Raw genomic sequence first — 55,951 nt, 5'->3', positions numbered from 1 at the left:
GAGCTGGCCTGCCGCGCCCGGTCGGCGAGCCGTGCCCGGGTGGTGGGTGTGACCGGCAGCAATGGCAAGACCACGGTCAAGGAAATGCTCGCCGCCATCCTCGGGCGCTGCGGTACCACGCGGGCCACTGAAGGCAACCTGAACAATGAGCTGGGCGTGCCGCTGACGCTCTGTGGCATCGATCCGGATGATGACTTCGCCATCGTCGAGATGGGCTGCGGTAAACCCGGCGATATCGCGCTGCTGGCAAGCTGGGCGCGTCCATGGGTCGGTGTGGTGACACATGCCGGTCCGGCCCACCTGGAGGGTTTTGGCAGTGTGGCGGCGGTGGCCGACTGTAAGGGCGAGCTGTTCGAGGAACTGCCGGCCAAGGGTTATGCCATCGTCAATGCCGATGACCCCTACGCCGCGGTCTGGGAGCAAAAGGCGGCGCATTGCCATATCAAGCGCTTCAGCCTCGACGGCCATGCCGCCGACGTCACAGGGGTGGAGCGGGCCGACGGCCGGCTCGAGATCCGTTTCGAGGATGCCGCCATCACCGCGGCGGTGGCCCTGCCCGGGCGTCATAACCGGGCCAATGCGCTGGCGGCCGCCGCCGCGGCGCGTGCCGCCGGGGCCAGCCTCGAGACCATCGCCGACGGGCTCATGGCCGTGGCCCCCGTCGCGGGACGACTTCAGTATCGCGACGGCCTCGCCTCGATGACGCTGGTGGATGACAGCTACAACGCCAACCCGGCCTCCCTGACGGCGGCACTCGAGACACTGACCGCGACCGGGACACCGCTCTGGCTGGTCCTGGGCGATATGGCGGAGTTGGGCGATGCAGGCCCGGCGCTGCATCGCCGCGCGGGCGAGCAGGCCCGCGAGCTGGGGGTCGAGCGCTTATTCGCCACCGGTCCGCTCGCGGCCCATGCGGCCGAGGGCTTCGGTGCCGGCGGTGCCGGGTTTGCGACCCGCGCTGAACTGGTGGAGGCGGTCAAGACCGCCGCCCGGCCCGGGATCAACGTGCTGGTCAAGGGATCGCGCTCGGCGGCGATGGATGAAGTGGTCGCCGCACTGGCGGCCGGCGGGTCAGGGGAGGGACGCGCATGCTCCTGATGCTTGCCGAACAGCTGGAGGCGTTCTACAGCGCGTTCAATGTTTTTCAGTATCTGACCTTCCGGGCCATCCTCGGCACGCTGACGGCGCTGGGCATCGGTCTGCTGGTGGGGCCCTGGCTGATCGGTCGGCTGCAGCGTCATCAGGTCGGCCAGTATGTCCGCACCGATGGGCCGGTCAGTCATTATTCCAAGGCCGGCACACCCACCATGGGGGGCGCCCTCATGCTGGTGGGCATTGGTGTGGCCACGCTCCTGTGGGGGGATCTGACCAATCGCTATGTCTGGCTCGTGCTGCTCACGACGCTGACCTTCGGGGCGATCGGCGGCACCGACGACTGGCTGAAACTCACCCGCGGCAGCAGCGAAGGGCTGCGGGCCCGCTCCAAACTGCTGCTGCAGAGCATTGCCGCGCTGATTGCCGGCGCGGTCCTGTTCGCGATGGCCACTTCACCCGTCCAGACCACGCTGATCCTGCCCTTTCTCAAGGATGTGGCGATCCCGCTGGGCATCCTGCTGATTCCGCTGACATGGCTGGTGGTGGTGGGCGCCTCGAATGCGGTCAATCTCACCGACGGGCTCGATGGCCTTGCCATCATGCCAACGGTCCTCGTCGGCGGTGCCCTGGGGATCTTCGCCTACGCCAGCGGCAATGTGAATTTCGCCGATTATCTGGCGATCCCCTACGTCGCCGGGGCGGGCGAGCTGACGGTTTTCGTCGGCGCGCTGGTGGGCGCGGGGCTGGCCTTTCTGTGGTTCAACACCTATCCGGCGCAGGTGTTCATGGGCGATGTCGGGTCGCTGGCGATGGGTGCGGCCCTGGGCATGATCGCCATGGTGGTCCGTCAGGAGGTCGTGCTGTTCATCATGGGGGGCGTGTTCGTCGCCGAGACGGTATCGGTGATGATCCAGGTGCTCTGGTTCAAGCGCACCGGGCGTCGCGTCTTTCGCATGGCACCGCTTCATCACCACTTCGAGCTCAAGGGTTGGCCGGAACCGCGGGTCATCGTGCGGTTCTGGATTGTCTCGGTGGTGCTGGTGCTCATCGGTCTGGCCACGTTGAAGCTGCGATGACGGGAGAGGCGCACATGCACACCCGCATCGAATGGGATCAGATGGTGGTCGGTCTGGGCGAGTCCGGCCATGCGGCGGCCTGTCATCTGGCCGATGCGGGCCATCGCGTCGCGGTCATGGATACCCGCGTGGACCCGCCCCGGGGCGCTGCTCTGCGGGCGCAGCATCCGGATATTCCGGTCATCACCGGCGATCTGGATGAGCGGCTGCTGGCTGACGCCGATGAAATCGTCCTCAGCCCCGGGATCGATCCGCGCCATCCCGCGCTGCGGGCGGCGCGGAGGCGCGGGCAGTCGATCATCGGCGAGATCGAGTTGTTTGCCCGGGCGGTGAACGCCCCGGTGATCGCGATCACCGGCTCCAACGGCAAGACCACCGTCACCCGTATGGTCGCGGCGATGGCCGAGCAGGCCGGGATCGATGTCGCCGCCGGTGGCAATCTTGGCCCGGCGGCGCTTTCGCTGCTGGCGAGCCAGCCGCGCGCCGAACTGTTCGTGCTCGAGCTGTCGAGTTTCCAGCTCGAGACCACCGTATCGCTGCAGCCGCAGGTGGCGGCCGTCCTCAATCTGAGCCCTGATCACCTTGACCGCTACGATGACATGGCGGCCTACGCCGCAGCCAAGGCGCGGATCTTCCGCCATGCCGAACACGCGGTCCTCAATGCTGACGACCCCTGGGTAAGGGGCATGGCGGGCGACGCCGCCGCCGTCCACCGGTTCGGCGACGCTGCGCCGCCGGCATCGGCCTGGCGAATCGGCCGGCACCACGGCGACGCCTGGCTGATGGCCGGCGAGACGCCGGTGATGCCGCGCGACGCCCTTGCCCTGCCGGGGCACCACAATGCACTGAATGCGCTGGCGGCGCTTGCCATCGGCGAGGCCGCCGGTCTTGACCGCGACGCGATGGTGACTGCCCTGACTGCATTCCGGTCACTGCCGCATCGCACCGAGTCGCTCGGCTGGCGGGAGGGCCGTCAGTGGGTGAACGACTCCAAGGCCACCAATGTGGGTTCCGCGATTGCGGCGATCCGTGGGCTGGAAGGGCCGCTGGTGTTGATCGCCGGCGGTGACGGCAAAGGCCAGTCGTTCGCCGCTCTGGGAGCGGCGCTGGCGGAGACCGGCCGCGCGGCGGTGCTGTTCGGCCGCGATGCGGCAGCGCTCGCCGACGCCCTTGCCGGCCATGTGGACGTGACCACGGCGGCCGATCTGGACGCAGCCCTGCAGGCCGCACGGCGCGTATCGCGGCGCGGGGATGTGATCCTGCTGTCGCCCGCCTGTGCCAGTCTGGATCAGTTCACCGACTACCGTGCACGCGGCGATCACTTCCGCCGTTGGGTGGAGGCGCTACCCCATGACTGAGCGCCTGTCACTGTCCGTACTCACCGCGCCCTTCGCAGGCCGGCTTCCGGCCGCTGGCGAATTCGACCGCCCGCTGCTGGTGGCGATCCTGGTCCTGGCGGCGCTGGGACTGGTGATTATGGCGTCGGCCTCGGTGGCGATTGGCGAGGCATCCAGCGAGTCGGCCACGCATTTCCTGCGGCGTCAGGCGGCGTTTCTGGGGCTTGGGATGCTGGCCTTCGCGGTCTGCCTGCGCATTCCCCTGACCTTCGTGGCCGCCGTATCCGCGCCGCTGCTGGTCCTGTCGTTCGCGCTGCTGATCGCCGTGCTCATTCCGGGGGTCGGGCGCGAGGTGAATGGCGCTACCCGCTGGATCCCGCTGGGACCGGTCAATCTTCAGGTCTCGGAATTCATCCGACTGTTCGTGCTCATCTATTTCGCCGCCCTTCTGGCGCGTCATGGGGAGCGGGTCCGGGCCTCCGCGGCGCCGATGCTGCCGGTTGCGCTGGTGATGGCGGCGGTGGGCGCGCTCCTGCTGGCGCAACCCGACTTCGGCGCCCTCGCGGTGCTCGCGGCCACGGTGGGTGGTGTGCTGTTCATCGCCGGCGTGCCGCTACTGATCTTTGTGGTGTTGGGCACTGTCGCGGTGATGGCGGGGGCCGCGCTGATCATTGCCGAACCCTATCGCCTGGAGCGCTTCACGGCGTTCACCGACCCCTGGGCGGATCCGTTCGCCAGTGGCTTTCAGCTCACCCAGTCGCTGATTGCCGTGGGCCGTGGCGAGTGGCTGGGGGTTGGTCTGGGCAACAGCGTCCAGAAGCTTTTCTATCTGCCCGAGGCGCATACCGACTTCGTCTTTGCCGTGATGGCCGAAGAGCTCGGCGTGGTCGGCATGGCCGTCACCATCGGCCTGTACAGCTTCATCGTGTGGCGCGGCTGTGGCATCGGGGCGGCCAGTCTGCGCAACGGGCGGCTGTTCGGTGGCCTGCTGGCCTACGGGGTGGCCATTGCGTTCGGGCTGCAGGCGTTCGTGAACATGGGCGTCAATCTGGGACTTCTGCCCACTAAGGGTCTGACCCTGCCGTTGATGAGCTACGGCGGTAGCAGTCTGATCGTGACCGCGCTGGCACTGGGGCTGCTGATGCGGGCCGATCTCGAGTGCCGGCAAGCCGGCCGGGCGGCCAGTCAGCGGCCGCGGCGGAGGGCGACATGACCCCGCGACCGATCCTGATCATCGCCGGTGGCACCGGCGGGCATGTCTTCCCGGCGCTGGCCGTGGCCGAGGTCCTCGCCCGGCAGTCGGTGCCGGTGATCTGGTTGGGAACGCCGCTTGGCCTCGAGGCCCGCGTGGTTCCCCAGGCCGACATCCCCCTCGAGACAGTGACCGTGCGGGGCCTGCGCGGTAATGGCTGGGCCGGATGGCTCAAGGCGCCGTGGATCGTGGCGCGGGCGGTTTTTGAAACGCTCGCGGTACTGCGTCGGCATCGGCCGCGGGCGGTCCTGGGAATGGGTGGCTACGTGGCGGGGCCGGCAGGCATCGCCACCTGGCTCCGGAAGATCCCGCTGATCATTCACGAGCAGAATGCGATTGCCGGGCTGACCAATCGGCTGCTCTCGCGGCGGGCCACTCGCGTGCTGACCGGGCTGGACGCGACGTTCCCCGGTGATCGGGCGACGACCTTTACCGGCAATCCGGTGCGCGGTGCCATCACCGCACTGGCCGAGACGGACCCGGCGCCGGCGGCGCCCCATCCGCGGCTGCTGGTGATCGGCGGCAGTCTCGGGGCGCGCACCCTCAACCGGGTGGTACCCGAAGCGCTCGCCCGGCTGCCTGTGGCGGAGCGGCCGACGGTGCTGCACCAGGCTGGCGAGCGGAGTCTGGAGACGGCCCGGTCCGGCTATCGCGAGGCGGCCATTGAGGCGGATGTCCGTGCCTTCATCGATGATATGGCGGGCGCCTATCACGCCGCCGATGTGGTGATCTGCCGGGCCGGCGCGCTGACCGTCTCGGAACTGGCGGCGGTGGGACGCGCCGCGATCCTGGTGCCGTATCCCTACGCCGTGGACGATCATCAAAGCGCCAACGCCCGGTTTCTGGTGGAGGCCGATGCGGCGCGGATGATCGCCGACGATGCGCTCTCGGCGGAGGGCCTGGCGGCGGTGCTGCGGCCGCTGCTGACCGAGCCGGCGACGCGGGCCCGGATGGCTGCCAACGCCCGGCACGTCGGACGCCCGCGGGCGGCCGAGCAGGTCGCCGATATCTGCCTGGAGGTGAGCGCATGACCAGCCTGCAGCCCCAGACCCCGGGTGGCCCCGGCGCCATGGGCCCGGTCCAGCGTCTGCATTTTGTGGGCGTCGGCGGAGCCGGCATGGGCGGCATCGCCGAAGTCCTGCTCAACCTGGGCTACACGGTCAGCGGTTCGGATCTGCGTGAGAATGCCGTGATCGAGCATCTCCGCGGTCTGGGTGCGGGCATCGCCATCGGGCATCGGGCCGAGCAGGTGCGTGACGCCGATGCGGTGGTCATCTCCAGCGCCGTCACCGAAGACAATCCCGAGGTGATCGCCGCCCGGGCCGCGCGGGTGCCCGTGGTCCCACGCGCCGAGATGCTCGCCGAGCTGATGCGCTTCCGGTTTGGTATTGCGGTGGCGGGCACCCATGGCAAGACCACCACCACCAGCCTGGTGGCGAGCATCCTCGGTGAGGCGGATCTGGATCCGACCTTCGTGATCGGCGGCCGGCTGAACAGCGCCGCCAGTCATGCACGCCTTGGCACCGGCCGTTATCTGGTTGCCGAGGCGGATGAAAGCGACGCCTCGTTCCTCTATCTCAACCCGATGCTCGCGGTGGTCACCAATATCGATGCCGACCATCTGGAGACCTATGGCGGTGATTTCGATCGGCTGCGCGCGACGTTCATCGAGTTTCTCCACCACCTGCCGTTCTACGGGCTGGCCGTGCTCTGCGACGATGATGCCGAGCTGCGCTCACTGGCCGGCGAACTGGCGCGGCCGGTGCGAACCTACGGGTTTTCCGCCAGCGCCGACGTCCGGGCCACCGATGTCGTTGCCGACGCCGGCCGCAGTCATTTCACGGTGCGGGCCGAGGGATTCGAGCCGATGCCGGTCACCCTCAATCTGCCCGGCCGCCACAATGTGCTCAATGCGCTGGGAGCGATTGCCGTGGCCCGGGCGCTGAATGTTGCCGATACCGCGATTCAGCAGGCCCTCGGGGCGTTCGCCGGCATCGGCCGGCGCTTCCAGCAGCTAGGGCGGCTGCCCGTCGCCGGCGGCAGCAGCCTGCTCATGGACGACTATGCGCATCATCCCCGCGAGATCGAGGCGGTCACCGAGGCGCTGCGCAGTAACTGGCCGGGACAGCGGCTGGTGGTGATTTTCCAACCCCATCGATTCACCCGCACCCGCGATCTGTTTGACGACTTCGCGCGGGTCCTGGGCGAGGCCGATCTGCTGCTGGTCACCGAGGTCTACGGCGCCGGTGAAGCCCCACTGCCCGGCGCCGACGCCCGCAGTCTGTGCCGCGCCATCCGGCTGCGCGGTCAGGTGGATCCGGTGTTCGTCGGTGACCTCGATGAGCTGATCTCAATCCTGCCGGCCATGCTGCGGCCCGACGATGTGGTGATCACCCTCGGTGCCGGCAGCATTGGCACGGCGCTACCGCGGCTGCTGGCCGGGGAGGCGCGGTCATGACGATGGCTCACGGCCAGCTGCGTCAATCCGTTCCCATGGCGCGCCACACGACCTGGCGCGTCGGTGGCCCCGCGGCGCGGGTCTATGAACCCGTGGACAGCCGTGACCTGGCCCGCTTTCTGGCCAGCGATCAGGCCGTCGAGCCGTTCCACTGGCTGGGTCTGGGCAGCAATCTGTTGATCCGCGACGGCGGCCTGCAGGGGACCGTGATCCGCCTGCACCGGGGATTGTCCTCGCTGCAGGATCAGGGCGACGGGCGGATGCGGGTCGATGCCGGTGTCCCCTGCGCGAAGCTGGCGCGGGAATGCGGCCGACGGGGTTATGTCGGGGCGGCGTTCTTTGCCGGCATCCCGGGTACGATCGGCGGCGCACTGGCGATGAATGCCGGTGCCTGGGGCGGTGATACCTGGTCGCAGGTGGAATCGGTGGAAACCGTCGATCGTCACGGCACGCTCCGCGAGCGTGATCCCGCCGACTTCGCCGTGGGGTATCGCGAGGTACGCGGAATGGAAGGCGAGTGGTTTACCGCCGCGACCTTCCGTTTTCAGCCGGGCGGTGATCCGGCTGCACTCAAGGCGCGGGTCAAGGACCTGCTCGCCGAGCGGGCCGAGAAGCAGCCCACCGGCATTGCCAGTGGTGGGTCGGTGTTCCGCAACCCGCCCGGTGATCATGCAGCGCGGCTGATCGAGGCGGCCGGGCTCAAGGGGGCCCGCCAGGGCGGCGCCCGGGTGTCCGAGAAACACGCCAACTTCATCGTCCACGACGGCGCGGCCTGCGCGGCCGACATCGAGGCGCTCATCGACCGGATCCGGGCCACCGTGCAGGCCGTTTACGGCATCACCCTGGAGACCGAGGTCCGCATCATCGGGGAGGCGTTGTCCCATGACGCTTGATGCACACCTCCAGGGGCATGATCCCGGCCGGGTGGCGGTGCTGATGGGCGGCCACTCGGCGGAGCGCGAAATCTCACTGGCCAGCGGCGGCGAGTGCCTGGCGGCGCTGCAGGCGATGGGGGTCGAGGCCACGGCCTTTGACCCCGCCGAGCGCCCGGTGGCGGCCCTTGCGGACTATGACCGCGCGTTCATCGCCCTGCACGGGCCGGGCGGCGAGGATGGCGTGATGCAGGGTGCGCTGGAGGCCATGGGCATCCCCTACACCGGCAGCGGCGTGCTGGCCTCGGCCCTCGGCATGGACAAGCTGCGCAGTAAATGCATCTGGCAGGCGATGGACCTGCCCACGCCGGCCTTCCGTGTGCTGCGGCATGGCGACGACCCGCAGGCGGTGGTCGAGGCGCTGGGGCTGCCGCTTTTCGTCAAGCCGCTGCGTGAGGGGTCAAGCATGGGCACGACCCGGGTGGATCGCGGCGCCGACCTGGCCGCGGCGGCCGAGCAGGCGCGGGCGTTTGGTGGGGCGGCGCTGGTCGAGCGCTGCATCGACGGCCCCGAATACACGCTTGCGCTGCTGGCGGACCGCGACCTGCCCGCCATTCGCATCGAGGTGGATGAACCGTTTTATGACTACCGCGCCAAGTACCAGTCCGAGTCCACGCGGATGGTCCTGCCCTGCGGTCTGGACGTGGCGGCCGAGGCCCGGATGGCGCAGCTGGCGCGTCGCGCTTTTGCCGCTATCGGCGCCTGCGGCTGGGGGCGTGTGGATGTCATGGCGGATTCCCAGGGCGGTCTGTGGCTGCTCGAGGTGAACACCATCCCGGGCATGACCGATCACTCGCTGGTGCCCGCTGCGGCCGCATCCGCCGGGATCGGGACGCACGAGCTGGTGGCGCGGATTCTGCTGACGAGCTGGAGGCATGGTGACGGGCAGTGAGCGGTTTTGTGAGCCAACGCGCGGCGCTGTTGCTGTTGCTGGGATGCCTGACGGCACTCGGCGCCGGCGCCCTGCATGCCCTCGACCGGGGCTGGGTGGGGCCGTTGCTGCCCCTCGAGCGGATCGGCTTCGACGGCGAACTGGCGCGCCTGCAGGCCTCGGAGCTGCGCGCGGCGCTGAGTGGATCGCTGCAGGGCGGGTTGCTGACCGCCGACGTGACCGCGATCCGCGAGGCGGTCGAGTCGCGGCCATGGGTGGCCACGGCGACGGTCCGGCGGGTCTGGCCGGATGCCCTGCGGGTCACCATCGATGCACATCAGGCAGTGGCGATCTGGGGGGAGGGCGCGCTGATGAACGCCGATGCCGACCTGTTCCGGCCCAGTCCGCTGCCGGATCTGGCGCTACCGGCCCTGGCCGGTCCGCCGGGCAGTGCCGAGCGGGTGCTCGCCCGTTATCGGGCGCTGCAGGCCCGGCTCGAGTCAGTCTCTCTGAAGGCCGTGGCGCTGACGCTGAACGAGCGTCGGGCTTGGACGCTGACACTCGACGGTGGCGGGGTCGTGCGTCTGGGCCGCGACTCGGTCGACGCCCGCCTGGCGCGCTTTGTCGCCGCCTGGCAGCAGTTGCCCGAGACCGATCAACGACAGCCGGCGGTGGCCGATCTGCGCTACCCCGATGGATTTGCCCTGCGGTGGCAGGACGAGGAATGAGTCAATGACAAAAAAACAGGAACGCAATCTGCTGGTGGGCCTGGATATCGGCACTTCGAAGGTCGTGGCGATTGTGGGTGAGATGCAGGCGGGCGGCGATGTCGAGGTGATCGGCATCGGTTCGCACCGCTCGCGGGGCCTGAAAAAGGGCGTCGTGGTCAATATCGAGTCCACGGTCCAGTCCATCCAGCGTGCGGTGGAGGAGGCCGAGCTCATGGCCGGCTGCCAGATCCACTCGGTCTATGTGGGCATCGCCGGCAGCCATGTGCGCTCGCTCAACTCCCACGGCATCGTCGCCATCAAGGACCGTGAGGTGACCCGCAGCGATGTCGAGCGGGTCCTCGACGCGGCGCGGGCCGTGGCCATTCCCGCGGATCAGGAGATCCTCCACACCCTGCCGCAGGAGTACATCATCGACAGTCAGGAAGGCGTCCGGGAACCGGTGGGGATGTCCGGTGTGCGTCTCGAGGCCAAGGTCCACATGGTGACCGGTGCGGTCAGCGCCGCCCAGAACATCGTCAAGTGCATCCGGCGCTGCGGGCTTGAGGTGGACGATGTGATCCTCGAGCAGCTGGCGTCGAGCCACGCCGTGCTGACCGAGGACGAAAAGGAACTGGGCGTCTGTCTGGTGGACATCGGCGGCGGCACCACCGACATCGCGGTATTCACCGATGGCGCCATCCGTCATACCGCGGTGATTCCCATTGCCGGCGACCAGGTCACCAACGACATTGCGGTGGCGCTGCGCACGCCCACCCAGCACGCCGAGGACATCAAGATGCGCTACGCCTGCGCACTGTCCCAGCTTGCGACCAGTAACGAGACCATCGAGGTGGCCTCGGTGGGAGATCGCCCGCCGCGGCGGCTGTCCCGCCAGACCCTTGCCGAGGTCGTCGAGCCCCGCTACGAGGAGCTCATGACGCTGGTCCAGGCGGAACTCCGGCGGAGTGGGTTCGAGGATCTGATTGCCGCCGGCGTCGTGCTGACCGGCGGCAGCTCGAAGATGGAAGGCGCGGTGGATCTCGCTGAGGAGGTCTTCCACACCCCGGTGCGTCTGGGGCTACCGCAACACATGACGGGGCTGACGGATGTCGTCCGCAACCCCATCTACTCCACGGGCGTCGGTCTGCTGCATGGCGGCTGGCAACACCGTGACGAATCGCGTCCGGAACTCTCAGCCGGCGGAGCCCAGGGCTTCACGGCGGTATGGGGCCGGATGAGGGACTGGTTCAAGGGAAATTTCTGATTCATCGACGGAGGGTGAAGCAATGTTCGAGTTAATGGATAGCTACAACCAGAATGCGGTCATCAAGGTCGTCGGCGTCGGCGGTGGCGGCGGCAACGCCGTGCAGCACATGGTCGCCGCCGATGTGGACGGGGTGGATTTCATCTGCGCCAACACCGATGCCCAGGCACTGCGTAACAGCTCGGCCCGGACCACGCTGCAGCTGGGTCAGGGCATCACCAAGGGGCTGGGCGCCGGGGCCCATCCGCAGGTCGGCCGCGAGGCCGCCGATCACGACCGGGAGCGGATCGCCGAGGTGCTGGAAGGCGCCGACATGGTGTTCATCACCGCCGGCATGGGCGGCGGGACCGGCACCGGGGCGGCGCCGGTGGTGGCGCAGATCGCCCGCGAAATGGGCGTGCTGACGGTGGCCGTGGTCACCAAGCCGTTCCCGTTCGAGGGCAAGAAGCGCATGAGCGTGGCCGAGGAGGGGATCCGCGAGCTCGAGCGTGAGGTCGACTCGCTGATCACCATCCCCAACGAAAAGCTGCTTGCGGTGCTGGGTCAGGAGCTGACGCTGCTGAACGCGTTCAAGTCGGCCAACGATGTCCTGCTCGGGGCCGTCAAGGGCATTGCCGAGCTCATCACACGCCCCGGCCTGATCAACGTCGACTTCGCTGACGTGCGCACGGTCATGTCCGAGATGGGCATGGCGGTGATGGGATCCGGTGAGTCCAGCGGCGAGGGCCGGGCGCGCGAGGCCGCCGAACGGGCCATTGCCTGCCCGCTGCTCGAGGATGCCAATATCGCCGGCGCCAATGGCGTGCTGGTGAATGTGACCGCGGGGCTGGACCTGTCCATCGGCGAGTTCGATGAAGTGGGTAATGCCGTCAAGGAGTTTGCCTCGGACGAGGCGACCGTCGTAGTGGGCACCGTGATCGATCCCGAGCTCGAGGGCGAGATCCGGGTCACGGTGGTGGCGACCGGCCTGGCCGCTGATCGCCCGGCGCAGGAGCCCGAGGCGGCGCCGGCCGCACGGCTGGTTCCGCGTAAGGCGGCGAGTGGTGATCCGGCCAGCGAGACCCCCGAACGGCCGGCAGCCCGTCAGTGGAGTGCCAACGGCAGCAATACTGCCGCAGCGGGTAGCGACATGGAATACCTGGATATTCCGGCGTTTCTCCGCCGCCAGGCCGACTGACCGAGCCTGCCGGGTGGGCCGGGTTTCTGCTATGCTGCAACGCTAATTTGCCGCGCACTTTTCTGGACAGGGTTGATGATTCGACAACGCACGCTCAAAAACAGCATCCGGGCGACCGGTGTCGGGCTCCACACGGGGGAGAAGGTCTACCTGACCCTGCGCCCGGCACCGGCCAATACCGGCATCCGCTTCTGTCGGATCGACCTTGACCCGGTCGTCGAGATTGCCGCCGATCCGGAGAATGTGGCCGATACCGTGCTCTCGACCTGTCTGAGCCGGGATGGCGTGCGTGTCGCCACGGTCGAGCATCTGCTCTCGGCCATGGCGGGGCTGGGCATCGACAATGCCTACATCGACCTCTCGGCACCGGAAGTGCCGATCATGGACGGCAGTGCCGGGCCCTTCGTGTTTCTGATCCGCTCGGCCGGGACCCTCGAGCAGGCCGCTCCCAAGCGGTTCGTGCGCATCACCCGCCCGCTGACCATCGAGGAGCCGGACGGCAAGCGCGTCAGTTTCGCGCCTCATGACGGCTTCAAGGTGAGTTACACCCTCGAGTTCGATCACCCGGTGTTCCGGGCCGGCGAGCGCACGGCCGAGGTCGACTTCTCATCCACCTCGTTCGTCAAGGAGGTCAGCCGCGCCCGTACCTTCGGCTTCATGCGCGACATCGAGTACCTGCGCCAGAACAACCTCGCGCTGGGGGGCAGTCTCGACAATGCCATCGTGGTCGATGACTACCGGGTGCTCAACGAGGATGGCCTGCGGTACCAGAATGAGTTCGCCAAGCATAAGATCCTGGATGCCATCGGCGATCTCTATCAGCTCAACCGCAGCCTGATCGGCGCCTTTCACGGCTACAAGTCGGGCCACGAGCTCAACAATCGACTGCTGCGCAAGCTGCTGGTCGAACGCGATGCCTGGGAAGAGGTGACCTTCGAGGGCGACGAGGTGGCGCCGATCACCTACGATCAGCCGCTACCCGTCACCTGAGGCGCCACGACGGCGTGAGGCCAGGCGTCGCAGCGACTCGGCGAGACGCTCGTCGTCCATGCCGCGGGCGGCGGATTCCAGGTGCCGGGCCGTCTCATCGCTCAGGGTGGCACTCCGACGCCGCGGCGGTCTCGCCGGGGGAGGTGTGGCCAGGCGGATCTGCAGTCGGGCCGGCCGCACCCCCAGGGATTCGCCGGCCGTAGCCAGCAGCGCCGATTGATAGGCGCGCAGCGGCGTCGCCCATGCCGAGCTCTCGGCGGTCACGATCAGCGCATCGGTGGACAGGGCGGCGACCTGCCAGTGGCCGTGCAGGCGCCCGGGCAGGGCGCCGTTGAGTGTGCGCGTCGCCCGCTCGAGCAGGGCGGTCTGGCGCCGGATGGCCTTCATGTCGCTGCTCGATCGCCGCATGATTCCCTGTAGGCGGCCGGGGCCGCCGGCCCTGCGCTCGCTCATCGCCGACTCCTGATTTTCCCGCGTCCGATGCGCTATAGTGATGCGTTCATTCTAAAGCGCATTGGATCGGCATGCTCAGCGGAATCGCAAAAAAGGTCCTTGGCACCCGCAACGACCGTCTGGTCAAACGGCTGCGTCGCCAGGTCACCCGCATCAACGCCCTGGAACCGACCATGCAGGCATTGTCGGACGATGCGCTGCAGGGCATGACGGACAGTCTGCGTGAGCGGCTGAATGGCGGCGAGCGCCTGGACAGTCTCCTGCCCGAGGCCTTTGCGGTGGTCCGGGAAGCGGCCCAGCGGGTCCTCGGCCTGCGCCACTTCGACGTCCAGCTCATTGGCGGCATCGTCCTGCATCAGGGCCGCATCGCCGAGATGAAGACCGGCGAAGGCAAGACCCTGGTGGCTACCCTCGCGGCCTACCTCAACGCCCTGTCCGGTGAGGGTGTGCACATCATCACCGTCAACGACTATCTGGCGCGGCGTGATGCCGAGTGGATGGGGCGGCTCTACCGCTTCCTCGGCCTGGAGGTGGGCGTCGTCGTGCCCGGCATGGACGGCGAGACCAAGCGCGCCGCCTATCAGGCCGATATCACCTACGGCACGAACAACGAGTTCGGCTTCGACTATCTGCGCGACAACATGGCGCTTCGGGCCGAGGATCAGATGCAGCGCGGCCGGCATTTCGCCATCGTCGACGAGGTCGACTCGATCCTCATCGACGAGGCGCGCACGCCACTCATCATCTCCGGTAAGGCCGAGCAGTCCAGCGACCTGTACGTGAGCATGAACCGGATCGTGCCGGCGCTCGAAGCTCAGGAAGAGGAAGACGGCCCGGGGGATTACTACCTCGACGAGAAGGCCCGTCAGGCCTTTCTGACCGAGTCGGGCCAGGAGCGGGCCGAGGCCCTGCTGCAGGAGGCCGGCCTGCTGAACGAGGGTGAAAGCCTGTACGACGCCCGCAACATCGTCATGGTCCATCACCTCAATGCCGCATTGCGCGCGCAGGTGCTGTTCCAGCGCGATGTCCACTATCTGGTCCGGGATGGTCAGATCGTCATCGTCGACGAGTTCACCGGCCGGGCCATGCCCGGGCGGCGCTGGTCCGAGGGGCTGCACCAGGCCATTGAGGCCAAGGAAGGCGTCGAGATCCAGGCCGAAAACCAGACCCTCGCCTCGATTACGTTCCAGAACTTCTTCCGCCTCTACGACAAGCTCTCCGGGATGACCGGTACGGCCGACACCGAAGCGTACGAGTTTCAGCACATCTATGGCCTGGAGGTGGCGGTCATCCCGACGCATCGGCCAATGGTGCGCAAGGATCATCACGATCTGGTGTTCCTCAACCAGGATGACAAATACCAGGCGATCGTTGACGACATCAAGGACTGCAACGCGGGGGGGCAGCCGGTGCTGGTGGGCACGACCTCCATCGAGAGCTCGGAGCTGATCTCCGGCGCCCTGCGCAAGGCGGACATCGCCCACGAGGTGCTCAACGCCAAGGAAAACGAGCGCGAGGCCGGCATTATTGCCGAGGCCGGTCAGCCGGGCGCCGTGACCATCGCGACCAACATGGCCGGTCGTGGCACTGACATCGTGCTGGGCGGCAATCTCGATGTCGAGCTGGCCGAGCTCGGCGCCGAGGCCGACGAGTCGCAGCGTGAGGCACTGCGGCGTGACTGGCAGGCCCGCCATGACCGGGTCATCGAGGCCGGCGGCCTGCATGTGATCGGCACCGAGCGCCATGAGTCACGGCGCATCGACAACCAGCTGCGGGGTCGCTCCGGTCGTCAGGGCGATCCGGGATCGACGCGCTTTTTCCTGTCACTGGATGACAGCCTGCTGCGGATCTTTGCCTCGGAGAGAGTCTCCGGGATGATGCAGCGCCTGGGTATGCAGGAAGGCGAGGCCATCGAGAGCGGCATGGTCTCGCGGGTGATCGAGAACGCCCAGCGCAAGGTCGAGGCGCACAACTTCGACATGCGCAAGCACCTGCTCGAGTTCGACGATGTGGCCAACGACCAGCGCAGCGTCGTCTATGCCCAGCGCAATGAACTGCTGGTCTCCGATGACATTTCCGGAACCATCGTCGACATGCAGAACGATGTCCTCTCGGAGCTGCTTGATACCCACATGCCGCCGGGCACCATTGATGATCAGTGGGATATTCCGGCCCTCGAGGAGGCCCTGCAGGGCCAGTTCGGCGTGACGCTGCCGGTGGCGCAGTGGCTGGAGGAAGAGGACGAGCTGGATCGTGAGGGCGTGCTCGAGCGGTTGCAGCAGGCGGTCGTCGAGCGCTATAGCGAAAAGGAAGAAGCGGTGAAGGCCATTGGCGTGAAGATGCGCGAGGTCGAGAAAAGCTTTCTCCTGCAGGTCCTCGACAACCAGTGGAAAGAGCATCTGGCCGCCATGGACTTCATGCGCCAGGGCATCGGGCTCCGCGGGATGGCGCAGCGCAATCCCAAGCAGGAGTTCAAGAAAGAAGCGTTCCAAATGTTCCAGGAGATGCTCGACGGCATCAAGCGCGAGACGATCCGCATTCTGTTCAACGTCAACGTGCGCAGCCCCGAAGATGCCGAGGCGGCGGACAGCCAGCGGGAGGCGGAGCGTGCCCGGGCCATGCAGTTCGAGCATGCCCAGGCGAGTGCCCTGCAGGGCGCTGGTACGGCACCGGCGGCGGCTGCCGATGAGGGCGGGACGGACGCGGATCGTCAGCCCTTCGTGCGTGGTGAGCGCAAGGTCGGTCGCAACGAGGCCTGCCCCTGCGGTTCGGGCAAGAAGTACAAGCACTGTCACGGCCGGCTGTAGCGGGGACATCCACGATGGCCGTTGCCCAGTCCGAGTTACCGCACCTGCATCCCGTCGCCGGGGTTCAGCTGGGCGTGGCCGAGGCCGGCGTCCGCAAGGCCGGCGCCAATGATCTGGTGGTGATGGCCCTGCAGCCCGGTACCCGGGTGGCCGGGGTCTTCACCCGCAATCTGTTCCGCGCCGCGCCGGTGCGACTCGCTGAAAGCAACCTGCGTGATGACCAGCCGCGTTACCTGCTGATCAATACCGGGAATGCTAATGCCGGCACGGGCCCGGCCGGCGATCAGGCCGCCCGACAGAACTGCGCCGCCCTGGCCGGGCACGCCGGCTGCCGCGCGAGTCAGGTCATTCCGTTTTCCACCGGCGTCATTGGCGAGCCCCTGCCCGCGACGCGCATCGATGCCGCCCTGCCCGCCGCGCTCGAGGGCCTGCAGCCCGATCATTGGGCGCTGGCCGCCGATGCGATACGCACCACTGACACGCGTCCCAAGGGACGCAGTCAGCGGCTTGCCCTGAGCGGTGGCGAGGTTACGCTCACCGGCATTGCCAAGGGGTCGGGGATGATCCGGCCGGACATGGCGACCATGCTCGCGTATGTCGCCACGGATGCGCAGATCTCCACTGCGGCGCTGCGCCAGCTTCTGCGCGGGGCGGTGGCGGTCAGCTTCAACCGCATCACCGTTGACGGTGATACATCCACCAACGATGCCTGCATGTTGATGGCCACGGGTGCCAGTGGGGTGGCCCTGGAGGCGGACAGCGACCGCCAGCTGTTTGCCGAGGCCCTGACCGATCTGTGTATCGCACTGGCGCGGGAGATCGTCGCCGACGGCGAGGGAGCGACACGGGATGCGGCGATTCAGGTGACCGGTGCACGGAGTATTGGCGAGGCTGAGCGGGTCGCCTTCAGCGTCGCCGAATCCCCCCTGTTCAAGACCGCACTGTTCGCCGCCGATCCCAACTGGGGCCGGATCCTGGCCGCCGTGGGTCGTGCCGGGGTGGAGGACCTGGACGTCGACCGCGTCCGCATCGCCATCGATGACTGCCCCATTGTCGCCGCCGGCGGGTTGAGTCCGGACTACGACGAGGCGCTGGCCGCCCGTCGCATGGCGGCCGACCATGTCCCGGTGGTCATCGATCTGGACCGCGGCGGGCAGGCCGCGACGGTCTGGACCTGTGACTTCTCCTATGACTACGTCCGCATCAATGCCGAGTACCGCAGCTGACCGGACCCGGCTGTCGGTGGCGGTGGGCGTGATCCGCGACCATCGGGGCCGGATCCTGATCAGCCGGCGCGCCGCCCATCGCCATCAGGGCGAGCGCTGGGAGTTTCCCGGTGGCAAGGTCGATGCCGGCGAGTCGGTGGAGGCGGCGCTGGCCCGTGAACTCGATGAGGAGCTGGGTATACAGGTGCTGGACACCGAACCACTCATCGAGATCGCCCATGACTATGCCGATCGTCGGGTGCGGCTGCAGGTCCGCGCGGTGGAGTGGCGCGGCACGCCGACCGGCCGCGAAGGCCAGCCCCTGCGCTGGCTGGCCCCCGAAGCCCTCGAGCCGGCCGAGTTTCCGGTGGCCAACCGACCCATCATCACCGCGCTTCAGTTGCCCCGCCATTACGTGATCAGCCGCGACTGTGACGATCCGGCCGAGTGGTTGTCGGCACTCGACCGGACACTGGCGGCGGGTGCCACCATGATCGTATTCCGCGTCCGCCTGGACGCAGCGGCAAGGCGGGCCCTCGCGCGGGAGGCGCTGGCACGCTGCCGGGCCGCGGGCGCGTCGCTGATGATCAACGGGACCGCCGCCGAGGTTCGTGAGATCGGGGCTGCCGGACTGCACATGAATGCCGCTCAGTTGGCCGCCTGCTCATCCCGGCCACTGCCCGCGGACTATCGCGTGGCGGCCTCATGCCACAGCCCCGAGGCGCTCCGGCAGGCCGCGGCATGCGATGCGGACTTCGCCGTTCTCAGCCCGGTCCAGCCCACCGCGAGTCATCCCGATGCGGCGCCACTCGGCTGGGACACGTTCGCGCAGTGGGTGGCGGACGCGACGCTGCCCGTGTACGCGCTTGGCGGCCTGCAGCCCGGTGACGCGGCGATCGCCCGGGCCTGCGGGGGGCAGGGCGCCGCCGGTATATCGGGGTGGTGGGGTCAGGCGTCGGCGTCTTCGTCGTCACCATCCGGCATGGCGGGCTCGCCCGGGATCTGATGGCGCTCGTCGAGCCAGTCGCCCAGATCAATCATCCGGCAGCGACGCGAACAGAACGGCCGATAGGTGGATTCCGCCGTCCAGGCGACCGGCCTGCCGCACTGCGGGCAGGAAACGCTGGGGGGTGTGTCAGATCGCACAGCGCTCAAGGATGAATGAGACATCGTCGTTCACCTGCTGAGGACGTTCGCCCTGCACGGGCTGTTCGAGGAAACGGATGTTGCAGAAGTGCCGGCTGCCGCTGACCTCGGGATAGCACTGGGTCGAGCGTGGCAGCCGCACCCGAAGCATCTGATAGGGCGTCGCACGGTCCAGACTCGCCTGGAAACTGCCGCTGTCGGCGACCTCGTCCACCGGATCGGCGCTTTCGCGCAGCAGCCGCAGCACCAGCGCCGTGCCCTGGTCCATGAGTCGGAACGCGCCGTGCCACTGCTCGAGCAGGTCCCGACGGTGGGCGCTGTCGCTCTCGAGCCATAGGTGGTAGCCGGGTAGATCGAAGGCGCAGGTCCCGCCCGGTACGCCGGCGCGCTGTTCGATGCTGGTCAGGAATTCATTGTTGCGGACGATGGCGGGGATGCCGGTGGGCGCTTCCCGCAGTTCGGTGGCAACATCCCGGCACTCGGCCAGTACCGGCTCGAGCCGGCGTTCATCCACTTCGGGACGGGCCTGCAGCTTCTCGAGACTGGCGAGGATGCGTTCAAGCTCTTTCTGCAGCTCCGAGCGGATATCACTGCGGGTGAGCAGCGCGGTGATGTCGAGCAGGGCGTCCACGGCGGCACGCGTATGCCAGGGGCTGTCGCCGGAGCGCCCGAACCGCAGGTTCTTGAACAGAAATTCCAGCCGCAGGAAGGTGCGCATCCGCTCGTTGAGCGGATACTCATAGATCATCAAATCCGTGCCGCTGCTGGTGGTGTCCACGCCTGCCCCCTGTTATTCGTGATTGATTGTCACCCAGAAGGCCGGCCTGCACAAAACCACCCGTTCAGACCGCATTGCCCGCCTGCCGGCAATACTGCGCATGCAGGGTGGCCACCCGGGTGTCCAGGGCGGCGGGATCGGCATCGTTGTGAATGACATCATCAGCGATGGCAAGCCGGACGTCGCGGGACGCCTGACTGGCGAGAATGCGCTCGGCTTCGGCGCGGGATGTGCCGTCGCGCGCCATGAGTCGCTCGCGCTGCTGCGCCGGCGGTGCATCAACCACCAGGACCCGGTCCATGAGATCGGTCCATCCGGCTTCGACCAGCAGCGGCACGACGAGCATGGCATAGGGCGCGTGAACGGCTGCCAGCGCCCGGGCGACGGCCCGGCGGATCCGTGGATGGGTGATTGCCTCAAGGTCGCGCCGGGCGTCGGGATCGGCGAATATCCGTGCCCGCATGGCGCCCCGGTCGAGCTGGCCATCGGTATCGATGACGGCGTCGCCAAAGCGCTCGCGCACCGCGTTCAGCCCGTCGGTGCCGGGTTCGACCACCGCGCGGGCGAGGACATCGGTGTCGATGACGGCGGCACCCTGCGCCTCGAAGCGCCGGCTGACGGCGGTCTTGCCGCTGGCAATTCCCCCGGTCAGTCCAACGACCAGATTCGGGCGGTGGTTCTGGGTGGGCTGTGTCGCTTCCATGGCGACAGTCTAATCCCTCAACGGCGTTGATGGCTGCTTTCAGATGACCGATCCGAGCTGGAAAACCGGCAGGTAGAGCGCCAGCACCAGCCCCCCGACCAGAAGGCCGAGGAAGCTCATGATGAGCGGCTCGAGGGTGCTGCCCAGCGTGTCTACGCCCTGACGCACCTCAGCGTCGCGGCGATCGGCAATACGCTCGAGCACTGCGGGCAGACGACCGGCGGCTTCACCGGTGGCGATCATCCGCGTGGTGGTGGCGGCAAAGCAGCGTGTGCGCTCGATGGCAAAGGCCAGGGAACGCCCATCCCGCAGGTCTTCGCCCATGCGTCGGACCGCCCGCTTGTAAGGCCGGGTGCCGAGGGTATCGGCAACCGTCGGCAGGGCCTCGGCCAATGGAGCGCCGGCCTCCATGAGCAGGGCCAGGGTGCGGGCGAAGCGGACGGTTTCGGCGCCGGCGATGAGGCCGCCGGTGACTGGCATCGCGAGCTTGATCCGGTCGCCGACTTCGCGGACGGCGGGGTAGCGGCGTGTCAGTGCCAGCACCGCCGGTACGGCGCCCAGTGCCGCCAACAGCGCCGGCCAGCCGTTACCGCGCAGCCAGTCCGAGAGCCCGATCACCTGACGGGTAAAGCCCGGCAGCTCGGCGCCGAACCCGTTGAAAAGGGACTCGAACCGCGGCACGACGAACATCAACAGCGCTGTGCTGACCGCCAGTGCCACGAGCAGCACGATGCCGGGGTAGAGCATGGCGTGGCGCAACCGATGACGCAGGGCTTCGGCACGTTCGCGATCACTGGCGATCCGCTCGAGCAATGTGTCCAGTTGTCCCGACTGCTCGCCGGCGCGGACCAGGCCGCAGATCAGCGGATCGAAATGCCGGGGATGGTCCGCCAGCGCGATCGACAGCGGTGTGCCGGCGGCGATGGCTTCGCGAAGCGCGTCGGCCAGGCGTCGCAGCCCGGCATGCTTTTCCTCGCGGGCGATGAGTGTGACCGCATCGATGAGCGGCACACCGGCGCGGCTCAGTGTGGCCAGCTGGCGCAGCAGGGCATTGATCTGGCGGTCATTGGCTTGTGGCGTCTGTGACACGAACAGGCGCTCGAGCCCGGCTGGAATGCGCACGGATCCGCCCAGCGCCAGCCCGCGCGTGCCGAGCCAGCCGCGCAGCTGTTCGACGTCGCCGGCAGGCGTGAAGCCGCCGCGCCGACGACCATCAATATCCCGCCCATGCCATAAAAATGCCCTTACCCTGCCCATCAGCGGGTGACCCGATCGATCTCGCCGGCACTGGTGAGTCCCCGCGCGGCCTTGGCCCAGCCGGCATCCCGAAGGCTCCGTCGGGCGGCGGGCGCCGGCGGTGTCGAAAGCCCGGTGTCGGCATCCGCCTCGAGGAGTCCCTCGCTCAGCGCATCGGTCATGGGCAGGAGCTCGTGAATACCGATGCGGCCCTTGTAGCCGTGATGGCAGCGCGGGCAGCCGCCGGGCTCGTGGAATCCCGCCGGCGTAGTGGCGGGCCGCCGGCAGTGCGGGCAGAGCTGACGGATCAGCCGCTGGGCACTGATCAGGATGACCGATGCGGCGATACTCCAGCGCGGGATCCCCATGTTGATGAGCCGCGTGATCGCCCCGGCCGCATTATTCGTGTGCAGGGTCGAGAGCACGAGATGCCCGGTCTGGGCGGCCTTGATGGCGATTTCGGCGGTCTCGCGGTCGCGGATCTCGCCCACCATCATGACGTCCGGATCCTGGCGCAGGAACGCCCGCAGCAGATGCGGAAAGTCGAGTCCGATGCGGTGGTTGACGCCGATCTGATTGACGCCGGGGAGTTTGATCTCGACCGGGTCCTCGACGCTGAGGATGTTGCGGGTGCTCTGGTTGAGCTGTTGCAGGGCGCTGTACAGCGTCACCGTTTTCCCCGAGCCGGTGGGCCCGGTGACGAGGATCATGCCATGGGGGCGTTCGATGGCCGCCCGGTAGACCGCGAGCTGATCGGGCTCCATACCCAGGCTCTCGAGGTCGAGCGATGTCGCGGTGGCGTCAAGCAGCCGCAGCACGAGCTTTTCGCCAAACAGCGTCGGCACGGTGCTGACACGGAAATCGACGCCACCGGAATCGGTATCGAACCGCAGCCGGCCATCCTGGGGCAGGCGTCGTTCGGCGATATCCATGCGCGCCATGACCTTGATGCGGGCGGCGAGCCGGTCGGCCATGTCGCGCGGTGGTCGGGTGGCCTCCTGGAGGATGCCATCGTGGCGAAACCGCACGCGGCAGTGGGTTTCGAAGGGCTCGAGATGGATATCCGATGCCTGTTCGCGGATCGCGCGCCGCAGCAGCTCGTTGATATAGCGGATCACCGGGGTGTCATCCTCGCCATCCGCTGCCGGCGCATCGCGGACAGCTTCGGCGCGGGCGGCCGTGACCAGCTCGTCGGCAGCGCCGCTGACACCGCCGGTAAGGCGCCGGATGCTTGCCGTGAGGTGGTCATCATCGGCCAGCACCGGCGCCACCGGCAGACCGGCGTGAAATCGCAGCTCGTCCAGCGCCGCGGTATTGGCGGGGTCGGAGACCGCGATCTGCAGGACCCCGTCACGCCAGCGCAGGGGTAGCGCGTGATGGCGCTGGATGAGATCAGGGTCCACCCGGTCAAGCAGCTCGGGGACGGGTTCAAGGCCCTGCTCGGTGACCCGCTCGATACCGAATACCAACGATGCCGCCTCGGCGATGACGGCCGGCGCCAGCGCATCGCTATCCAGCAGCTGCTGGACCAGTGGCCGTCCGGATCGACGCGAGTCGGCGACCAGTCGGTCGGCGGTCTCAGGGGTCAGGGCGGCCCAGTCGACGAGCCGTCGAGCCAGGGCGGGACGCCGATCGGCGGATTCCATGGGGCCTCTCCCGAAGCGTCTGGGAGGGGCATGATCGAGGAACTGCGGCCCCGCGGACCGCGGACCAGATCACAGAATGCGGAATGGGCTGGGGAAAGTGGTCGGAGTAGCAGGATTCGAACCTACGACCTCTGCCTCCCGAAGGCAGCGCTCTACCAAGCTGAGCTATACTCCGACTGTCCGTCAGTAGTCGCGGCCGACGGCAAATGCGGCGAGACGACCGAGCGCTGTACGGAACGGGCTTTGCTCGAGCGCGTCAAGCGCCTCGATGGCCTGGTCGGCCTCCTGTTCCGCAAGCCTGCGAGTATAGGTAATCGAGCCGGTGCGCGCAATCGCCGCCACCACGGCATCGATATCCTCCCGGCCCCCGTTTTCAATCGCATCGCGGACGATGCCACGGTCATCGGCCCCGGCATTCGCCATGCAGTGGATCAGCGGCAGCGTCGGCTTACCCTCCGCCAGGTCATCGCCAATGTTCTTGCCAATGGTGGCGGCATCGCCGTCGTAGTCGAGGGCGTCATCGGCGAGCTGGAAGGCGATCCCCAGGTGATGGCCGTAGGCGGCGGCCGCCTGCAGTCGGGCGGTATCGGTGGGGTGGTTGATTTCGACCGCCAGCTGGCAGCCGGCCTCGAACAGCACCGCCGTCTTGCGATCGATCACCTGCTGGTAGCGCGCTTCGGTCACGTCGGGATCGTGGACGTGCATGAGCTGCATGACCTCGCCCTCGGCGATGCGATTGGTGGTACGCGAGAACAGCGACATCACCGCCATGTCGTCGAGCTCCACCATCATTTCAAAGGCGCGCGTATAGAGGAAATCCCCCACCAGCACACTCGCCTCGTTGCCCCATATCTGATTGGCCGTGTCGCGCCCACGTCGCACTGCGGACTCGTCGACCACGTCGTCGTGCAGCAGGGTCGCGGTGTGGATGAGCTCCAGCGTTGCGCCCAGTAGGGCGTGGCGGTGGTCATCAGCGGGGTGGCCGGCGGCACGCGCCATGAGGAGCGCGACCATCGGGCGCAGCCGCTTGCCGCCACCGCCGATGATGTACTGGCCGAGCTGGTTGATCAGGGCGACTTCTGACTGCAGCCGGTCCTGGATGATCCCGTCGACCGCGGACATGTCGTCCGCAACGGGGTTGCGTATGGCGGCGATCTCCATTCGGATGGCATCTCGAGAGAGGGTGGTGGGAGGATGCTAGGAAGGCCTGATGGGGGTGTCAAGCGCGCCGTGCCGGGCGCGTTGACCCCGGGGACGAATGCGACTATCCTCTCACGGTTTTGGAACAACCTTCTGGAGTCGGTCGGATGTACGCGGTAATCAAGTCGGGTGGCAAGCAGTATCGAGTCGCTGAGGGCGATCTCCTGCGGGTCGAGAAGATCAATGCCGAGGCCGGCGAGACCGTCAGTTTCGACGAGGTTCTGCTCGTGGCCGACGGGGACGACGTTAAAGTTGGGACGCCGCGCCTTGAAGGCGGCGCCGTATCGGCCGAGGTGGTGTCGCAGAGTCGGGCGCGCAAGATCGAGGTGGTCAAGTTCAAGCGCCGTCAGGACTATCAGCGTCATTACGGCCATCGTCAGCACTACACCGAAGTCCGTATCACCGGTATTCAGGCGGGCTAGTCAGCCCCCGGCAACGGAGAGATCAGCAATGGCACATAAAAAGGCAGGCGGCAGTACTCGCAACGGCCGTGATTCGCATTCCAAGCGGCTGGGCGTGAAGCGCTTCGGCGGTCAGGCGGTCAACGCCGGCAGCATCATCGTGCGCCAGCGTGGCACGCACTTCCATGCCGGGCAGAACGTGGGGATCGGCAATGACCACACCCTGTTCGCCAAGGTCGACGGCAATGTCGTGTTCGCGCGCAAGGGCCCGCTGAAACGCCGGGTCGTGAGCATTCAGCCGGCTGGCTGAGCGCGGCCGGCAGTCTGCCCGGATACGGCCCCGCCTCGTGCGGGGCTTTTTGATGGTGACGCCTTGGTAACCCATGAAATTCGTTGACGAAGCGAGCATACGCGTGACGGCCGGCGACGGCGGCAACGGCTGCGTCAGCTTTCGTCGCGAAAAATACGTCCCACGCGGGGGACCGGATGGCGGTGACGGTGGGCATGGCGGCAGCGTCTGGCTTGAGGCCGACTCCGGACTGAATACGCTGGCCGATTTCCGGCACTCGCGCCGGTTTGCCGCCGAACGGGGTCATGACGGCCAGGGGCGGCAGCGAACCGGCCGCTCCGGCGAGGACGTCACCGTCCCGGTCCCCGTCGGCACACTGGTCAAGGACCGGGAAACCGACGAGGTCATCGGCGATCTCACCGGCCATGGCAAACGCCTGTGCGTCGCCGAGGGCGGCCGCGGCGGTCTTGGCAACGTCCACTTCAAGAGCGCGACCAACCGCGCGCCGCGGCGGGCGATCCCCGGCACCGAGGGCGAGCGGCGGGAGCTGGCCCTTGAGCTGCAGCTGCTCGCGGATGTGGGCCTGCTGGGCCTGCCCAATGCCGGCAAGTCGACCCTGCTGCGGGCCATTTCCGCAGCCCGCCCGCGGGTGGCCGACTACCCGTTCACCACCCTGCACCCCGGTCTCGGCGTGGTCCGCATTGGACCGGGCAGCAGCTTTACCGTGGCAGATATCCCCGGTCTCATCGAGGGCGCAGCCCAGGGGGCGGGGCTCGGCACGCGGTTTCTGCGTCATCTCGCCCGAACCCGGCTGTTGCTGCATCTGGTGGATATCGCCGGTATCTACGAGGGCCGCGACCTGGCGGCGGATGTGCGTACCGTCGCCGACGAGTTGACCGCCTACGGACAGGACCTGGCCGAGCTCCCCCGCTGGCTGGTGGTCAACAAGGCCGACCTGTTCCCCGAGGAGGATCGCCCGGGTGTGGTGGCTTCGCTGCGTGAGTCGCTGGGCTGGGATGGCCCGCTGTATCTGATCTCGGCGGAAACCGGCTGGGGGACGAATGCCCTGTGCCAGGCGGTGATGCAGTCGCTGCAGGACGATGATGAGCCGGCCTGACCCGCAGCGCCGCCGTCGGTGGGTGATCAAGGTGGGCAGCGCGCTGGTCACCGACAACGGTCGTGGCCTGGATCATCACCGGATCCAGGACTGGGTTCGCCAGATTGTCGAGGCGCGTGCCCGGGGGATCGAGGTGGTGCTGGTCTCATCGGGCTCGATCGCCGAGGGTGTCCGGCGGCTCGGCTGGAATCAGCGCCCTGCCGCGCTGCACCAGCTGCAGGCGGCGGCGTCGGTGGGCCAGATGGGGCTGGTCCAGGCCTATGAAGGCGGGTTTCAGCGCTTTGACGTGCGCACCGCCCAGGTCCTGCTGACCCACGAAGACCTCGCCGATCGCAAGCGCTATCTCAACGCCCGGGTGACACTGCGCGCCCTGCTTGAGCTCGGTGTGGTGCCCGTGGTCAATGAGAACGACACCATCGCCACCGACGAGATCCGCTTTGGCGACAACGACACCCTCGCGGCCCTGGTGAGTAACCTGGTCGAGGCGGACGAGCTGGTGATCCTGACCGATCAGGCCGGTCTGTTCGACGCTGACCCCCGTGCGAATGCCGACGCACGGCTGATCGATCGGGCGGCGGCGGAGGATGAATCCCTCGAGCGCCTGTGCTCCGACGCTCCCGGGGTGCTTGGCAGTGGTGGCATGCGCACCAAGGTGGTTGCGGCCCGGCGGGCGGCGCGCGCCGGCGCGCTGACGCGGATCGCGTCCGGGCGTGCCGCGGATGTGTTGACGCGCATCGCCGCGGACGAATCGGTGGGTACACGCCTGGAACCGTCCCGCGAACCGCTTGTCGCCCGTAAGCAGTGGATTGCCGGGCAGCTTCAGGTACGTGGGCGGCTATGGTTGGATGCCGGCGCGGCCGCGGTGTTGCGTGGGCATGGCCGCAGCCTGCTGGCGGTGGGCGTCACGGCCGTGGAGGGGCGTTTTCGCCGCGGCGAGATGGTGGCCTGTCTGGACCCGGCGGGTCAGGAAGTCGCCCGTGGTCTGGTCAACTACGACGCACCGGCGGCCCGGCGGATCGCGGGTCAGCCGAGCAGCGCGATTGAATCGATTCTGGGCTATCTGGCCGAGCCGGAGCTCATTCACCGGGACAATCTGGTTCTGACCGACCCGGTGCGTCTGCCGCAATGACTAGCCGAGCTGCTTGATCTGCTGGGCCAGCCGGCTTTTGTGACGGGCGGCCTTGTTCTTGTGGATGACGCCCCGGGTGGCCATGCGGTCGAGCACCGGTACCGCAGCGGCGTAGGCGGCCTCGGCAGCGGCCTTGTCGCCCTTGGCAACGGCGCTGGTCACCTGCTTGAGCTTGCTGCGCATCATCGACCGGCGGGCCTGATTATGACGGCGCTGCTGTTCGGCCTGGCGGGCCCGTTTGCGGGCGGAGGCGATATTGGCCAACGTGCTACTCCTATTGAGTCTTTAGCGTGGGAAAAGAGCGGTAATATGCGAAGGCAGCGCCCGAATGTCAACTCATAATGCGATCAGGCCGGCAGCCAGGCTCTGGCAGTCGGTGATGACGTTCGGCAGCTGGACGCTGGTGTCGCGGGTCATGGGGCTGGCGCGGGACATTGTCCTGGGCGTCATTTTCGGGCCCTCCGCGGCGACGGACGCCTTTTTCGTGGCGTTCAAGATCCCCAATTTCCTGCGCCGGCTCTTCGCCGAGGGCGCCTTCCAGCAGGCCTTCGTCCCGGTCCTGGCCGAGGCCCGCCAGCACGGCGGGGATGCCGCGGTGCGGCAGCTGCTCGGGCGTGTCAGCGGCTGTCTCGCGGTGATCCTGCTGGTCATGACGGGGCTCGCCATGCTGGGCTCGCCGGTGCTTGTGCGGGTGTTCGCGCCGGGGTTTGTCGATCAGCCCGACCAGCTCGCTCTGACTGCCGAAATGCTTCGGCTCACTTTTCCGTACCTGCTGTTGATCGCCCTGACCGCCGCCGCTGCGGCGGTGCTCAACACCTATCAGTCCTTCGGTCCGCCGGCATTCGCGCCGGTGCTGCTCAATCTGTGCCTGATCGCGGCGGCCATTGGTGTGGCGCCACGCCTTGAGGTCGGGGTCATGGCCCTGGCCCTGGCGGTGCCGGTGGCCGGCGCCCTGCAGCTCGCGGTGCAGCTGCCTTTCCTGTGGCGACGCGGCGTACTGGCGGCGCCCTGGCCACGCTGGTCCGACCCGGGGGTGCGGCGGATCCTGCGCCTGATGGGGCCGACGCTTTTCAGTACATCGGTCCAGCAGATCAACCTGCTGCTCGATACCATCCTGGCGTCATTCCTGGTCGTGGGCTCGATCAGCTGGCTCTACTGGTCGGACCGGCTCATGGAGTTTCCGCTGGGGGTGTTCGGGATTGCGCTGGGCACGGTCATTCTGCCGCGGCTGTCGGCCCAGCATGCCGAAGCCAGTCCCGAGCGCTTCAATGCCACGCTGGACTGGGCGCTACGGCTGGCGTTGGTGATCATTGCGCCGGCCACCCTGGGTCTGATCGCGCTGGCCTCGCCGCTGCTGGCCACCCTGTTCGGTTATGGCGAGTTCGGCGCCGCTGACGTCGAGGCCGCTCACTGGAGTTTGATGGCCTATGGCATCGGGCTTTTCGGCTTCGTACTGGTCAAGGTCCTGGTGCCCGGCTACTTCTCGCGTCAGGACACTCGCGGACCGGTCCGCTGCGCGGTCATCGCGATGGGCGTCAACATGGTCCTCAGCCTCTCGCTGGTGGCACTGCTGATCGGTACGGGGATCGCCCATGCCGGTCTGGCCCTGGCCACGGGCCTCGCGGCCTGGGTGAACGCCGCCCTGCTGCTGCGGGGCCTGCGCCGGCAGGGCATTTATCAACCCTTGCCCGGCTGGGGGCGGTTGTCCCGGCGGGTGCTGGCGGCCCTGCTGGCGATGGCGTTCAGCCTGCAGGCCGCGGCCGGGGAGCCCGCCCTGTGGCTGGCCCTGGACGCCCCGTTGCGGATCGCCTGGCTGGCCGGCGTGATCGTGCTTGGCGCCGGGGTCTATGGACTGGTGCTATGGCTGCTCGGCGTGCGGCCGGGCGAGTTCCGCGAGCCACCGGCGTGAACATGGCTGGATGGCCACCGGCTCCCGTATACTGCGGGTTGATCATGATCGGGTTGGATACAGAGCATGGAACTCATCCGCGGCGCGCATAACCTCGAGCAGCGGCACCGGCCGTGTGTGGCCACCATCGGTACCTTCGACGGCATCCATCGCGGCCATCAGGCGGTGATCGAGGCCCTGCATGCGGCCGGCCGCCGGCTTCAGCGGCCGGCGACCGTCATCCTGTTCGAGCCCCAGCCGCGCGAATTCTTCACGCCCGACCGGGCGCCGGGGCGCATCACCCGCCTGCGCGACAAGCTGCGCATCCTCGAATCGCTGGGCGTGGAGCGCACCCTGTGCCTGCGCTTTGACCATCGCCTTGCCCGGGAGCCGGCGGAGGATTTCATGCGCCGACTGCTGATCGACGCCCTGGACGTGCGGTTTCTCATGGTGGGCGATGACTTCCGCTTCGGGCATCGACGCCGGGGCGACTTCAGCATGCTCCGCTCGGCGGCGCAGGCCTTCGGCTTTGAGCTTGAGCGCATGCCCACAGTCCATGACGGCGATTCGCGGGTCAGCAGTACCCGCGTTCGTGAAGCCCTCGAGGCGGGTGATCTGGCCACCGCCGAACGTCTGCTCGGCCACCGCCTGCGCATCACCGGGCGGGTCGCCCACGGCGAGGCGCTGGGTCGGGAGCTGGGCTGGCCGACGGCCAATATCCGTTTCGGGCCGCATCCGCCGCCGATGCGCGGCATTTTCAATGTCCGGGTTCATGGCCTGGGCGAACCGCGCCCCGGAGTCGCGAGCCTGGGTACGCGCCCGACCGTCAACGGTGTGGAGACGCTGCTCGAGACGTATCTGCTGGACTTCTCCGGCGATCTCTACGGTCGCCCCATTGAGGTGGAGTTTCTGACCCGGCAGCGCGGTGAAGAACGCTTTGATGGCCTCGACGCCCTGAAAGAACAGATTGCCGCGGATGTCGCCGCGGCCCGGACGTGGTTCGTGGACCACGGTTATCTCACAGCCAACAGCGCAGGATGAATCCGTGAGCGATTACAAGGACACCCTCAACCTTCCAAGGACCGCATTCCCGATGCGCGCCGGCTTGGCCAAGAGCGAGCCCCGGCGCCTGGCGCGCTGGCGCGAGGAGGACGTCTACGAGCGTCTGCGTGAGGCGCGCCGCGGGCGGACCCGTTATGTACTGCATGACGGGCCACCCTACGCCAATGGCAGCATTCATATCGGCCATGCCGTCAACAAGATCCTCAAGGATGTGATCGTCAAAAGCCGCAGTCTGGATGGCTTCGATTCGGTCTATGTGCCGGGCTGGGACTGCCATGGCCTGCCCATCGAGCATAAGGTCGAGCAGACCATCGGCAAGGCCGGCGAAGCGGTCAGCGAGCGCGCTTTCCGCGATGCCTGCCGCGAGTTCGCCACCGAGCAGGTCGCCGGGCAGAGCGAGGATTTCCAGCGCCTGGGCGTGCTCGGCGACTGGCAGAACCCGTATCTGACCATGGCCCCCCGGACCGAGGCGAACATCCTGCGGGCGCTGGGCGAGATCGTGCGGAATGGCCATCTCAAACGCGGCTTCAAGCCCGTGCACTGGTGCATGGACTGCGGCTCGGCACTGGCCGAGGCCGAAGTCGAGTACGAGGCCCATACCTCGCCCGCCGTCGATGTGCGGTTCCGCGCGCTGGATGGCGAGGGGCTTGCGCGGCGCTGTGGGGCCAGTGTCGACGTGGGCGACGCGCCGGTCTCAGTCATGATCTGGACCACCACACCGTGGACGATCCCGGCCAATCAGGCGGTGGCGCTGCACCCGCAGTTCGACTACGTGCTGGTGTCCGTCGAGCATGGCCGCGAGTACATGCTGCTGGCCGAGGCCCTGCACGAAACCGCGCTGGCCCGTTATGGCATCGAGCATTTCGGTATCGTCGGACGGTGCCGGGGCGAGCATCTCGAGGAACTCACCCTCGTGCATCCATTCCTGGACCGCCATGTGCCGCTGATCATGGGCGAGCACGTCACCACCGAGGCCGGCACCGGAGCGGTTCATACGGCGCCCGACCACGGTGCCGACGATTTCGAGGTGGGTCAGGCCTACCACCTGCCGCTGGAAAACCCCATCGACGACGCCGGACGCTTCCGCGGCGGCGAGTTCGCCGGGCAGTTCGTGTTTGATGCCAACCGCGGCATCGTCGAACGCCTCGAGGCGTCGGGGGCCCTTGCCCATCACGAGCCCTATGCCCACAGCTATCCGCACTGCTGGCGGCACAAGACACCGATCCTGTTCCGCGCGACCCCGCAGTGGTTTCTCAACCTCGAGGCATCGCAGGTCCGTGCCCGTACCCTCGACGCACTGCCGCAGGTGAACTGGCATCCCGCCTGGGGCGAGGAGCGCATGGCCGCCATGATCGCCAACCGGCCCGAGTGGTGCATCTCGCGACAGCGTAACTGGGGAGTGCCGATCGCGCTTTTCATCGACCGCGAGACGGGCGAACCGCATCCGCAGACTGATCGCCTGATCGAGGCAGTGGCGCAGCGCATGGAACAGGACGGGATCGATGCCTGGTTCGAGCTCGACCCCCGGGAGCTGCTGGGTGACGAAGCCGAGCGCTACGAAAAGGTCACCGATATCCTCGACGTCTGGTTCGACTCCGGGACCACGCACGCCACGGTGCTGCGCGGGCGGGATGACCTGCAGTGGCCGGCCGACCTCTATCTGGAGGGCAGCGACCAGTACCGCGGCTGGTTCCAGTCGTCACTGCTCACCGGCATGATGATCGACGGCAGGCCGCCGTATAAGACCGTGCTCACCCACGGCTTCACGGTGGATGAGCAGGGCCGGAAGATGTCCAAGTCAAAGGGGAACGTCGTCGCGCCCCAGTCGGTCATGAACGCCTTGGGGGCGGATATCCTGCGACTCTGGGTGGCCTCGTCGGATTACACCGGCGAGATCGCGGTGTCCGACGATATCCTCAAACGCACCGCCGATGCCTATCGCCGGCTGCGCAACACGGCGCGTTTCCTGCTGGCCAATCTGGACGGCTTCGAACCGTCCGCCAATGCCCTCGCGCCCGGGCAGATGCTGGCCCTTGACCGCTGGGTGGTCGACCGCGCCCTGCAGCTGCAGGAGGCCATTATCGATGATGCCCAGCGCTTCGACTTCCATCAGCTCTACCAGCGCGTTCACCATTTCTGCGTGCTTGATCTGGGCGGTTTCTACCTGGATGTCATCAAGGATCGCCAGTACACCACCGGGGCGGACAGTCTCCCGCGGCGTTCCGCGCAGACGGCCATGTGGCATATCGCCGAGGCACTGGTCCGCTGGCTGATGCCGGTGCTGTCCTTCACCGCCGACGAAATCTGGGAGCATCTGCCCGGCGAGCATGCCGGGACGGTCCTGGAGGCCGAGTGGTACGGGGGGCTGACGCCGCTCGACGACGGGCTGATGAACCGGGCTTTCTGGGAGGATGTCCTGACGCTGCGCGACGCGGTGGCCAAACGGATCGAGGCCATGCGCAACGACCAGCAGCTGGGCGCGACACTTGAAGCCGAGGTTGATCTGTACTGCCCTGAGCCGCTGGCGGCGCGCTGGCAGGCCCTGGGTGATGAGCTGCGCTTTGTCCTGATCACCTCCGCGGCGCGGGTGCATCCGCTATCCGAGGCGGATGACCAGGCCCGGGCCGCGCATCTGGGCGACGGGACGCGGTTTCTGTTCAGCGTCCAGGCAAGCGGGCATGACAAGTGCGAGCGTTGCTGGCACCGGCGCGCCGATGTGGGAGAGGATCGGGACCATCCGGCAATCTGCTCGCGCTGTGTCAGCAATATCGCCGGCGACGGTGAGACACGCCGGTTCGTCTGATGCGCAGCGGACTGCGATTCGGGTTACTGCTCGGTCTGACGGTGCTGGTCGTCGACCAGGCCAGCAAGTGGCTGGCCTTCAACAGCCTGTCGCCCTATACGCCCGAAGCGCTGCTGCCCCTGGTCAATCTGACCCTCGCCTTCAATACCGGTGCGGCGTTCAGCTTTCTGGCCGATGCCGCAGGCTGGCAGCGCTGGCTGTTGATCGGGGTGGCGGTGGTCGTCAGCCTGTATCTGCTGCACTGGCTGCGCAGCCTGGCGGGCGGGCGACGCCTTGAGGCCGCGGGGCTGGGACTGATACTGGGCGGCGCCGTGGGAAACCTCATCGACCGCGTCCGGCTGGGCGCGGTCATCGATTTTATCGACGTTCATTACGGTGGCTGGCACTGGCCGGCTTTTAACGTGGCCGACGCGGCGATTACGGTGGGCGTCGTGATGATCCTTCTCACGGCCTGGCTGGACTGGCGACGCGCTCGCTGAGTCGCCGGGGCCGTACCTGATCCGCCATGGGAGACTCGCACAATGCAGGAAATCAGACTCGCCAACCCCCGCGGCTTCTGCGCGGGCGTGGACCGTGCCATCAGTATCGTCGAACAGGCGCTGGAGGCGTTCGGACGGCCGATCTATGTGCGTCATGAAGTGGTGCATAACCGCCTGGTGGTCGACGACCTGCGGGACAAGGGGGCGATCTTCGTCGAGGAACTGGATGGCGTGCCCGCCGGGTCGACGCTGATCTTTTCGGCCCACGGGGTATCCCAGTCGGTCCGGGACGAGGCGGTGGAGCGTGGCCTGCACGTGTTCGATGCCACCTGTCCGCTGGTGACCAAGGTACATATGGAGGTGCGCAAGCACGCCCGGCAGGGCCGTGAAGTGATCCTGATCGGTCATGACGGTCACCCGGAGGTGGAGGGCACCATCGGTCAGTACGTCGGGGAGCGCGCCGACCAGGGCGGCATTCACCTTGTCGAGACGCCGGCGGACGCCCACGCGCTGACCGTCAAGAACCCGGATGATCTGGCCTTCGTCACCCAGACCACCCTGTCCATGGATGACACGGCATCGGTGATCGAGGCTCTTCAGACGCGGTTTCCGCGCATCGAGGCGCCGCGCAAGGACGACATCTGCTACGCCACCCAGAATCGCCAGGATGCCGTTCGCGAATTGGCCGGCGAGGTGGACGTGATGGTGATCGTGGGATCGACCAACAGCTCGAACACGCGGCGCCTCACCGAGCTCTCGGAGCGCCTTGGAGTGCCCGCCCACCAGATTGATCGCGCCGTCGAACTCGAGCGCGACTGGGTGGCCGATGCCGGCCGCATCGGCGTGACCGCCGGCGCCTCCGCCCCCGAATCATTGGTGCAGGCGGTCATCGATCAGCTGGTGGACTGGGGGGCACAGCGCCCGGACACCAGCGGCAGCTACACCGAGGATGTGGTGTTCTCAATGCCGCGTGATTTGCTGCGGGCGATCCCCAAGCGTGGCGAGATCAAGACGGTCGCCGACTGATCAGCAGGCCGATGCCGCGGCGGACTCGATGCGGGCCCGTCCGGCGGCATTGACGATCATTGACCGGGCCGCGCGCAGCCGGCCCGCCGGCGTGCGCTGACACAGCGACAGTGTGCCCATCTGCAGGCTGCCACCGGGACGGCGGGTGGCGCCACTGGGCTGGTAGTGCAGTGCTCCCCCAATGCCGGCATTGGTGGCCGCGGTGATGGAAGTGGGTAAAGCGGCCGCGGTCGCAAGCCGCTCCTCGCGGGGTTGCCGGCGGCCGTCGCCGTTGGCATCGACAAAGATCATCCAGCCCTTGTGCCAGGTCCTGTCGGTGGCGGCGATCACCACCGCCCGCCCGCGTGTCACCGCCGCGTGGCGGGCATGCCGGACCGCCCCGTGCAGGCGGTCGGTGGCGCTGTCGAGCCGCGCCTTATGGGCCAGGTCGGAGAAACCCGGCGCACTCAGCATGACGAGCACCGCCGCCAGCGCGAGCGTGACGAGCAGTCCGAGCAGGGTGTGGCCGTGCTGTGCGGGCATTGAAGATCGCCTTGACCCCGGTGATCGTCCAATCTAGCGCACTGGTCCGCTGCGTCGAGGCCCGCTGGTCGGAGTCTGGCAGCTTGGAGGCATGCGCCCTTCGAACGGATTCACGCTGCTGGAGATGCTGATCGCCCTGGCGATCGTGGCCATCCTCGCCCTGGCGGCCGTGCCGGCGTACCTCCAGCCCATGAGTCGGGTTGAATCCACCCAGGCCGGCGCCTGCCTGCTCGAGCTTGCCGGCCAGCTGGACCGGCATCGTCTGGAGGGTGAGGACTACGCCGGCTTTGCGGTGGCCGGCTCGGACGCGGCCTGCCGGTTACGTCTGTCGGATCGCTATCGTTTTGAGGCCGGTGTCCCCGGCGAGCCGACCTGGGGTGGCATGACCACCGACCCGGTTGCCTGGCAGCTGCGGGTCCGACCACGGGCCACCGATGGACACGGGGCGCAGGCCCCGGGGTGTGCGGCTCTGGTGGTGCGGGATGATGGCCGCCGTGGCGTGATGGCCGACCTGGCGGGAGCGGTCCAGACCGCCGCGGATCGGGTTCGGCGCTGCTGGCGCTAGTCTTGTCTGAACCGCATGCCTCGTCTAACATATCGCCCCGATTGCCGGCGTAGCTCAGTTGGTAGAGCAACGCATTCGTAATGCGTAGGTCCGCGGTTCAAATCCGTGCGCCGGCACCAGTCTTCCCGCCGCACCTCATCTCCCCAGGCCAAAGACCAGCAGCAGGGCAAGGACCACCGCCGTCCAAAGCGCCATGGAGCCGGTCGGCCAGCTGCGCAGGGGCCAGCCACTGAGTCGCAGATGCGTGGCCCAGCCCTCGAGTGCCTCAAAGCGTGCCATGAACGCCTGCCGCGCCGCCGCATCAACCCGGCGGACCCCGCCACCGAGGCGGTCCAGCGCCCGCTTGCCGGGCACGCGGTAGAACCAGTCCAGATCGAGGCTGATCTTGTTCTTGCCGCCGAGCACGCCCACCAGCAGGAAGAATCCCAGCCCGGTGAACAGCAGCAGCTGCATTTCCTTGATCAGATGACCGGCGGTATACGCCTGATACTCCACCGGGTAGGGCAGGATGGCGTACAGCCACCCCGGTGCGATGCCGATGACAAAGCAGAGCAACGCCGCGATTCCCATTGCGATGCGCATGTTCAGGGGCGCCTCCGGCGGCCGCAGGCCCGAATCCTGGCCCATGAAGGTGTACCAGGGCAGCTTCAGGGTGGTGCTCATGAAGGTACCAACGCCCGCCAGGGTCATCAGCAGAAAGATCACCCCGCGTCCCTCCACCGCTGCCGCTTCAATGATCATGGTCTTACTCACGAAGCCGCTGAACAGCGGGAAGGCCGAGATCGACAGCCCGCCGACCATATAGAGCAGAAAGGTCACCGGCATGGTGCGGTAGAGGCCGCCAAGTTCGGTCAGCCGGCTGCGTCCGGTCATCTGCAGGACCGCCCCGGCGCCCATCAGCAGCAGCGCCTTGTAGAGGATATGGGTGAAGGCGTGGGCGGTCGTGCCGCTGATGGCCAGCGCGCTGCCCAGCCCGACACCCGCGACCATGTAACCCACCTGGCTGATGATGTGATACGACAGCAGCCGGCGGATGTCGTTGACCAGAAAGGCATAGATCACGCCGTAGAGCGTCATGAAGACACCCAGCCACACCAGCAGCTCCGTGCCCGGAAAGCCCCGTGCCAGGACATAGACCGCCGTCTTGGTGGTGAAGGCGCTGAGAAACACCGTCCCGGTGACGGTGGCCTCGGGATAGGCATCGGGCAGCCAGGCATGCAGTGGCGGCGCCGCGGCATTGATCAGGAATGCCACCAGAATCAGATAGAAGGCCGGGCCACCGCCGTCAAGCGCCTCGAAGGCGAGGCTGCCGGTGTGAAGCCAGTAGGCGATGATGCCCGCGAGCAGCAGCATCCCCCCGAGGGCATGGATGATGAGGTAGCGGAACCCCGCCTCGTAGGCGGCCTGGCGGCGGCGCCGCCAGATCAGCCACACCGAGGCGATCATCATGATTTCCCAGAACACGTAGAGCGTGATCAGATCGCCGGCGAACACCGCCCCCAGGCCGGATGCCGCATAGAACGCCGCGGCCACATGCTGGGCACCGTCGTCGACCTGGAGCGCGAACACGTTGCCGATGAAAATGATCAGCGCGAAGACGTAGGCGAAAGCGAGACTGAGCTTGTCGACCCGCAGTGGCACCAGCTCGAGTCCGGCAAGCTCCAGGCGAATGGTCAGCCCCGCGGGCAGCGCGACCACCGCCGCCAGCACCAGCAGTGGCAGGACCAGCTGCCAGACCTGTCGCTGGCGCCCCTGGAGCACCGCCAGGGGCAGGGCGCCCAGCATCAGCAGCAGCGCGGGATGCAGCCACTCACCCATGTCCGGACGCTCCGTGATCATCGGTGTCGTCGTCCGGCTCGGCATAGTAGTCCGGGCGCCGATAGACGAGGCCATAGCCGATGGCCTTGTACACGCCAATCAACAGCAGCGCCCCGAGAAACGCGAAGACGGCCGTAAAGCCGGGTATGCCGTCCCAGGGAAAGCGGCTGTAATGCGATGGCTTGAGCACGTCGAGCAGCACCGACAGACCCATAAGGCCGATCATCGTCCCCCGCACCAGCCGGCCGTGCCGGACCAGTGCACCGATCATCGCGGCGGTCGCAGTCGTCATTTTCATGCGTGCTTCCTTGCGGTCATCAAGGTATCCCCATGGCGAGCAGTCGATAGGCGGGATCGGCGAGGATGAACAGCACCAGCGTGCCGGCGGCGGTCACCAGCAGTGGGACAAGACACAGCGCCGGCGCCTCGGACACCCGGTAGCGTGCCGGTTCGTCATCGGGCGGTGGGCGCAGGAACGCCCGCATCACCGGCGGCATCAGGTAGCCGATGTTGAGCAGTGTGCTCAGCACGAACGCCCCCACCACCAGGTACTGCTGCGTGCTCCAGGCACCGCTGATGAGGTACCACTTGCTCCAGAAGCCGCCCGTGGGCGGTAACCCGATCACACACAGCGCGCCGATGAAAAAGGCCAGCATGGTCAGGGGCATGCGGCGGGCGAGGCCGTCCATACCGGAGACCGTGTTGATCCCACTGGCCACATAGATCGCACCGGCACAGAAAAACAGGGTGATCTTGCCAAAGCCGTGCATCAGCATGTGCAGCCCGCCACCGATCGCCGCCAGCTCGGTGGCCAGCAGGGCACCGGTGACGATATAGGCCAGCTGGCTGACGGTGGAGTAGGCCAGCCGCGCCTTGAGATTGTCCTGCCGAAGCGCCACGAGGGAGGCGGCCAGCATGGTGAATACGGCGATGTACAGCATCAACGGCTGGGTCAGCAGCGACTGCGTATAGTCCAGCCCGAAGATATAGAGCACGACGGTGAGCACGCTGAACACGCCCGCCTTGACCACCGCCACGGCATGCAGCAGGGCGGAAACTGGCGTCGGTGCCACCATGGCCGCCGGCAGCCAGCGGTGGAAGGGCATGATCGCCGCCTTGCCAATGCCGTAGAGCAGCACCACCAGCAGCAGCGCGCCCGCACCCGGTGATACCGAGTCGTCGAGGATGCCGCCGGTGGTGAAGCTGAGCGTGCCGACCGAGGCCCCGATCCAGATGATCGCCGGCAGCATCAGTCCGATGCTCGTCACCAGCAGCAGCGCCAGATAGGTCCGCGCCCCGCTGCGGGCCTTTTCAGTGCCGGTATGCGCCACCAGGGGATAGGTGGAAATCGACAGGATCTCGTAGAACAGGTACAGCGTGAGCAGGTTCTCGGCGAACGCGATGCCCATGGTGGCGCCCAGCGCGATCGCGTAGCAGGCCATGAACAGGGTCAGGTGGTGGTAGCCGCCCGCGCGCAGATAACCGATCGCGTAGGGTGTGGCGACGATATAGAGCGTCGAGGCGAGCAGCGCGAAGATCAGCCCGAGCGGCTGGGCCGACAGGGTGATGGACACGCCGGGGATCCAGTCCACCAGGGTCTGCTCCATGGCATCGTCGCCCCCGACCCGCCGGATGAGCACCCCGACCACGGTCAGGAACAGCGGCACCGGCAGGGCAAAGCACAGGCCGTCGCGCAGGCGGGGCCGGTTGGCGGCGAGGCCGATCGCGGCGGCGCCGAGGAACGGGATCAGGACCGCCAGAAACGGCGTCATGACCACACTCCGCCGGCCAACGCCTGGGCCGCCCGGGTGGCGCCCCCCACGGTCAGGCGGGTATCGATGCCAAACCAGAAGTTCGCTGCGACCAGCACCCAGACCGGCAGCAGCAGTGTCCAGTGCGCCTCGTGCACGGTGGGGGCATCCTCGGGGCGGGGCTGCATCCAGGCGATTTCCACCACCCGCGCGATGTAGATCAGCGCCATCAGCGAGGTGATGAGGATCAGCCCGACAAGCCAGAGCTGGTCGGCCTCCACGGCGGCGCTGAGCAGATACCACTTGCTGATGAACCCCGCCGTCGGCGGCAGCCCCACCAGGCTGACCCCCGCGAGTGCAAACGCGGTCAGGGTCCAGGGCATCTGCCGGCCGATGCCTCGCAGGTCACTCATCGCCAGGCCGCCGCAGCGGTAGGCGATGAGCCCGGCGCTGGCGAACAGGGCCGCCTTCATCAGGCCATGGTTGAAAAGATGCAGAAACGCGGCGCTCAGCCCGGCAAGCGTGGTCAGGCTGACGCCCAGGACCATGTAGCCGACCTGCGCGATCGACGAGTAGGCCAGCATGCGCTTGAGGTTGCGCTGCATGATCGCCAGCCACGAGCCGGCGAACATGCTGCCGATGGCAAGCGCCATCAACCCCGCCGCCAGCGGCAGCGCGGCGAAGCTGTAGGCGGCGCCGAAAACGTCGAAGATGAATCGCAGCATCACATAGAGCGCCACCTTGGTCGCGGTGGCGGCGATCAGGGCACTGATCAGTGATGGCGCGTAGGTGTAGGCATTCGGCAGCCAGTGATGCAGCGGGAACAGCGCCAGCTTGATGGCGAGACCCACCACGACGAAGCCCAGTCCCACCTGGAGCGCCCGGGCGCCCTCCGTCACCAGCAGTCGCTCAGCGATATCCACCATGTTGAGCGTACCGGTGAGGATGTAGAGCACGGCGATCCCGATGAGCAGGAAAGTGGCACCCACCGTGCCCATGATCAGGTAGCGGAAGGCGGCGATCAGGGCGCGGCGGTCGCGGCCGTGGGCGATCAGACCATAGGTCGCCAGCGACGAAATCTCGAGGAATACGAAGACGTTGAAGACATCACCGGTGAGCGTGATGCCGAGCAGCCCCGCCAGGGCGATGAGCACGAGCGCATAGAAACTGCCCTGCCGCTCAGGCACCTCGGCATCCACCAATGGCTTGCCCCACGGCAGGAGGATCGCCGACACGCCGGTAATGAGCAGTGCGACGAACGCGTTGGCGGCATCCACCCGGTATTCGATCCCCACCGGCGGGGCCCAGTCGCCGAACGCGTAGCTCAGCGTGCCGCCATCAAAAACCGCCGCCAGAACCATGGCGGCCAGGATGAACGCCGTGGTCATGGTGAGAGTCGCCAGCACCCATGGCAGGCCGCGACCGGGCAGCAGGGCGCAGACCGGGCCGGCGATCAGCGGGATGAGAACGACGAAAGGCATCAGCTCGGTGATCGAGCTCATACGCGGTCGTCCTCCTCGGCCGCGTCGATGGCGTCATCGTCGATGCTGCCGTAGGCCTCGCGAATGCGCACGGTCAGCGCCAGGGCGACGGCGGTGGTGGCGATACCCACCACGATGGCGGTCAGGATCAGCACGTGGGGCAGGGGGTTGGAGTAGCGCTCCACGCCCTCGCGCAGCACCGGGGTCGCGCCGCCGATGACCTTGCCCGCGGAGATGAACAGGATGAACACCGAAGTCTGGAAAATCCCCAGACCGATGACCTTCTTGATCATGTTGCCGCGCGTGATCATGCAGTAATAGCCGGTCATCATCAGCACGATCACCGCCCAGTAGTTGATGAAGCTCAGCAGCGTCATTCCCCGTCCACCCTGACATCATCCGTGGCATCGGGATCGAGGCCGGCGGCCAGCGTATCGGCGCGGCGGCGGGCGAACAGCAGGAAGATCAGCATCACCACCGCGGCCACGGTGACGCCAACGCCGAACTCGACGAGAATGATGCCGGTCTGCTGCGCCGCCTTGGGCGCATCGAGCAGCGGATAGAAATCGAGAAAGCGGCCGCCCAGTACGACGCCCAGCACCCCGATCAGGGCGTAGAGCAGCACCCCCAGCGAGGCGAGGGCGTAGATCACCCGTTGCGGAATCACCCGCAGACCGGTCTCAAGCCCGTAGATGAACACGAACAGGATCCAGGCCGAGGCGAACAGCACGCCGGCCTGAAACCCGCCCCCCGGGGAATATTCGCCGTGAAACTGGACGTACAGACCGAATAGCATGACCAGCGGGATGAGAAAGCGGGCCACGACGACCAGGATGGCGTTATCTCTCATCGTTCATCCTCTTCCCGCCGGCGTTTCCGGGGCGGCGGCGAGAGCAGGGCATAGACCACGATGCCGGCGGTGAGGATGACCACCGCTTCGCCCATGGTGTCGATGGACCGGTAACTGGCCAGCACCGCCGCCACAAGGTTGGGAATCCCGATGTCCGCATAGGTCTGGTCGATGAAATAAGGCCCCAGGTGCTGATGGACCGGATTGCCGGGCTGGCCGAAGGCGGGAAGGTCGAACGAGGCATAGATCAGCGCGGCGCCGGTCAGCGTGACGATCGCGAGCGCCGGCAGGCTGTGGCCGGTCCGTCGATGCTCGTAGCGGGGGACGAGGGCAAGCACCGCGAGAATGAGCACGGTGCTGATGCCCGCACCCACCGCCGCTTCGGTGAGCGCCACATCACCCGCGTCGAGGGTGGCGAACAGCCCGGCGATGGTCAGCGAGTAGATGGCGAACAGCATGGTCGCCTTGAGCAGATCCCGGGTGACCACCACGGTGACCGCGACCACGATGAGCAACACCAGCAGGGTGATGTCGATCAGGTGTTCGATGACGATTCTCCCGATGCACGGCGCCGATCCCGCGTGACCGGTTCGATGCCGGCCGCCATGGCCGCCCGTGCCGTGGCGTGCGAGGCCGTGGGTGTGGTGAACAGCAGAAACAGCAGGATCAGCAGTAGCTTGAAGCTCAGTGGGTGCCAGCCGGACTGGAGCACCAGCCCCCCCACGATCAGCAGCGGTGCGATGGTATCGGTGACGCCGCCGGCATGCAGTCGGGTGTAGATATCCGGGAATCGGACCACGCCGATGCCGCCTATCACCGCGAAGGCGCCGCCGGTCAGCAGCATCCCGGCCGAAATGAGGGTGATCAGTGGCTCAATCATCGGATGGCTCGCGACTGGCGGCCAGATCGCGCTGGCGGACCAGCTTGAGCACTGCGATGACGGCCAGGAAGTTGATCAGCGCGTAGACCAGCGCCACGTCCACCAGGTCGTTGTTGCCCGAGAAATAGGCGATGAGCGCGATCAGCAGCACCGTTTTCGTGCCAAAGACATTGACGCCGACGATGGTGTCGAACACCGATGGCCCGCGGATGGCCCGCCACAGCGCCAGCGCCATGGTGGTGAAGATCGCGAGGATCGTGGCGAGCAGGACGTTCGTCATCGGGGCTTGCCCTCGAGCCACTGCACGCGCCGTCCCATGGCGTCGGTCTCAAGCCCCTCGACGGCGTCCGCGAGCAGCGCGTGGACCTGGGCGCGGTCGCTGTCACTGGCCAGCCAGGTGGTCACGGTCCCCGGGGTCAGGGTGATGGAGTTGGCGTAGGTCACGCGCCCCACGTTGGTGTGCTGGCGGACCGGTACCTCGATCAGCGTGGGCTGGATGCGCCGCGGGTCGAGTACCGCCCGCGCCACGGCGATGTTGGAGAGAATCACCTGACCCACGAGCCAGACCCAGTAGACCAGCAGCCGCCAGGACAGTGTCGCCGGATCGTGCTCGGCGCCCAGGACTTCCATGCGCTCGGTCAGCCATACCACGAGTGCCACCGAGGCCGCCCCCAGCCCGAACAGCAGCGGCTTGTAGACACCGGACAGACCTAGCCAGAGGATTGCCAGCATCAAGGCCAGCGAGAGGTAATAGCGCATGGCGTGGAATGTATCAATGTCGCCCCGCCGCTGCCAGCCGGTCAGAGTGACCGCACGCTGTCACAGAGTCGCAATCTGAATGTCATTATACTGGGGCGCAACCAAGGGTAGGGGGATCAGTCTTGGCGAGTATTCTGCTGGTAGAGGACGAATCGGCCATCCGCGAAATGGTGGCGATGGCTCTGGAGCGGGCCGGCTATCGGGTGCGGCACGCCGAATCCGCCGAGGACGGCGAGGCGGCCATCCGGCTCAGTCAGCCCGACCTGCTGCTTCTCGACTGGATGTTACCGGGGCAGAGCGGCATCGACTTCGCCCGTCGGCTCAAACGCGACCGCGCCACCCGGGATATCCCGATCATCGTGCTGACTGCGCGGGGCGAAGAGGCGGATCGGATCAGGGGGCTGGATGCCGGTGCGGATGACTACGTACCCAAGCCGTTTTCCCCGCGTGAGCTCGTGGCGCGGGTGAAGGCGGTGCTGCGACGGGTCCAGCCCACCGCCAACGAGTCGCCGGTGGAGGCCCGCGATCTGCGGCTCGACCCGGTCAGCCATCGGGTGACCGGGACCGGTCGTGCCCTCGAAATGGGGCCGACCGAGTTCAGGTTGCTGCACTTTTTCATGACCCATCCCGATCGTGTGTTCAACCGTGCGCAGCTTCTCGATAATGTCTGGGGAACGAATGTCTATGTCGAGGAGCGCACCGTTGACGTCCACATCCGCCGCCTGCGCAAGGCCCTCGAGCCCTCCGGGCATCATGACCTGCTGCAGACCGTCCGCGGCGCGGGCTATCGTTTTTCCGCCGACTGAACGGGTCCGCCCATGTTGATGAGCAACCCGTGGCCGGCCGTGGTGTTCCGCACCGTGGCCGGGGGGGCGTTTCTGGCGGTCTTCGGGCTTGCCACCGGCGTCCCATGGCTGGTGCTGCTGGCGGGCGCGGCGCTGCTGGTCCATCAACTGGTGCAGGTCTATCGTCTGGAGCGCTGGCTGCGGACATCGCGACGCCGCCATCCGCCTCGTGGTCGAGGGCTGTGGGGGCATGTGCTGGATGGCCTCGATCGTCAGCAGAACCGGCAGCGCGCCCGGCGGCTGCGTCTGGTGGGCCTGCTGCGACGGTTTCGCGAGGGCGCCAATGCCATGCCCGACGGCACCATCGTGCTCTCGGCAGCGGGCGAGATGCAGTGGTGGAATCGCCTGGCGTCGCGGTATCTGGGTCTGCAATGGCCCCTGGACCGTGGCCAGCGCATTGCCAACCTGATCCGGCATCCCGACTTTGCCGCGTATCTGACGGCGCGGGACTGGACCGCAGCGGTCAAGATCCCTTCACCGCAGGATCCGCGCCGCACGCTCGAGATTCGAATCGTCCCCTACGGCGACCACCAGCAGATGCTGCTCGCGCGCGATGTCTCGGAGCTGCATCGGCTGGAGACCATGCGGCGGGATTTTGTCGGTAACGTCAGTCATGAGCTGCGCACGCCGCTGACCGTATTGCAGGGAATGTCGGAGCAGCTCGGTGAGATGGAGTCGCTGGACGCCGAGGATCTACAGCGGCCGCTGGCGTTGATGGATCAGCAGATCGGGCGCATGACGCGGCTGGTGGATGATCTGCTGCTGCTCTCGCGGCTCGAGACCGAGCGCCCGGTGGTGGATCGCGCCGCCCTGGACATGCCGCGGCTGCTGGACGAGGCGGTGGAAGAGGCCCGGGCGCTCAGCGGCGGCCAACATGGCATCAGTGTGACAGCGGATGAGTCGCTGAGCATTGAGGGGGATGAGGACGAGATCCGCAGCGCGCTCTCCAACCTGCTGTCGAATGCCGTGAAATACACCGCCGCCGGGGGCCGGATCGACGTGCGCTGGTTTGTCGCTGAGGGGGCGGCCTGCCTGGCGGTCGCGGACACGGGGCGCGGTATTCCCGCCCACCATATCCCGCGGCTCACCGAACGGTTCTATCGCGTGGACGCCGGTCGTGCGGCGCGTGATGGCGGCACGGGGCTGGGGCTCGCCATCGTCAAGCACGTGCTCTCGCGCCACGGCGCCCGGCTTGAGATCACCAGTGAGATGGGCGTGGGGAGTACCTTCACGGCGCTTTTCCCGATAGCCGCGCGGGTCAGCCCGGCACCCGATGCGTCGGTTTCATGATCCTGTCACAAAGCGTGGCTACGCTCCCCACAGTCCACAACCGAAGCATCAACGAGGAGTAACCTCATGCAGATTTGGAAAACGAGTGCACTGGCCCTGGCGGCCACGGTCGGCGTGACGACTCTGGCGAGCGCGCAGGAGCGTGAGCAGATCCGGATCGTCGGCTCCAGCACGGTCTATCCCTTCGCCAGCTATGTTGTCGAGGAGTTCGGTGCGACGACCAACTTCCCCACTCCGGTCATCGAGTCGACCGGCTCCGGTGGCGGAATGCGCCTGTTCTGTGAGGGCGTCGGTGTCGGTACGCCGGATATCACCAACGCCTCGCGCCGCATGAAGCCGAGCGAGTTCGATCGCTGCCAGGAAAACGGCGTCACTGAGATCACCGAGGCGCTGATCGGCTCCGACGGCATCGTCCTCGCCCAGAGCGATGAGAACGATCCGCTGGCCCTGACCCGTGAGCAGATCCTGATGGCGGTTGCCGCCCAGGTCCCGCAGGACGGGGAGATGGTCGACAATCCCTACACCAACTGGAATGAGATCGACTCCAGCCTGCCCGATCGTGAGATCGAGATCCTCGGCCCGCCGACGACCTCCGGCACCCGCGACGCCTTCGAAGAGCTGGTCATGGAAGAGACCGCTGAAGGGGCCGGCTTCCCGGCGGAGTACACCGATATCCGTGCGGACGGCGTCTACGTCGACTCGGGCGAGAATGATAACCTGATCGTCCAGCGGATCCAGGAGAACACGGACGCGATTGGTGTGTTTGGCTACAGCTTCCTGGTCGAGAACGAGGACACGCTGGATGCGGCCACCGTCGACGGGGTCGAGCCGACCACCGAGACGATCTCGCAGGAAGACTATCCGGTCGCCCGCAGCCTCTGGTTCTATATCAAGGATGCCCACGAGGGTGTGATCCCGGGTATCGACCAGTACGTCAGCCTGTTCATGGATGACATCATGATCGGTGAGGATGGCCTGCTGATCGAAGAGGGCCTGATTCCCCTGCCGTCCGCGCAGAGCGCCGAGTGGCGTGATCGGGTCGACAACCGGGTTGATCTGCAGCGCAGCGACCTCGAGGGGTAACGTCCGGAGCGACTCGATAATACGATGAGTCGCTGACGTTAAGGGCCGCTATCTCCGCTGGAGGTGGCGGCCTCTATGGTCTGACGAAACAGTGAATCCTGGGGGATCGCCTTGAGCATTGCGACCACTACGCTTCTGTTAATGGCGGCGATTGCCGGACTCGGCCTGATCGGTTTTCGATGGGGGCGGGGCAAGGCGCTGGCGGCCATGGCCAGTGGCATCAGTATGCATTCCCGACCGCAGCAATATGGCTGGTACCCGGTCATCTGGATGGGTCTGCCGGCGCTCGGTTTTGCCCTGGGAATGGCTCTGCTCAGTGTGACTGGCGTCATCGCACCCGCCAACGAAGTGGTCCTGATGGTATCGCTGGCGGCAGGGGCAGTGGGGCTCAGTCTTGGACTGCGGGCGATCCGCCCGGAACTGCGGGCGCGTAACGCGCTCGACCGTACAATCCGCTGGCTGCTGCTGAGCGCCGCGCTTATTTCGATCTTCACAACCATCGCGATCGTGCTCTCGATCCTGTTCGAGGCCATGCGTTTCTTCCGCGAGGTCAGTGTCTGGGAGTTCGTGACCGGTACCGTCTGGTCGCCGGGTGATACCTTTCTTGAAGCGGCTGGCCGCGGCGACGAGGTGTCCGAAGGGAGCTCATTCTTTGGTTCCGTGCCATTGTTCGCCGGCACGTTCATGGTCACCGGCATCGCCATGGCGACGGCGCTGCCGATCGGTCTGCTCTCCGCGATATTCATGTCCGAGTACGCCACGCCGCGTCAGCGCGGCATCGCGAAGCCGGTCCTGGAGATCCTTGCCGGCATCCCGACCGTCGTCTACGGCTTCTTTGCCGCCATCACCGTGACCCCGATCATCGTCGACATCGCCGAGTTCTTCGGACTGGATGCGTCATATAGCAACATCCTCTCGCCCGGCATCGTGATGGGCATCATGATCATCCCGTTCATCTCGTCGCTGTCCGACGATGTGATCAACAGCATCCCGCAGAGTCTGCGCGAGGGCGCCTACGCACTGGGCACGACCCATTCCGAGACGATCAAGAAGGTGATCCTTCCGGCCGCGCTGCCCGGTGTGATCTCGGCGTTTCTGCTGGGCGTCTCGCGGGCGCTGGGTGAGACGATGATCGTTGTCATGGCGGCCGGCGTGCGGCCCAACCTCACCTGGAATCCGCTGGAGGATATGACCACGGTCACGGTCAGCATCGTTTACTCCCTGACCGGTGATCTGGCCTTTGACAGCCCGCAGACCCTTTCCGCGTTTGCGCTTGGGCTGGTGCTTTTCACAGTGACATTGATGCTCAATCTGCTCTCGACCTATCTGGTTCGCCGATTCAAGCAGAAGTACGACTAAACGGGACGCCCTGCGATGCAACGACGACTGACCGGCTCTGCCAACGATCCACTGATCCGCGCCCGTTACAGGCGCGAGGCCCGCTTCCGGGGTTACTCGATCGCCGCGCTGTTCGTTGCCTTCGGCATCATCATCGCGTTTTTCACCGATATCATCGGCCAGGGGCAGAGCGCTTTCTGGCGGACCGAGGTCAAAGTAACGCTGGACTACAACGAGCGCGCGGAGCGCATCGGCCAATTCGCGGTCGCCGAGGACCTCCGGGATATCGTCTCCCGGGGTGCGGTCCGCGGCATCCCGCTGGAGATCAGCAACAACCCGGAGCTGGCCGGGATCACGCGTGAGGCGTGGGTGCCGGTCAAAAGCACCATCGACCAGTACGTCAAGGGCAAGGATGAGCTCGAACCAGCGCTGGCCCGCCAGGTGGACGCGCTGCTCGCCGAAGGCGTGATGCGCACCACGTTCAACTGGGCCTTCTTCACCAGTGGTGACTCCAAACTCCCGGAACTGGCGGGCATATTCTCCGCGGCGGTCGGCTCGATCCTGGTATTGGCCGTGACGCTGGTGTTCGCCTTTCCAATCGGGGTCATGTCGGCCATTTACCTCGAGGAATTCGCGCCGGATAACAAGCTGACCCAGGCGATTGAAGTCAATATCAACAACCTGGCGGCGGTGCCGTCGATCATCTTCGGCCTGCTTGGCCTGGCGGTGTTCATCAATACCCTCGGTGTGCCGCGCTCATCAGCACTGGTCGGTGGACTCACGCTGGGGTTGATGACCCTGCCGATCATCATCATCAGCACCCGGGCGGCGCTGCGCTCGGTACCGGATCCGATCCGGCTGGGTGCCTTCGCGATGGGCTGTTCGCGCTGGCAGGTGGTACGTGACCACGTCCTGCCGCTGTCGCTCCCGGGCATCCTTACCGGCACCATCATCGGGCTGGCGCAGGCGATGGGTGAAACCGCGCCGCTGATCATCGTGGGGATGATCGCCTATATCCCGGAGGCGCCGTCGAGCATCTTCGACTCGGCGACGGTGCTGCCGGCCCAGATCTTCACCTGGGCGGGCGAGCCCCGTCAGGCCTTCAGCGAAAAGACCGCAGCCGGGATCATGGTGCTCCTAGCGATTCTACTGACACTCAACGCCACCGCCGTGCTTCTGCGGCGCAAGTTCGAACGTCGCTGGTAGCGACGGGTGAGGAATTCATGGAAACTGAAGTCAAGCAAAATGCCGCGGCCAGGGCGGGAGTAACGATGCCGGAAACCGAGGCAAACACCACACAAACACGCAATGAGTCGGAACTGGCGAAAATGAGCGCCACCGATCTCAATCTGTGGTACGGCGACACCCAGGCCCTGCATGGGATCAACCTGGACATGCCGGCCCAGGAGGTCACGGCCCTGATTGGCCCGTCGGGCTGCGGCAAGTCGACGTTCCTGCGCTGTCTCAACCGGATGAACGACCTGATCCCCCAGGTTCACATCAAGGGTGGCGTGGCGCTCGAGGGCGAGGACATCTACGACCCGAGCGTCGATGTGGTCCAGCTTCGGACCTTTGTGGGCATGGTTTTCCAGAAGCCCAATCCGTTCCCGAAGAGCATCTACGAGAACATCGCCTATGCGCCACGGCTCCACGGGACCGGGACCTCCCGGTCGGAGCTGGACGACCTGGTCGAATCATCGCTCAAGCGGGCGGGCCTCTGGAACGAAGTCGCGGACCGTCTGGACACACCCGGGACCGAGCTGTCGGGCGGCCAGCAGCAGCGGCTGTGTATCGCCCGGGCCATCGCCGTCAACCCTGAGGTCATCCTCATGGACGAGCCGGCATCGGCCCTCGATCCGCTGGCGACGGCAACGGTGGAGGAGCTGATCCACGAGCTCAAGGACAACTACACCATTGTCATCGTCACCCATAACCTGCAGCAGGCCGCCCGGGTGGCCGGATACACGGCGTTTTTCCACATGGGTCAGATTGTCGAGGTGAACGACACGGATACGCTGTTCACCAACCCGGCGGAACAGCGGACCGAAGACTACATCACCGGCCGGTTCGGCTGAGCCGGCAGGGAGCGGCAACAAGCATGGATAAAAAGACGTTCACTCAGCATATCTCGCAGCAGTACAACGAGGACCTCGAGCGTATCGTCACCCGGGTCATGACCATGGGCGGGCTGGTCGAGCAGCAGCTCGAGGCGGCTCTCGATGCCCTGGTGAATGGCGATCAGGAAAAGGGCGAACAGGTGGTGACGTCCGATTATAAGATCAATGCCATGGAGGTCGAGCTGGACGAGGCCTGCACCCACATTCTCGCGCGTCGCCAGCCCACCGCCAGTGACCTGCGCCTGATCATGGCGGTCATCAAGGCCATCACCGACCTCGAGCGCATCGGCGACGAGGCCGAGCGGGTGGGGCGGATGGCGCTGCATCTGCTCGACGAGGATCGGCGCCGCAGTCCGATGGCCGAAATCGCCGCCCTGGGCGAGCAGATCAAGGGCATTCTGCGTGGCGCGCTGGACGCCTTCGCGCGCATGGACTCGGAACAGGCGGTGCGCGTGGCGCAGGAGGACATTAAGGCGGACGCGCAGTATGACTCGATCATCCGCAACCTGGTGAAACACCTCGAGGATAATCCCAAGTCGGTGCCGCCGGTTCTGGATATCGTCTGGGCGACCCGCTCGCTGGAGCGGATCGGTGACCGGTCCCGGAACATCTGCGAATACGTGATCTACTTCGTGCGCGGCAAGGATGTCCGCCACATCAGTTTTGAGCAGATGGCCGAGGAGGCCACCGGCGACCGCCGCTAGCGGCGCGGGGTCACCAGCCACTCCAGCAGGGCCTTCTGGGCATGGAGGCGGTTTTCCGCCTCTTCCCAGACCACACTCCGGGGGCCGTCGATGACATCGGCGGTCACTTCCTCGCCACGGTGGGCGGGCAGGCAGTGCATGAAAAGCGCTTGTTCGCCGGCCGCCGCCATCAGCGCTTCATTGACCTGATAGGCGGCAAAGTCCTCAAGCCGGGTCTGACGTTCGTCCTCCATCCCCATGCTCGCCCAGACGTCGGTGACCACCAGGTCGGCGCCCTCCACCGCCGCCTGCGGGTCGGTCTCGTGGCGGCTGTTGGGGTAATCGGCCAGGTCTTCCGGGGCATAGGCCGACGGCGCCCCGATGGCAAGCCGGAAATCCATCATTTCCGCGGCCTGCATCCACGAGCGGCACATGTTGTTGCCATCACCCATCCACGCCACGGTCCGCCCCTGAAGCTCGCCCCGATGTGCCTGCCAGGTCTGCAGATCGGCGAGCAGCTGGCAGGGGTGGTGATCATCGGTCAGGCCATTGATCACGGGCACGCTGGAGGCGCCGGCAAAGCGCTCGACGGTGGAGTGATCGAAGGTGCGGATCATCACCGCATCGACCATGCCGGAGAGCACCCGGGCGGTGTCCTCGATGGGCTCGCCGCGGCCGAGCTGGGTGTCCCGCGGCGACAGGAACAGCGCACTGCCACCCAGCTGAGCCATTCCAGCCTCGAAGGAGACGCGGGTGCGTGTCGACGACTTCTCGAAGATCATGCCCAGCACTCGCCCGCGAAGGGGCTCATGCAGGCTGCCGTCGTGGTGCAGCGCGCGCAGCTCGGCGGCCCGCCGCAGCAGGGTCTCGAGGGTTTCGGCATCAATATCGGCGAGGGTCAGAAAGTGGCGCGGTGGCATTGGATTCCCCTGTCAGACTCAGGCGAGCGCCGCCGACGGATCGGCGAGGGCTTCCGCGGTCTGCTGGATCAATGGCGTCAGGGTATCGACCAGCCGGTCGGCCTGCTCGTCAGTGAAGGTCAGTGGTGGCAGTAGCCGCACCACGCGGCCCGCCGTTACGTTGATCAGGACGCCGGCATCGAGCGCCTGCGGCACCAGTGAGGGACAGGGACCCTCCAGCTCGACACCGATCATGAGCCCTTGGCCGCGGATGTCATGAACGCCGCGGACGCCGGTCAGGCCGTCGCGCAGTCCGCGCAGAATGCGCTTGCCGACAACCGCCGCCCGATCGAGTAGTCCGTCCCGCTCGATGGTCTCGATCACCGCCAGCGCGGCACGGCTCGACAACGGGTTACCACCAAAGGTGGTGCCATGGCTGCCCGGCCCCAGCACACCGCTGGCCGGGCCACCGGCCAGGCAAGCGCCGATGGGGACGCCGTTGGCAAGGGCCTTGGCCAGGGTGACGACATCGGGACGGATCCCGGCGTGTTGGTGGGCAAACCACGCGCCGGTCCGGCCCACGCCTGACTGCACCTCGTCGAGCATCAGCAGCCATCCTCGCTGATCGCAGAGTCGCCGCAGGGCCGGCAGATAATCGGCGTCGGGCACCACGATGCCGCCCTCGCCCTGGACGGGTTCGACGAACACCGCAACGGTGCGCTCGCTGGCCACCGCCTCGATGGCCGCACTGTCGTTGTACGGGGCGCGCACGAACCCGGCCGGCAGGGGGCCGAAGCCGGTCTGAGCGCTGCGGTTGCCGGTGGCCGTCAACGCCCCCAAGGTGCGCCCGTGAAAGGCATTGTCGGCGACAATGATCTCGGGTGCTTCAATGCCGCGGTGATGCCCATGCAGCCGTGCCAGCTTGATGGCCGCCTCGTTGGCCTCGGCGCCGCTGTTGGCGAAGAACACCTGATCCAGACCGCTGAGCTGACAGAGCCGCTCGCCAAGTCGGGTCTGATGCGGCACCTCGTAGAGATTGGAGGTGTGCACGAGGGTGCCCGCCTGATCGGCAACCGCAGCGGCCACCGCCGGGTGAGCATGCCCGAGGCCGCATACGGCGATGCCCGAGAGCGCATCCAGGTACCAGTGGCCTTCGGTGTCCTCCAGCCAGGCGCCGTCACCGCGCTGGAACGCCACAGGCAGGCGCTTGTATGTGGGCATCAGGGCAGTTGTCATCGTCATGACCTCCAAAAACAAACGGCAGCCTGCGGCTGCCGAGCGTTTCATTATAGGATGGGGGCATGAAGGCCACAAGCAAGGCGTCGAAGTCCGCCAGCCGTATTGATCTGCATATGCACAGTACCGCTTCGGATGGCCGTCTGTCGCCCACGGCGGTGGTCCAGCGGGCCGCGGATCAGGGCGTCCGGCTGATGGCACTCACCGACCATGACACCCTCGAGGGCCTCCCCGAGGCGCAGGCGGCGGCCGCACAATGCGGCATCGACTGCATACCGGGTATCGAGCTCTCGGCGCGCTGGGCACGGGGTGTGGTGCATATCGTTGGCCTGGACATTGATATCACGACCCCGATACTGCTCGAGGGCGTGGCCAGGCAGCAGATCGAGCGCCGTCAGCGTGCCGTGCGCATCGCCGAGCGGCTCACCCGGGCGGGCATCAGCGATATCACCGAGCGTCTCGAGCGATTGGCCCAAGGGGTGCCGGGGCGGGCGCACTTCGCCCGGGCCCTGGTCGAGCAGGGGGCGGTGTCCACGGTCCAGGCCGCTTTCGAGCGCTACCTGAAGCGCGGGCGGCCGGGTTATGCCGCCGTTGAATGGGCTCGAATCGAAGAGGTGGTGGCCTGGATACACGCCGCCGGGGGGATCGCCGTGTTCGCCCATCCGCTGCGCTACGGCCTCTCGCGGGGTGCCCTGCGTGCCGCCATTCAGGCGTTTGTCGACGCCGGTGGGCAATCCATCGAGGTGGCCAACGGTGGCGGCGGGCGGGATGACCAAGTGGCCGCCGCCGCGCTGGCACGACGCTTTGGTCTGACGGGGTCAAAGGGTTCGGATTTTCATGATCCCGACTTCCCGTGGATCGAGATCGGGCGTCTGGCGCCCCTCCCACCGGATATCCCCGCGGTCTGGGAACGTTTCCGTGAAACACCGGCCGAGTCTGTCAGTGGCTGAAGAATCCGGACCGCTCGATCACCCATTTGCCGCCCTGCAGCCGGCGCTGATCCTGGATATGGTCGAGGCCGCCGGCGTGCAGGCGGATGGCCGTCTGCTCGCCCTCAATAGCTATGAAAACCGGGTCTATCAGCTCGGCGTCGAGGACGGGACACCGCTGATTCTCAAGGTCTATCGGCCCGGGCGCTGGAGTGATGGGTCGATCATCGAGGAACACGCCTTCGCCCGGCAACTGGCCGGACACGATATCCCGATCGTGCCGCCCATCAGCCTCGACGGTCACACCCTCCACCATGCCGCGGGGTTTCGTTTCGCCCTCTACCCGCGTCGCGGCGGGCATGCGCCCGAGCTCGACCAGGCGGCCACCCGGGAATGGCTGGGCCGGCTGCTGGGGCGTCTGCACACGGTCGGTGAAGCCGCCGAATTCGCCCACCGGCCGCTGCTTGATCCGGATGTCATGGGTCGACAGAGCCGCGACTGGCTGCTGGAGGCCGGCTGGATACCGGCAGCGCTGGCGGGGGCCTATCGCGCGGTGACCGATGAGCTGTTGAGCGCCATTGACGAGGCCTGGGCGCGGGCCGGACAGAGTGCGGCTGTCCGTCTGCACGGCGATTTCCATCCGGGTAACATCCTCTGGACGCAGGCTGGCCCGCATCTGGTGGATCTGGACGACTGTCGCACCGGGCCGGCGATCCAGGATCTGTGGATGCTGCTCAGCGGCGAGCGTGCCGAGCGAACGCTGCAGCTCAGTGACCTGGTGGCCGGCTACGAGCAGTTCCGCGAATTCGACCCCCGTGAGCTGCACCTGCTCGAAGCGCTGCGCACCCTGCGGATGATGAATTATGCCGCCTGGCTGGCACGGCGCTGGCATGATCCGGCGTTTCCGGCGGCCTTCCCCTGGTTTGGCAGCGAGCGTTACTGGGACGAGCATGTGCTGGCGCTGCGCGAGCAGCTGAGCGCGATGCAGACGCCGCCGCTGGCGGTATGATGGCGACGATTTCAACCCGCAACCAGAGGGCCACCCCGCAGTGATGATTGTGATAATCGGTGCCGGCCCGGTCGGCACGAACCTGATCGAGCAGGCCCTGTCGGGCACCAACAACGAGCTGGTGGTGGTCGAGAGCGACCCGGCACTGGCCGATGCCTGTGCCGAGCAGCACGACGTGCGGGTGCTGTCCATGGACGTCGGTGACGATGCCTTTGTCGATGAAAGCCAGCTGGCGCGGGCCGAGGCGCTGATCGCCACCACGGATGACGACTCGACCAATCTCATGGCGATACTGCTGGCCCGGGAGGTCGGGGTGAAAACGCTGACGGCCACCGTCAGCCGCCGTTCGCATATGGCCATGTTCCGCCGCCTGGGGGTGCGCGTGCTCGGCGACCCGGAGCGTCTGGTGGCCCAGCATCTGCTGGACATCACCCTGTTGCCGGGCATCAGCGATGTCACCACCCTGCGTGGCGGCCAGCAGATCATCGAACTCAGACTTGAAGACGGTTCGCCCCTGCTGGGGCTTGACGCCCGCACGATCCAGCAGCGGGAACTGCCGGACGCGGGGCTGCAGCTGCTGGCGCGGGTCCGTGACGGCGAGACCCAGCCCTTGACCGAGGGCGATGCCCTGGCGGCGGGCGACAGCGTGATCCTGTTCGCCACGGAGCGCCTGCGTGGCCGCCGCCGGCGGGAGTTTCTCGAGCGCAAGCTGGGGGGATGAGCGCGTGCGCGAGATCCTGCGTGGCGTCGGCTTTCTCCTGCATGTCCCCGGCGCCATGGCGCTGGCTTCGTTGCCCATCGCCTGGTGGGGCGGCGAGCGGTGGGGGCTGGCCGGGTTCCTGATCACCGCGGCGGTTTCGCTGGGCGCGGGGCAGGCGCTGGTCTGGACGACGCGGGGCCCGCTGGTGTTCTATCGCTATCAATCCATGCTGATTGCCGCGATCAGCTGGCTGCTCATCACCCTGGTGGGGGCGATCCCCATTTATATCAGTGCGCATCTCTCGCCGCCCGCGGTTGACGCCGCTATCCAGATCTTCCGGTATCCGGCCAATGCCGTGTTCGAATCGGTATCGGGGTTCACCTCCACCGGCCTGACGGTGGTGAGTGCCGCCTCCGAGCTGCCCCTGCATATCCAGTGGTGGCGCAGCCTGATCCAGTGGGTGGGTGGCATTGGTGTCATCCTTCTGCTGCTGGCGGTGATCCCCGCCGAGCGCGGCGCGATCAACCTGTACTTCTCGGAAGCCCGCGATGAAAAGATCCTGCCGACGGTCAAATCCACCGTGCAGGCCATCTGGGCCATCTATGTGGGCTACACGCTGATTGGCATCCTGTTGCTGTGGCTGGCCGGCGACCCACTGTGGCGGGC

Annotated in this window: 57 protein-coding genes and 2 tRNA genes (2 of these 59 cut by a window edge); 37 read left to right on the top strand and 22 right to left on the bottom strand. The window is 66.9% G+C overall.

The genetic code is table 11. The annotated features are described in order from the left end of the window. The 12 genes from BBH56_RS06875 to lpxC all read left to right on the top strand — a co-directional run. Positions 1-1,098 carry the 3' portion of a UDP-N-acetylmuramoyl-tripeptide--D-alanyl-D-alanine ligase gene (locus tag BBH56_RS06875; protein WP_148122370.1) on the top strand. It extends 264 nt beyond the left edge of the window, so 1,098 of the gene's 1,362 nt are visible here — the last part of the coding sequence; its start codon lies beyond the left edge, outside the window; it ends in the stop codon at positions 1,096-1,098. Then, positions 1,089-2,171 (top strand): phospho-N-acetylmuramoyl-pentapeptide-transferase, encoded by a 1,083-nt coding sequence (gene mraY / locus BBH56_RS06870; RefSeq protein ID WP_144348037.1) that lies wholly within the window; start codon positions 1,089-1,091, stop codon positions 2,169-2,171. Before BBH56_RS06875 ends, mraY begins: the two co-directional genes overlap by 10 nt. A 14-nt stretch (positions 2,172-2,185) precedes the next feature. Then, the gene (gene murD / locus BBH56_RS06865) at positions 2,186-3,529 is read left to right on the top strand and encodes a UDP-N-acetylmuramoyl-L-alanine--D-glutamate ligase (protein WP_318262518.1); all 1,344 of its coding nucleotides are present in this window, start codon (positions 2,186-2,188) and stop codon (positions 3,527-3,529) included. Next, entirely contained in the window at positions 3,522-4,721 is a 1,200-nt protein-coding gene (gene ftsW, locus BBH56_RS06860; protein WP_148122369.1) for a putative lipid II flippase FtsW, read from the top strand. Before murD ends, ftsW begins: the two co-directional genes overlap by 8 nt. Then, positions 4,718-5,791 carry an undecaprenyldiphospho-muramoylpentapeptide beta-N-acetylglucosaminyltransferase gene (gene murG / locus BBH56_RS06855; protein ID WP_148122766.1) on the top strand — a complete coding sequence of 358 codons (1,074 nt, stop codon included), beginning with the start codon at positions 4,718-4,720 and terminating at the stop codon, positions 5,789-5,791. The genes ftsW and murG overlap by 4 nt, the downstream gene beginning before the upstream one ends. Then, the gene (murC, locus tag BBH56_RS06850; protein WP_110882948.1) at positions 5,788-7,218 is read left to right on the top strand and encodes a UDP-N-acetylmuramate--L-alanine ligase; all 1,431 of its coding nucleotides are present in this window, start codon (positions 5,788-5,790) and stop codon (positions 7,216-7,218) included. The genes murG and murC overlap by 4 nt, the downstream gene beginning before the upstream one ends. Beyond that, on the top strand, positions 7,215-8,111 hold the full coding sequence (gene murB / locus BBH56_RS06845; RefSeq protein ID WP_148122368.1) for a UDP-N-acetylmuramate dehydrogenase: 897 nt from the start codon (positions 7,215-7,217) through the stop codon (positions 8,109-8,111). The genes murC and murB overlap by 4 nt, the downstream gene beginning before the upstream one ends. After that, positions 8,101-9,042, top strand: coding sequence for a D-alanine--D-alanine ligase (locus BBH56_RS06840; RefSeq protein ID WP_148122367.1), 942 nt, complete (start codon positions 8,101-8,103; stop codon positions 9,040-9,042). Before murB ends, BBH56_RS06840 begins: the two co-directional genes overlap by 11 nt. After that, positions 9,039-9,749 carry a cell division protein FtsQ/DivIB gene (locus tag BBH56_RS06835; RefSeq protein WP_148122366.1) on the top strand — a complete coding sequence of 237 codons (711 nt, stop codon included), beginning with the start codon at positions 9,039-9,041 and terminating at the stop codon, positions 9,747-9,749. The genes BBH56_RS06840 and BBH56_RS06835 overlap by 4 nt, the downstream gene beginning before the upstream one ends. A 4-nt stretch (positions 9,750-9,753) precedes the next feature. Beyond that, positions 9,754-10,995, top strand: a complete 1,242-nt coding sequence (gene ftsA / locus BBH56_RS06830; RefSeq protein ID WP_148122365.1) for a cell division protein FtsA — start codon at positions 9,754-9,756, stop codon at positions 10,993-10,995. Positions 10,996-11,017: 22 nt separating this feature from the next. Continuing rightward, positions 11,018-12,172, top strand: coding sequence for a cell division protein FtsZ (ftsZ, locus tag BBH56_RS06825; RefSeq protein ID WP_148122364.1), 1,155 nt, complete (start codon positions 11,018-11,020; stop codon positions 12,170-12,172). Positions 12,173-12,247: 75 nt separating this feature from the next. Further along, the gene (lpxC, locus tag BBH56_RS06820) at positions 12,248-13,162 is read left to right on the top strand and encodes a UDP-3-O-acyl-N-acetylglucosamine deacetylase (protein ID WP_110882954.1); all 915 of its coding nucleotides are present in this window, start codon (positions 12,248-12,250) and stop codon (positions 13,160-13,162) included. Here lpxC and BBH56_RS06815 read toward each other — a convergent pair. Then, positions 13,148-13,615 carry a DciA family protein gene (locus tag BBH56_RS06815; protein WP_144348047.1) on the bottom strand — a complete coding sequence of 156 codons (468 nt, stop codon included), beginning with the start codon at positions 13,613-13,615 and terminating at the stop codon, positions 13,148-13,150. The two genes, lpxC and BBH56_RS06815, sit on opposite strands and share 15 nt — an antisense overlap. A 71-nt stretch (positions 13,616-13,686) precedes the next feature. Here BBH56_RS06815 and secA point away from each other — a divergent pair, with 71 nt between their 5' ends. The 3 genes from secA to BBH56_RS06800 are packed head-to-tail and all read left to right on the top strand — an operon-like array spanning position 13,687 to position 18,633. Further along, positions 13,687-16,422: a preprotein translocase subunit SecA gene (gene secA / locus BBH56_RS06810; protein WP_148122363.1), complete on the top strand. Its 2,736-nt coding sequence runs from the start codon at positions 13,687-13,689 to the stop codon at positions 16,420-16,422. 14 nt (positions 16,423-16,436) lie between these two features. Further along, the gene (argJ, locus tag BBH56_RS06805) at positions 16,437-17,648 is read left to right on the top strand and encodes a bifunctional glutamate N-acetyltransferase/amino-acid acetyltransferase ArgJ (protein WP_148122362.1); all 1,212 of its coding nucleotides are present in this window, start codon (positions 16,437-16,439) and stop codon (positions 17,646-17,648) included. After that, positions 17,629-18,633, top strand: coding sequence for a Nudix family hydrolase (locus tag BBH56_RS06800; RefSeq protein WP_148122361.1), 1,005 nt, complete (start codon positions 17,629-17,631; stop codon positions 18,631-18,633). Before argJ ends, BBH56_RS06800 begins: the two co-directional genes overlap by 20 nt. Here the strand turns inward: BBH56_RS06800 and yacG are convergent. The 7 genes from yacG to BBH56_RS06765 form a co-directional block, all read right to left on the bottom strand. After that, entirely contained in the window at positions 18,576-18,797 is a 222-nt protein-coding gene (gene yacG, locus BBH56_RS06795; RefSeq protein WP_148122764.1) for a DNA gyrase inhibitor YacG, read from the bottom strand. The two genes, BBH56_RS06800 and yacG, sit on opposite strands and share 58 nt — an antisense overlap. Beyond that, positions 18,763-19,551: a cell division protein ZapD gene (zapD, locus tag BBH56_RS06790; RefSeq protein WP_235012706.1), complete on the bottom strand. Its 789-nt coding sequence runs from the start codon at positions 19,549-19,551 to the stop codon at positions 18,763-18,765. The genes yacG and zapD overlap by 35 nt, the downstream gene beginning before the upstream one ends. Before the next feature lie 64 nt (positions 19,552-19,615). Continuing rightward, the gene (gene coaE, locus BBH56_RS06785; RefSeq protein WP_148122360.1) at positions 19,616-20,254 is read right to left on the bottom strand and encodes a dephospho-CoA kinase; all 639 of its coding nucleotides are present in this window, start codon (positions 20,252-20,254) and stop codon (positions 19,616-19,618) included. Between the two features lie 39 nt (positions 20,255-20,293). Further along, entirely contained in the window at positions 20,294-21,511 is a 1,218-nt protein-coding gene (locus BBH56_RS06780; protein ID WP_148122359.1) for a type II secretion system F family protein, read from the bottom strand. After that, the gene (locus tag BBH56_RS06775) at positions 21,511-23,136 is read right to left on the bottom strand and encodes a GspE/PulE family protein (protein WP_148122358.1); all 1,626 of its coding nucleotides are present in this window, start codon (positions 23,134-23,136) and stop codon (positions 21,511-21,513) included. The genes BBH56_RS06780 and BBH56_RS06775 overlap by 1 nt, the downstream gene beginning before the upstream one ends. 98 nt (positions 23,137-23,234) lie before the next feature. Beyond that, positions 23,235-23,311 (bottom strand) — tRNA-Pro (locus BBH56_RS06770). An 8-nt stretch (positions 23,312-23,319) separates the two neighbouring features. Next, entirely contained in the window at positions 23,320-24,297 is a 978-nt protein-coding gene (locus BBH56_RS06765; protein ID WP_148122357.1) for a polyprenyl synthetase family protein, read from the bottom strand. 146 nt (positions 24,298-24,443) lie between these two features. Between BBH56_RS06765 and rplU the strand changes: the two genes are divergently transcribed. The 4 genes from rplU (at position 24,444) to proB (ending at position 27,272) form a co-directional block, all read left to right on the top strand. Beyond that, positions 24,444-24,758 (top strand): 50S ribosomal protein L21, encoded by a 315-nt coding sequence (gene rplU / locus BBH56_RS06760; protein ID WP_144348056.1) that lies wholly within the window; start codon positions 24,444-24,446, stop codon positions 24,756-24,758. A gap of 28 nt (positions 24,759-24,786) precedes the next feature. Further along, complete coding sequence (rpmA, locus tag BBH56_RS06755; protein WP_110882965.1) at positions 24,787-25,047, top strand: 50S ribosomal protein L27; 261 nt, start codon at positions 24,787-24,789, stop codon at positions 25,045-25,047. A gap of 73 nt (positions 25,048-25,120) precedes the next feature. Next, complete coding sequence (cgtA, locus tag BBH56_RS06750) at positions 25,121-26,143, top strand: Obg family GTPase CgtA (protein ID WP_148122356.1); 1,023 nt, start codon at positions 25,121-25,123, stop codon at positions 26,141-26,143. Next, positions 26,127-27,272, top strand: a complete 1,146-nt coding sequence (gene proB, locus BBH56_RS06745; protein ID WP_148122355.1) for a glutamate 5-kinase — start codon at positions 26,127-26,129, stop codon at positions 27,270-27,272. The genes cgtA and proB overlap by 17 nt, the downstream gene beginning before the upstream one ends. Here the strand turns inward: proB and rpsT are convergent, their stop codons facing one another. Beyond that, a complete protein-coding gene (rpsT, locus tag BBH56_RS06740; RefSeq protein WP_110882968.1) occupies positions 27,273-27,536 on the bottom strand; it encodes a 30S ribosomal protein S20 in 264 nt (87 codons plus the stop codon). A 64-nt stretch (positions 27,537-27,600) separates the two neighbouring features. Here rpsT and murJ point away from each other — a divergent pair, with 64 nt between their 5' ends. From murJ to ispH, 5 genes are all read left to right on the top strand, one after another. Next, on the top strand, positions 27,601-29,181 hold the full coding sequence (gene murJ / locus BBH56_RS06735; protein WP_148122354.1) for a murein biosynthesis integral membrane protein MurJ: 1,581 nt from the start codon (positions 27,601-27,603) through the stop codon (positions 29,179-29,181). Between the two features lie 66 nt (positions 29,182-29,247). Next, positions 29,248-30,201 (top strand): bifunctional riboflavin kinase/FAD synthetase, encoded by a 954-nt coding sequence (ribF, locus tag BBH56_RS06730; protein WP_144348060.1) that lies wholly within the window; start codon positions 29,248-29,250, stop codon positions 30,199-30,201. A 4-nt stretch (positions 30,202-30,205) separates the two neighbouring features. After that, positions 30,206-33,025, top strand: a complete 2,820-nt coding sequence (gene ileS / locus BBH56_RS06725; RefSeq protein WP_198515201.1) for an isoleucine--tRNA ligase — start codon at positions 30,206-30,208, stop codon at positions 33,023-33,025. Continuing rightward, on the top strand, positions 33,025-33,504 hold the full coding sequence (gene lspA / locus BBH56_RS06720) for a signal peptidase II (RefSeq protein ID WP_148122352.1): 480 nt from the start codon (positions 33,025-33,027) through the stop codon (positions 33,502-33,504). Before ileS ends, lspA begins: the two co-directional genes overlap by 1 nt. 42 nt (positions 33,505-33,546) lie before the next feature. After that, positions 33,547-34,530 carry a 4-hydroxy-3-methylbut-2-enyl diphosphate reductase gene (ispH, locus tag BBH56_RS06715; RefSeq protein ID WP_148122351.1) on the top strand — a complete coding sequence of 328 codons (984 nt, stop codon included), beginning with the start codon at positions 33,547-33,549 and terminating at the stop codon, positions 34,528-34,530. Here the strand turns inward: ispH and BBH56_RS06710 are convergent, their stop codons facing one another. Beyond that, positions 34,531-35,052: a GspH/FimT family protein gene (locus tag BBH56_RS06710; protein WP_148122350.1), complete on the bottom strand. Its 522-nt coding sequence runs from the start codon at positions 35,050-35,052 to the stop codon at positions 34,531-34,533. A 91-nt stretch (positions 35,053-35,143) separates the two neighbouring features. Here BBH56_RS06710 and BBH56_RS06705 point away from each other — a divergent pair, with 91 nt between their 5' ends. Then, entirely contained in the window at positions 35,144-35,617 is a 474-nt protein-coding gene (locus BBH56_RS06705; protein WP_148122349.1) for a prepilin-type N-terminal cleavage/methylation domain-containing protein, read from the top strand. A 43-nt stretch (positions 35,618-35,660) separates the two neighbouring features. Next, positions 35,661-35,736 (top strand) — tRNA-Thr (locus BBH56_RS06700). A gap of 16 nt (positions 35,737-35,752) precedes the next feature. On the opposite strand, the gene BBH56_RS06695 is transcribed toward BBH56_RS06700, so the two are convergent. The 10 genes from BBH56_RS06695 to BBH56_RS06650 are packed head-to-tail and all read right to left on the bottom strand — an operon-like array spanning position 35,753 to position 43,156. After that, positions 35,753-37,456 (bottom strand): Na(+)/H(+) antiporter subunit D, encoded by a 1,704-nt coding sequence (locus tag BBH56_RS06695; RefSeq protein WP_318262517.1) that lies wholly within the window; start codon positions 37,454-37,456, stop codon positions 35,753-35,755. After that, a complete protein-coding gene (locus BBH56_RS06690; RefSeq protein WP_110882977.1) occupies positions 37,428-37,733 on the bottom strand; it encodes a hypothetical protein in 306 nt (101 codons plus the stop codon). Before BBH56_RS06690 ends, BBH56_RS06695 begins: the two co-directional genes overlap by 29 nt. A gap of 19 nt (positions 37,734-37,752) precedes the next feature. Continuing rightward, positions 37,753-39,207, bottom strand: coding sequence for a proton-conducting transporter transmembrane domain-containing protein (locus tag BBH56_RS06685; protein WP_148122347.1), 1,455 nt, complete (start codon positions 39,205-39,207; stop codon positions 37,753-37,755). Next, positions 39,204-40,688: a monovalent cation/H+ antiporter subunit D family protein gene (locus BBH56_RS06680; protein ID WP_148122346.1), complete on the bottom strand. Its 1,485-nt coding sequence runs from the start codon at positions 40,686-40,688 to the stop codon at positions 39,204-39,206. The genes BBH56_RS06685 and BBH56_RS06680 overlap by 4 nt, the downstream gene beginning before the upstream one ends. Continuing rightward, the gene (locus BBH56_RS06675) at positions 40,685-41,044 is read right to left on the bottom strand and encodes a cation:proton antiporter subunit C (protein WP_110882980.1); all 360 of its coding nucleotides are present in this window, start codon (positions 41,042-41,044) and stop codon (positions 40,685-40,687) included. Before BBH56_RS06675 ends, BBH56_RS06680 begins: the two co-directional genes overlap by 4 nt. Continuing rightward, entirely contained in the window at positions 41,041-41,517 is a 477-nt protein-coding gene (locus BBH56_RS06670; RefSeq protein WP_148122345.1) for a Na(+)/H(+) antiporter subunit B, read from the bottom strand. The genes BBH56_RS06675 and BBH56_RS06670 overlap by 4 nt, the downstream gene beginning before the upstream one ends. Beyond that, complete coding sequence (locus tag BBH56_RS06665) at positions 41,514-42,023, bottom strand: DUF4040 domain-containing protein (protein ID WP_198515200.1); 510 nt, start codon at positions 42,021-42,023, stop codon at positions 41,514-41,516. Before BBH56_RS06665 ends, BBH56_RS06670 begins: the two co-directional genes overlap by 4 nt. Positions 42,024-42,052: 29 nt before the next feature. Further along, positions 42,053-42,397, bottom strand: a complete 345-nt coding sequence (mnhG, locus tag BBH56_RS06660) for a monovalent cation/H(+) antiporter subunit G (protein ID WP_144348069.1) — start codon at positions 42,395-42,397, stop codon at positions 42,053-42,055. Further along, the gene (locus BBH56_RS06655) at positions 42,390-42,677 is read right to left on the bottom strand and encodes a monovalent cation/H+ antiporter complex subunit F (RefSeq protein ID WP_069134124.1); all 288 of its coding nucleotides are present in this window, start codon (positions 42,675-42,677) and stop codon (positions 42,390-42,392) included. Before BBH56_RS06655 ends, mnhG begins: the two co-directional genes overlap by 8 nt. Beyond that, entirely contained in the window at positions 42,674-43,156 is a 483-nt protein-coding gene (locus tag BBH56_RS06650; protein WP_148122344.1) for a Na+/H+ antiporter subunit E, read from the bottom strand. Before BBH56_RS06650 ends, BBH56_RS06655 begins: the two co-directional genes overlap by 4 nt. A 122-nt stretch (positions 43,157-43,278) precedes the next feature. Here BBH56_RS06650 and phoB point away from each other — a divergent pair, with 122 nt between their 5' ends. From phoB to phoU, 7 genes are all read left to right on the top strand, one after another. Further along, positions 43,279-43,962: a phosphate regulon transcriptional regulator PhoB gene (gene phoB / locus BBH56_RS06645; protein WP_083217688.1), complete on the top strand. Its 684-nt coding sequence runs from the start codon at positions 43,279-43,281 to the stop codon at positions 43,960-43,962. Positions 43,963-43,974: 12 nt separating this feature from the next. After that, positions 43,975-45,291: a phosphate regulon sensor histidine kinase PhoR gene (gene phoR, locus BBH56_RS06640; protein ID WP_148122343.1), complete on the top strand. Its 1,317-nt coding sequence runs from the start codon at positions 43,975-43,977 to the stop codon at positions 45,289-45,291. Between the two features lie 66 nt (positions 45,292-45,357). Further along, positions 45,358-46,374, top strand: a complete 1,017-nt coding sequence (locus tag BBH56_RS06635; protein WP_144348072.1) for a substrate-binding domain-containing protein — start codon at positions 45,358-45,360, stop codon at positions 46,372-46,374. Between the two features lie 111 nt (positions 46,375-46,485). Continuing rightward, the gene (pstC, locus tag BBH56_RS06630; protein ID WP_198515199.1) at positions 46,486-47,733 is read left to right on the top strand and encodes a phosphate ABC transporter permease subunit PstC; all 1,248 of its coding nucleotides are present in this window, start codon (positions 46,486-46,488) and stop codon (positions 47,731-47,733) included. A gap of 15 nt (positions 47,734-47,748) precedes the next feature. Continuing rightward, entirely contained in the window at positions 47,749-48,918 is a 1,170-nt protein-coding gene (pstA, locus tag BBH56_RS06625; protein WP_148122341.1) for a phosphate ABC transporter permease PstA, read from the top strand. A gap of 17 nt (positions 48,919-48,935) precedes the next feature. Further along, on the top strand, positions 48,936-49,787 hold the full coding sequence (gene pstB / locus BBH56_RS06620) for a phosphate ABC transporter ATP-binding protein PstB (RefSeq protein WP_404828032.1): 852 nt from the start codon (positions 48,936-48,938) through the stop codon (positions 49,785-49,787). A gap of 23 nt (positions 49,788-49,810) precedes the next feature. After that, a complete protein-coding gene (gene phoU, locus BBH56_RS06615) occupies positions 49,811-50,533 on the top strand; it encodes a phosphate signaling complex protein PhoU (protein ID WP_069134130.1) in 723 nt (240 codons plus the stop codon). Here phoU and argF read toward each other — a convergent pair. Together argF and BBH56_RS06605 are read right to left on the bottom strand one after the other, a co-directional pair. After that, the gene (gene argF, locus BBH56_RS06610) at positions 50,530-51,432 is read right to left on the bottom strand and encodes an ornithine carbamoyltransferase (protein ID WP_148122339.1); all 903 of its coding nucleotides are present in this window, start codon (positions 51,430-51,432) and stop codon (positions 50,530-50,532) included. The genes phoU and argF overlap by 4 nt on opposite strands. A gap of 18 nt (positions 51,433-51,450) precedes the next feature. Then, positions 51,451-52,647, bottom strand: a complete 1,197-nt coding sequence (locus BBH56_RS06605) for an acetylornithine transaminase (RefSeq protein WP_148122763.1) — start codon at positions 52,645-52,647, stop codon at positions 51,451-51,453. 65 nt (positions 52,648-52,712) lie between these two features. On the opposite strand from BBH56_RS06605, the gene BBH56_RS06600 reads away from it, so the two are divergent. The 4 genes in view from BBH56_RS06600 to BBH56_RS06585 are tightly spaced (at most 43 nt apart) and all read left to right on the top strand, a layout consistent with a single transcriptional unit that may run on beyond the window. Further along, complete coding sequence (locus BBH56_RS06600) at positions 52,713-53,597, top strand: PHP domain-containing protein (protein ID WP_148122338.1); 885 nt, start codon at positions 52,713-52,715, stop codon at positions 53,595-53,597. Beyond that, positions 53,590-54,585 (top strand): serine/threonine protein kinase, encoded by a 996-nt coding sequence (locus BBH56_RS06595; RefSeq protein ID WP_235013322.1) that lies wholly within the window; start codon positions 53,590-53,592, stop codon positions 54,583-54,585. The genes BBH56_RS06600 and BBH56_RS06595 overlap by 8 nt, the downstream gene beginning before the upstream one ends. Positions 54,586-54,628: 43 nt before the next feature. Beyond that, the gene (locus BBH56_RS06590; protein ID WP_148122336.1) at positions 54,629-55,306 is read left to right on the top strand and encodes a potassium channel family protein; all 678 of its coding nucleotides are present in this window, start codon (positions 54,629-54,631) and stop codon (positions 55,304-55,306) included. Beyond that, positions 55,260-55,951, top strand: the beginning of a protein-coding gene (locus BBH56_RS06585; RefSeq protein ID WP_148122335.1) for a TrkH family potassium uptake protein. It continues 826 nt past the right edge of the window; only the first 692 of its 1,518 coding nucleotides appear in the window; its start codon is at positions 55,260-55,262; its stop codon lies off the right edge, out of view. Before BBH56_RS06590 ends, BBH56_RS06585 begins: the two co-directional genes overlap by 47 nt.

It is taken from the genome of Spiribacter roseus, from assembly GCF_002813635.1.
GTDB classification, from domain to species: Bacteria; Pseudomonadota; Gammaproteobacteria; order Nitrococcales; family Nitrococcaceae; genus Spiribacter; species Spiribacter roseus.
Note: the sequence above shows the minus strand (reverse complement) of the source record. Positions and strands in the feature narration are given on the sequence as shown.

Bases quoted from the DNA above. Each gene is read 5' to 3' on its own strand.
- mraY (WP_144348037.1), top strand. From the start codon at position 1,089: ATGCTCCTGATGCTTGCCGAACAGCTGGAGGCGTTCTACAGCGCGTTC.
- murD (WP_318262518.1), top strand. From the start codon at position 2,186: ATGCACACCCGCATCGAATGGGATCAGATGGTGGTCGGTCTGGGCGAG.
- ftsW (WP_148122369.1), top strand. From the start codon at position 3,522: ATGACTGAGCGCCTGTCACTGTCCGTACTCACCGCGCCCTTCGCAGGC.
- murG (WP_148122766.1), top strand. From the start codon at position 4,718: ATGACCCCGCGACCGATCCTGATCATCGCCGGTGGCACCGGCGGGCAT.
- murC (WP_110882948.1), top strand. From the start codon at position 5,788: ATGACCAGCCTGCAGCCCCAGACCCCGGGTGGCCCCGGCGCCATGGGC.
- murB (WP_148122368.1), top strand. From the start codon at position 7,215: ATGACGATGGCTCACGGCCAGCTGCGTCAATCCGTTCCCATGGCGCGC.
- BBH56_RS06840 (WP_148122367.1), top strand. From the start codon at position 8,101: ATGACGCTTGATGCACACCTCCAGGGGCATGATCCCGGCCGGGTGGCG.
- ftsA (WP_148122365.1), top strand. From the start codon at position 9,754: ATGACAAAAAAACAGGAACGCAATCTGCTGGTGGGCCTGGATATCGGC.
- ftsZ (WP_148122364.1), top strand. From the start codon at position 11,018: ATGTTCGAGTTAATGGATAGCTACAACCAGAATGCGGTCATCAAGGTC.
- lpxC (WP_110882954.1), top strand. From the start codon at position 12,248: ATGATTCGACAACGCACGCTCAAAAACAGCATCCGGGCGACCGGTGTC.
- BBH56_RS06815 (WP_144348047.1), bottom strand. From the start codon at position 13,615: ATGAGCGAGCGCAGGGCCGGCGGCCCCGGCCGCCTACAGGGAATCATG.
- secA (WP_148122363.1), top strand. From the start codon at position 13,687: ATGCTCAGCGGAATCGCAAAAAAGGTCCTTGGCACCCGCAACGACCGT.
- argJ (WP_148122362.1), top strand. From the start codon at position 16,437: ATGGCCGTTGCCCAGTCCGAGTTACCGCACCTGCATCCCGTCGCCGGG.
- BBH56_RS06800 (WP_148122361.1), top strand. From the start codon at position 17,629: ATGCCGAGTACCGCAGCTGACCGGACCCGGCTGTCGGTGGCGGTGGGC.
- yacG (WP_148122764.1), bottom strand. From the start codon at position 18,797: ATGTCTCATTCATCCTTGAGCGCTGTGCGATCTGACACACCCCCCAGC.
- coaE (WP_148122360.1), bottom strand. From the start codon at position 20,254: ATGGAAGCGACACAGCCCACCCAGAACCACCGCCCGAATCTGGTCGTT.
- BBH56_RS06780 (WP_148122359.1), bottom strand. From the start codon at position 21,511: ATGGGCAGGGTAAGGGCATTTTTATGGCATGGGCGGGATATTGATGGT.
- BBH56_RS06775 (WP_148122358.1), bottom strand. From the start codon at position 23,136: ATGGAATCCGCCGATCGGCGTCCCGCCCTGGCTCGACGGCTCGTCGAC.
- BBH56_RS06765 (WP_148122357.1), bottom strand. From the start codon at position 24,297: ATGGAGATCGCCGCCATACGCAACCCCGTTGCGGACGACATGTCCGCG.
- rplU (WP_144348056.1), top strand. From the start codon at position 24,444: ATGTACGCGGTAATCAAGTCGGGTGGCAAGCAGTATCGAGTCGCTGAG.
- rpmA (WP_110882965.1), top strand. From the start codon at position 24,787: ATGGCACATAAAAAGGCAGGCGGCAGTACTCGCAACGGCCGTGATTCG.
- cgtA (WP_148122356.1), top strand. From the start codon at position 25,121: ATGAAATTCGTTGACGAAGCGAGCATACGCGTGACGGCCGGCGACGGC.
- proB (WP_148122355.1), top strand. From the start codon at position 26,127: ATGATGAGCCGGCCTGACCCGCAGCGCCGCCGTCGGTGGGTGATCAAG.
- murJ (WP_148122354.1), top strand. From the start codon at position 27,601: ATGTCAACTCATAATGCGATCAGGCCGGCAGCCAGGCTCTGGCAGTCG.
- ribF (WP_144348060.1), top strand. From the start codon at position 29,248: ATGGAACTCATCCGCGGCGCGCATAACCTCGAGCAGCGGCACCGGCCG.
- lspA (WP_148122352.1), top strand. From the start codon at position 33,025: ATGCGCAGCGGACTGCGATTCGGGTTACTGCTCGGTCTGACGGTGCTG.
- ispH (WP_148122351.1), top strand. From the start codon at position 33,547: ATGCAGGAAATCAGACTCGCCAACCCCCGCGGCTTCTGCGCGGGCGTG.
- BBH56_RS06710 (WP_148122350.1), bottom strand. From the start codon at position 35,052: ATGCCCGCACAGCACGGCCACACCCTGCTCGGACTGCTCGTCACGCTC.
- BBH56_RS06705 (WP_148122349.1), top strand. From the start codon at position 35,144: ATGCGCCCTTCGAACGGATTCACGCTGCTGGAGATGCTGATCGCCCTG.
- BBH56_RS06695 (WP_318262517.1), bottom strand. From the start codon at position 37,456: ATGATCACGGAGCGTCCGGACATGGGTGAGTGGCTGCATCCCGCGCTG.
- BBH56_RS06690 (WP_110882977.1), bottom strand. From the start codon at position 37,733: ATGAAAATGACGACTGCGACCGCCGCGATGATCGGTGCACTGGTCCGG.
- BBH56_RS06685 (WP_148122347.1), bottom strand. From the start codon at position 39,207: ATGACGCCGTTTCTGGCGGTCCTGATCCCGTTCCTCGGCGCCGCCGCG.
- BBH56_RS06680 (WP_148122346.1), bottom strand. From the start codon at position 40,688: ATGAGCTCGATCACCGAGCTGATGCCTTTCGTCGTTCTCATCCCGCTG.
- BBH56_RS06675 (WP_110882980.1), bottom strand. From the start codon at position 41,044: ATGACGCTGCTGAGCTTCATCAACTACTGGGCGGTGATCGTGCTGATG.
- BBH56_RS06670 (WP_148122345.1), bottom strand. From the start codon at position 41,517: ATGAGAGATAACGCCATCCTGGTCGTCGTGGCCCGCTTTCTCATCCCG.
- mnhG (WP_144348069.1), bottom strand. From the start codon at position 42,397: ATGATTGAGCCACTGATCACCCTCATTTCGGCCGGGATGCTGCTGACC.
- BBH56_RS06655 (WP_069134124.1), bottom strand. From the start codon at position 42,677: ATGACGAACGTCCTGCTCGCCACGATCCTCGCGATCTTCACCACCATG.
- BBH56_RS06650 (WP_148122344.1), bottom strand. From the start codon at position 43,156: ATGCGCTATTACCTCTCGCTGGCCTTGATGCTGGCAATCCTCTGGCTA.
- phoR (WP_148122343.1), top strand. From the start codon at position 43,975: ATGTTGATGAGCAACCCGTGGCCGGCCGTGGTGTTCCGCACCGTGGCC.
- BBH56_RS06635 (WP_144348072.1), top strand. From the start codon at position 45,358: ATGCAGATTTGGAAAACGAGTGCACTGGCCCTGGCGGCCACGGTCGGC.
- pstA (WP_148122341.1), top strand. From the start codon at position 47,749: ATGCAACGACGACTGACCGGCTCTGCCAACGATCCACTGATCCGCGCC.
- pstB (WP_404828032.1), top strand. From the start codon at position 48,936: ATGGAAACTGAAGTCAAGCAAAATGCCGCGGCCAGGGCGGGAGTAACG.
- phoU (WP_069134130.1), top strand. From the start codon at position 49,811: ATGGATAAAAAGACGTTCACTCAGCATATCTCGCAGCAGTACAACGAG.
- argF (WP_148122339.1), bottom strand. From the start codon at position 51,432: ATGCCACCGCGCCACTTTCTGACCCTCGCCGATATTGATGCCGAAACC.
- BBH56_RS06605 (WP_148122763.1), bottom strand. From the start codon at position 52,647: ATGACAACTGCCCTGATGCCCACATACAAGCGCCTGCCTGTGGCGTTC.
- BBH56_RS06600 (WP_148122338.1), top strand. From the start codon at position 52,713: ATGAAGGCCACAAGCAAGGCGTCGAAGTCCGCCAGCCGTATTGATCTG.
- BBH56_RS06590 (WP_148122336.1), top strand. From the start codon at position 54,629: ATGATTGTGATAATCGGTGCCGGCCCGGTCGGCACGAACCTGATCGAG.